Source organism: Marivirga sp. (assembly GCF_035704835.1).
Lineage (GTDB): Bacteria > Bacteroidota > Bacteroidia > Cytophagales > Cyclobacteriaceae > Marivirga.
On record NZ_DASSWQ010000064.1, the window covers coordinates 1 to 57,671 of the forward strand.

52 protein-coding genes and 1 tRNA gene (1 of these 53 running past the window's edge) are annotated in these 57,671 nt (G+C 34.7%); 29 read left to right on the top strand and 24 right to left on the bottom strand.

Annotated features, from left to right (window positions below):
• Positions 1–213: 213 nt before the first annotated feature.
• The 3 genes from VFM92_RS09770 to VFM92_RS09780 form a co-directional block, all read right to left on the bottom strand.
• Positions 214–2,376, bottom strand: coding sequence for a T9SS type A sorting domain-containing protein (locus VFM92_RS09770; protein WP_325122032.1), 2,163 nt, complete (start codon positions 2,374–2,376; stop codon positions 214–216).
• Between the two features lie 242 nt (positions 2,377–2,618).
• Complete coding sequence (locus VFM92_RS09775) at positions 2,619–3,197, bottom strand: thymidine kinase (protein WP_325122033.1); 579 nt, start codon at positions 3,195–3,197, stop codon at positions 2,619–2,621.
• Between the two features lie 216 nt (positions 3,198–3,413).
• Positions 3,414–3,737: a 2Fe-2S iron-sulfur cluster-binding protein gene (locus VFM92_RS09780; RefSeq protein ID WP_414675570.1), complete on the bottom strand. Its 324-nt coding sequence runs from the start codon at positions 3,735–3,737 to the stop codon at positions 3,414–3,416.
• Positions 3,738–3,769: 32 nt separating this feature from the next.
• Here VFM92_RS09780 and VFM92_RS09785 point away from each other — a divergent pair, with 32 nt between their 5' ends.
• Positions 3,770–4,726: a hypothetical protein gene (locus VFM92_RS09785; protein ID WP_325122035.1), complete on the top strand. Its 957-nt coding sequence runs from the start codon at positions 3,770–3,772 to the stop codon at positions 4,724–4,726.
• A 275-nt stretch (positions 4,727–5,001) separates the two neighbouring features.
• On the opposite strand, the gene rodA is transcribed toward VFM92_RS09785, so the two are convergent.
• The 6 genes from rodA to purH all read right to left on the bottom strand — a co-directional run bounded on the left by rodA (position 5,002) and on the right by purH (position 12,194).
• On the bottom strand, positions 5,002–6,270 hold the full coding sequence (rodA, locus tag VFM92_RS09790) for a rod shape-determining protein RodA (protein WP_325122036.1): 1,269 nt from the start codon (positions 6,268–6,270) through the stop codon (positions 5,002–5,004).
• Entirely contained in the window at positions 6,267–8,078 is a 1,812-nt protein-coding gene (gene mrdA, locus VFM92_RS09795; RefSeq protein WP_325122037.1) for a penicillin-binding protein 2, read from the bottom strand. Before mrdA ends, rodA begins: the two co-directional genes overlap by 4 nt.
• On the bottom strand, positions 8,075–8,428 hold the full coding sequence (locus tag VFM92_RS09800; protein ID WP_325122038.1) for a Rod shape-determining protein MreD: 354 nt from the start codon (positions 8,426–8,428) through the stop codon (positions 8,075–8,077). Before VFM92_RS09800 ends, mrdA begins: the two co-directional genes overlap by 4 nt.
• A gap of 157 nt (positions 8,429–8,585) precedes the next feature.
• Positions 8,586–9,422 carry a rod shape-determining protein MreC gene (gene mreC, locus VFM92_RS09805; RefSeq protein ID WP_325122039.1) on the bottom strand — a complete coding sequence of 279 codons (837 nt, stop codon included), beginning with the start codon at positions 9,420–9,422 and terminating at the stop codon, positions 8,586–8,588.
• 105 nt (positions 9,423–9,527) lie between these two features.
• Positions 9,528–10,556, bottom strand: a complete 1,029-nt coding sequence (locus VFM92_RS09810; protein ID WP_296621029.1) for a rod shape-determining protein — start codon at positions 10,554–10,556, stop codon at positions 9,528–9,530.
• A gap of 111 nt (positions 10,557–10,667) precedes the next feature.
• The gene (purH, locus tag VFM92_RS09815; RefSeq protein ID WP_325122040.1) at positions 10,668–12,194 is read right to left on the bottom strand and encodes a bifunctional phosphoribosylaminoimidazolecarboxamide formyltransferase/IMP cyclohydrolase; all 1,527 of its coding nucleotides are present in this window, start codon (positions 12,192–12,194) and stop codon (positions 10,668–10,670) included.
• A 188-nt stretch (positions 12,195–12,382) separates the two neighbouring features.
• Here purH and VFM92_RS09820 point away from each other — a divergent pair, with 188 nt between their 5' ends.
• Positions 12,383–12,967, top strand: a complete 585-nt coding sequence (locus VFM92_RS09820) for a hypothetical protein (RefSeq protein WP_325122041.1) — start codon at positions 12,383–12,385, stop codon at positions 12,965–12,967.
• A gap of 158 nt (positions 12,968–13,125) precedes the next feature.
• Here the strand turns inward: VFM92_RS09820 and purN are convergent, their stop codons facing one another.
• From purN to VFM92_RS09845, 5 genes are all read right to left on the bottom strand, one after another.
• Positions 13,126–13,704 (bottom strand): phosphoribosylglycinamide formyltransferase, encoded by a 579-nt coding sequence (gene purN, locus VFM92_RS09825; RefSeq protein ID WP_325122042.1) that lies wholly within the window; start codon positions 13,702–13,704, stop codon positions 13,126–13,128.
• Positions 13,701–14,177, bottom strand: a complete 477-nt coding sequence (locus VFM92_RS09830) for a YcxB family protein (protein WP_325122043.1) — start codon at positions 14,175–14,177, stop codon at positions 13,701–13,703. Before VFM92_RS09830 ends, purN begins: the two co-directional genes overlap by 4 nt.
• 76 nt (positions 14,178–14,253) lie before the next feature.
• Complete coding sequence (gene nadC / locus VFM92_RS09835) at positions 14,254–15,114, bottom strand: carboxylating nicotinate-nucleotide diphosphorylase (protein WP_325122044.1); 861 nt, start codon at positions 15,112–15,114, stop codon at positions 14,254–14,256.
• Positions 15,115–15,269: 155 nt separating this feature from the next.
• Positions 15,270–15,343 (bottom strand) — tRNA-Ala (locus tag VFM92_RS09840).
• A gap of 187 nt (positions 15,344–15,530) precedes the next feature.
• Positions 15,531–16,028, bottom strand: a complete 498-nt coding sequence (locus VFM92_RS09845) for a C40 family peptidase (RefSeq protein WP_325122045.1) — start codon at positions 16,026–16,028, stop codon at positions 15,531–15,533.
• 27 nt (positions 16,029–16,055) lie between these two features.
• Here VFM92_RS09845 and VFM92_RS09850 point away from each other — a divergent pair, with 27 nt between their 5' ends.
• The 12 genes from VFM92_RS09850 (at position 16,056) to recO (ending at position 30,767) form a co-directional block, all read left to right on the top strand.
• On the top strand, positions 16,056–17,471 hold the full coding sequence (locus VFM92_RS09850) for an FAD-binding oxidoreductase (protein ID WP_325122046.1): 1,416 nt from the start codon (positions 16,056–16,058) through the stop codon (positions 17,469–17,471).
• 76 nt (positions 17,472–17,547) lie between these two features.
• Positions 17,548–18,225, top strand: coding sequence for a TetR/AcrR family transcriptional regulator (locus VFM92_RS09855; protein WP_325122047.1), 678 nt, complete (start codon positions 17,548–17,550; stop codon positions 18,223–18,225).
• Between the two features lies 1 nt (position 18,226).
• Positions 18,227–19,960, top strand: a complete 1,734-nt coding sequence (locus VFM92_RS09860) for a peptidase domain-containing ABC transporter (RefSeq protein ID WP_325122048.1) — start codon at positions 18,227–18,229, stop codon at positions 19,958–19,960.
• The gene (locus tag VFM92_RS09865; protein ID WP_325122049.1) at positions 19,953–21,329 is read left to right on the top strand and encodes an HlyD family secretion protein; all 1,377 of its coding nucleotides are present in this window, start codon (positions 19,953–19,955) and stop codon (positions 21,327–21,329) included. Before VFM92_RS09860 ends, VFM92_RS09865 begins: the two co-directional genes overlap by 8 nt.
• A complete protein-coding gene (locus VFM92_RS09870; RefSeq protein ID WP_325122050.1) occupies positions 21,326–22,750 on the top strand; it encodes a TolC family protein in 1,425 nt (474 codons plus the stop codon). The genes VFM92_RS09865 and VFM92_RS09870 overlap by 4 nt, the downstream gene beginning before the upstream one ends.
• A 30-nt stretch (positions 22,751–22,780) precedes the next feature.
• Entirely contained in the window at positions 22,781–24,676 is a 1,896-nt protein-coding gene (gene asnB, locus VFM92_RS09875; RefSeq protein WP_325122051.1) for an asparagine synthase (glutamine-hydrolyzing), read from the top strand.
• Positions 24,677–24,883: 207 nt separating this feature from the next.
• Positions 24,884–25,909 carry a phenylalanine--tRNA ligase subunit alpha gene (gene pheS, locus VFM92_RS09880; RefSeq protein WP_325122052.1) on the top strand — a complete coding sequence of 342 codons (1,026 nt, stop codon included), beginning with the start codon at positions 24,884–24,886 and terminating at the stop codon, positions 25,907–25,909.
• 24 nt (positions 25,910–25,933) lie between these two features.
• On the top strand, positions 25,934–26,791 hold the full coding sequence (locus VFM92_RS09885) for a 3-hydroxyacyl-CoA dehydrogenase NAD-binding domain-containing protein (protein WP_325122053.1): 858 nt from the start codon (positions 25,934–25,936) through the stop codon (positions 26,789–26,791).
• Positions 26,694–27,254: a hypothetical protein gene (locus VFM92_RS09890; protein ID WP_325122054.1), complete on the top strand. Its 561-nt coding sequence runs from the start codon at positions 26,694–26,696 to the stop codon at positions 27,252–27,254. Before VFM92_RS09885 ends, VFM92_RS09890 begins: the two co-directional genes overlap by 98 nt.
• A 197-nt stretch (positions 27,255–27,451) precedes the next feature.
• A complete protein-coding gene (locus VFM92_RS09895) occupies positions 27,452–28,246 on the top strand; it encodes a type II CAAX endopeptidase family protein (protein ID WP_325122055.1) in 795 nt (264 codons plus the stop codon).
• A gap of 122 nt (positions 28,247–28,368) precedes the next feature.
• Positions 28,369–29,715, top strand: coding sequence for a deoxyguanosinetriphosphate triphosphohydrolase (locus VFM92_RS09900; RefSeq protein ID WP_325122056.1), 1,347 nt, complete (start codon positions 28,369–28,371; stop codon positions 29,713–29,715).
• Positions 29,716–30,077: 362 nt separating this feature from the next.
• Positions 30,078–30,767, top strand: a complete 690-nt coding sequence (gene recO, locus VFM92_RS09905; protein WP_325122057.1) for a DNA repair protein RecO — start codon at positions 30,078–30,080, stop codon at positions 30,765–30,767.
• A 303-nt stretch (positions 30,768–31,070) separates the two neighbouring features.
• Here the strand turns inward: recO and VFM92_RS09910 are convergent, their stop codons facing one another.
• Complete coding sequence (locus tag VFM92_RS09910) at positions 31,071–31,718, bottom strand: SDR family oxidoreductase (protein ID WP_325122058.1); 648 nt, start codon at positions 31,716–31,718, stop codon at positions 31,071–31,073.
• A 142-nt stretch (positions 31,719–31,860) separates the two neighbouring features.
• Between VFM92_RS09910 and VFM92_RS09915 the strand changes: the two genes are divergently transcribed.
• The 9 genes from VFM92_RS09915 to VFM92_RS09955 all read left to right on the top strand — a co-directional run bounded on the left by VFM92_RS09915 (position 31,861) and on the right by VFM92_RS09955 (position 41,047).
• On the top strand, positions 31,861–32,466 hold the full coding sequence (locus VFM92_RS09915; protein ID WP_325122059.1) for a hypothetical protein: 606 nt from the start codon (positions 31,861–31,863) through the stop codon (positions 32,464–32,466).
• A 152-nt stretch (positions 32,467–32,618) separates the two neighbouring features.
• A complete protein-coding gene (locus VFM92_RS09920) occupies positions 32,619–33,902 on the top strand; it encodes an acetyl-CoA hydrolase/transferase family protein (protein ID WP_325122060.1) in 1,284 nt (427 codons plus the stop codon).
• A 173-nt stretch (positions 33,903–34,075) separates the two neighbouring features.
• Positions 34,076–36,247 (top strand): bifunctional alpha,alpha-trehalose-phosphate synthase (UDP-forming)/trehalose-phosphatase, encoded by a 2,172-nt coding sequence (locus VFM92_RS09925; protein ID WP_325122061.1) that lies wholly within the window; start codon positions 34,076–34,078, stop codon positions 36,245–36,247.
• Between the two features lie 158 nt (positions 36,248–36,405).
• Positions 36,406–36,687: a DUF427 domain-containing protein gene (locus tag VFM92_RS09930; RefSeq protein ID WP_325122062.1), complete on the top strand. Its 282-nt coding sequence runs from the start codon at positions 36,406–36,408 to the stop codon at positions 36,685–36,687.
• A 29-nt stretch (positions 36,688–36,716) separates the two neighbouring features.
• Positions 36,717–37,724 carry a potassium channel protein gene (locus VFM92_RS09935; RefSeq protein ID WP_325122063.1) on the top strand — a complete coding sequence of 336 codons (1,008 nt, stop codon included), beginning with the start codon at positions 36,717–36,719 and terminating at the stop codon, positions 37,722–37,724.
• A gap of 506 nt (positions 37,725–38,230) precedes the next feature.
• Positions 38,231–38,431 carry a hypothetical protein gene (locus VFM92_RS09940; RefSeq protein WP_325122064.1) on the top strand — a complete coding sequence of 67 codons (201 nt, stop codon included), beginning with the start codon at positions 38,231–38,233 and terminating at the stop codon, positions 38,429–38,431.
• Between the two features lie 51 nt (positions 38,432–38,482).
• Positions 38,483–39,673 (top strand): DUF4221 family protein, encoded by a 1,191-nt coding sequence (locus VFM92_RS09945; protein WP_325122065.1) that lies wholly within the window; start codon positions 38,483–38,485, stop codon positions 39,671–39,673.
• On the top strand, positions 39,630–40,586 hold the full coding sequence (locus VFM92_RS09950) for a hypothetical protein (RefSeq protein WP_325122066.1): 957 nt from the start codon (positions 39,630–39,632) through the stop codon (positions 40,584–40,586). Before VFM92_RS09945 ends, VFM92_RS09950 begins: the two co-directional genes overlap by 44 nt.
• On the top strand, positions 40,583–41,047 hold the full coding sequence (locus VFM92_RS09955; RefSeq protein WP_325122067.1) for a hypothetical protein: 465 nt from the start codon (positions 40,583–40,585) through the stop codon (positions 41,045–41,047). Before VFM92_RS09950 ends, VFM92_RS09955 begins: the two co-directional genes overlap by 4 nt.
• Positions 41,048–41,126: 79 nt before the next feature.
• On the opposite strand, the gene VFM92_RS09960 is transcribed toward VFM92_RS09955, so the two are convergent.
• From VFM92_RS09960 to pdhA, 4 genes are all read right to left on the bottom strand, one after another.
• A complete protein-coding gene (locus VFM92_RS09960) occupies positions 41,127–42,446 on the bottom strand; it encodes an aspartate kinase (protein ID WP_325122068.1) in 1,320 nt (439 codons plus the stop codon).
• On the bottom strand, positions 42,443–42,931 hold the full coding sequence (gene ribH / locus VFM92_RS09965) for a 6,7-dimethyl-8-ribityllumazine synthase (protein ID WP_325122069.1): 489 nt from the start codon (positions 42,929–42,931) through the stop codon (positions 42,443–42,445). The genes VFM92_RS09960 and ribH overlap by 4 nt, the downstream gene beginning before the upstream one ends.
• Positions 42,932–43,008: 77 nt before the next feature.
• A complete protein-coding gene (locus VFM92_RS09970; protein ID WP_325122070.1) occupies positions 43,009–43,707 on the bottom strand; it encodes a tetratricopeptide repeat protein in 699 nt (232 codons plus the stop codon).
• Positions 43,708–43,863: 156 nt separating this feature from the next.
• Positions 43,864–44,883: a pyruvate dehydrogenase (acetyl-transferring) E1 component subunit alpha gene (pdhA, locus tag VFM92_RS09975; RefSeq protein WP_325122071.1), complete on the bottom strand. Its 1,020-nt coding sequence runs from the start codon at positions 44,881–44,883 to the stop codon at positions 43,864–43,866.
• A gap of 109 nt (positions 44,884–44,992) precedes the next feature.
• Between pdhA and recF the strand changes: the two genes are divergently transcribed.
• From recF to VFM92_RS09990, 3 genes are all read left to right on the top strand, one after another.
• Positions 44,993–46,093, top strand: a complete 1,101-nt coding sequence (gene recF, locus VFM92_RS09980) for a DNA replication/repair protein RecF (protein WP_325122072.1) — start codon at positions 44,993–44,995, stop codon at positions 46,091–46,093.
• Positions 46,086–46,409 carry a DUF721 domain-containing protein gene (locus VFM92_RS09985; RefSeq protein WP_325122073.1) on the top strand — a complete coding sequence of 108 codons (324 nt, stop codon included), beginning with the start codon at positions 46,086–46,088 and terminating at the stop codon, positions 46,407–46,409. The genes recF and VFM92_RS09985 overlap by 8 nt, the downstream gene beginning before the upstream one ends.
• A 64-nt stretch (positions 46,410–46,473) precedes the next feature.
• Entirely contained in the window at positions 46,474–47,208 is a 735-nt protein-coding gene (locus tag VFM92_RS09990; protein ID WP_325122074.1) for a TraB/GumN family protein, read from the top strand.
• Positions 47,209–47,217: 9 nt separating this feature from the next.
• Here the strand turns inward: VFM92_RS09990 and VFM92_RS09995 are convergent, their stop codons facing one another.
• Positions 47,218–47,688 carry a SecDF P1 head subdomain-containing protein gene (locus tag VFM92_RS09995; RefSeq protein ID WP_325122075.1) on the bottom strand — a complete coding sequence of 157 codons (471 nt, stop codon included), beginning with the start codon at positions 47,686–47,688 and terminating at the stop codon, positions 47,218–47,220.
• A 423-nt stretch (positions 47,689–48,111) separates the two neighbouring features.
• On the opposite strand from VFM92_RS09995, the gene VFM92_RS10000 reads away from it, so the two are divergent.
• Positions 48,112–48,756 carry an MCP four helix bundle domain-containing protein gene (locus tag VFM92_RS10000; RefSeq protein WP_325122076.1) on the top strand — a complete coding sequence of 215 codons (645 nt, stop codon included), beginning with the start codon at positions 48,112–48,114 and terminating at the stop codon, positions 48,754–48,756.
• A 172-nt stretch (positions 48,757–48,928) separates the two neighbouring features.
• Here VFM92_RS10000 and VFM92_RS10005 read toward each other — a convergent pair whose 3' ends face one another.
• The 4 genes from VFM92_RS10005 to VFM92_RS10020 all read right to left on the bottom strand — a co-directional run bounded on the left by VFM92_RS10005 (position 48,929) and on the right by VFM92_RS10020 (position 53,666).
• The gene (locus VFM92_RS10005; protein WP_325122077.1) at positions 48,929–51,346 is read right to left on the bottom strand and encodes a TonB-dependent receptor; all 2,418 of its coding nucleotides are present in this window, start codon (positions 51,344–51,346) and stop codon (positions 48,929–48,931) included.
• On the bottom strand, positions 51,343–52,275 hold the full coding sequence (locus tag VFM92_RS10010) for a DUF4249 family protein (RefSeq protein WP_325122078.1): 933 nt from the start codon (positions 52,273–52,275) through the stop codon (positions 51,343–51,345). The genes VFM92_RS10005 and VFM92_RS10010 overlap by 4 nt, the downstream gene beginning before the upstream one ends.
• Positions 52,275–52,829 (bottom strand): hypothetical protein, encoded by a 555-nt coding sequence (locus tag VFM92_RS10015; RefSeq protein ID WP_325122079.1) that lies wholly within the window; start codon positions 52,827–52,829, stop codon positions 52,275–52,277. Before VFM92_RS10015 ends, VFM92_RS10010 begins: the two co-directional genes overlap by 1 nt.
• A 123-nt stretch (positions 52,830–52,952) precedes the next feature.
• Positions 52,953–53,666 carry a pirin family protein gene (locus VFM92_RS10020; RefSeq protein WP_325122080.1) on the bottom strand — a complete coding sequence of 238 codons (714 nt, stop codon included), beginning with the start codon at positions 53,664–53,666 and terminating at the stop codon, positions 52,953–52,955.
• 291 nt (positions 53,667–53,957) lie between these two features.
• Here VFM92_RS10020 and VFM92_RS10025 point away from each other — a divergent pair, with 291 nt between their 5' ends.
• Both VFM92_RS10025 and VFM92_RS10030 read left to right on the top strand, forming a co-directional pair.
• A complete protein-coding gene (locus tag VFM92_RS10025; RefSeq protein ID WP_325122081.1) occupies positions 53,958–54,839 on the top strand; it encodes a hypothetical protein in 882 nt (293 codons plus the stop codon).
• A gap of 127 nt (positions 54,840–54,966) precedes the next feature.
• A protein-coding gene (locus VFM92_RS10030; RefSeq protein WP_325122082.1) for an ATP-binding cassette domain-containing protein crosses the window boundary here: on the top strand, positions 54,967–57,671 show its 5' portion. 301 nt of this gene lie beyond the right edge of the window; only the first 2,705 of its 3,006 coding nucleotides appear in the window; it begins with the start codon at positions 54,967–54,969; its stop codon lies beyond the right edge, outside the window.

Consider the following 57,671-nt stretch of genomic DNA (forward strand, 5'->3'; position numbering starts at 1 on the left):
CTTCAAAAGGATGATGAACATATGGAAATCATCTCTTTGGCTCTATTTACAAAAGATGTATCAAAGCTGTTTCATCTGTTATCAAAATTTTTTACCATTAAAAGGGATATATTATGGGGTTTTTAAGGGCTGACTAATTAAGGTAAACTAAATACTATTGGAAAATAGGGTGAAATTGTAACAAGTCAAATGATGTTACCAATTATACTTTAATCAAGGTAGGACAGCAAATTTGGTTTGATAGGTTTCGGTGCCATCAGCGTTAATAGAGAAAACCAAATAGACTCCACTTTTAGATTTGAAGCCTGAATAGTTACTTAAGTTCCAGGAAAATGTTCCGCCATTAGCTTGACCTTTATGGATGAGGTTTCCTGCTATGTCTGTAATCATCACTTCATTATTATAAGCTAAGCCTCGAATCGTAACGGTATTATCGGCAGAAAGTCGAACAGGGTTTGGAAAGACCTCCACATCTGAATGTACTGCTCCGGCTCGGGTAGCATCCGTTCGGTAGGAAAGCAACTGTTTTGAAGAGCTCAAGAAAAGTTCTCCATTTAGAGGATTGACAACCATTTGCTGAATATCGTTATTCACTATCGGACTGTTTGATCTTCTTAAATGCAAAATATTTTGTTCTATGTTTTCATCAAAAAGCCATAAACCATCTCGCGTGCTCATCCATTTTCTATTGCCGCCATCTATAGCGATATGATTAACGGGAATTCCATCAAAAAGGAAAAATCCTTCAAAAATAGGTTGAGAAGCATCTACATTTTCACCTTGCAAAACGCCTTGAAAGCGATTAAAAAAGGCAACTCCACTTTCAGTTGCAATCCACAACTGACCACTTAAATCCAATGCCAAATCCTTGATTTGATTATTGGGGAAATTACCATTTCCTAAAATCGTATTGAGCCTTCTTTCGGATCCGCTTTCCGGATTAAAAACAAATACACCTGAGTTGGTGGCTAAATAATGATCTCCATTAGGCACTATTAAATAATCAGTTATTAAATTATTGGCTGGTAGATTCATTTCTTTCACCTGCTCAGTTTCCGGATTAAAAAGAGCATATAAATTATTCTCCGTTTTCACCAAAGCCCAATAACTCGCCTGTGGACTTTCAGCTAAGCTAACCCATTCAGTTATAATGGAGTCACCCAAATTTAATGCGGAAATGCTTTCCGTATCCCAACTGAATATTCCTTCTTCTGGGCTAAGGAATATACCATTTCCTGAAGTCAGGTCTAAAGCTACATCCCTGAACAGCGGTAAATCCTGACCAAAAGCATCTTTTGCTGTATAAGTCCATTTGCCATTTTCAAAATATGAAAACCCGACAGTACTTTCAGCCAAGTGAAAAGTAAATTGCTCAATTTGATGCAGGCTTTCAGTTTTACCTTTTGGTCCTTGGGGAGCCAAGCTTTCTGTTGCACCTTGCTGATAGCGAATTAAACCTAAGGTTTCTTCGGCAAGGAAAAACTGACCTTCAAAAAAAATAAAGTCATTGATTTGCTTTGCTTCCGTCACCGTGAAAGCTGATTCAAATCTGATTTCATTAAACTGAAAAAGCTGATTAGAGGAGGATAAATACAATTCGTTATTTATCACTTTTAATTGCTGAATGCTTGCATCTGCACCAAAAATACTTTGCCAGACGTCACTTTGAAATTGATAAATGCTATCGTTTTCTGCCAAACCGTAAAGATTTCCCTTGTAAAAAACGGTTTTTAATAGCGCTGTTCCATTGTTGTTAATTGTTTCCCTCTCCCAGTTTTGAAAATCTTTGAGATTGAAATTTCCTGTTAAATTTCCTGTTAATAATCCATCAGCTGTACTAAGATAAAGATTTTCGGTATCTGTACTGATTCCATTGATGCTAATTGTTTCTCCATTCTCACCCAAATCAAGAAAAGCATCTACTAATTCGTTTTCAACTGCATTGTACAAAACCACTCCAAAATCTGTAGCTAGATAAATAATATCTGAAACCTGAACTGCTCCATTAATCTTTGTTTCTCCTCTTAAATCGGACTCAAATATTCCTTTGAAAGTGGTGATGTTTAATTCACTATCCATTACATCCATCAATCCATCTGCATAGCCAATCAGCAATAAATCATTGACTGATTCCAGCATACTGATGTTGATGCTGCTTAACCCATCAGTAGTGCTTAAAGTATTAAGACTTCCATCTTCAGTGTCAAAATAGAAAAGCCCATTATTAGTTGCACAGAAAATCTTATTATTAAAAACAGCTGTCTTCTGAGCCGTAGAATAATCTTCATGATTTCTCCAGCTGCCCAATGGAATATTTTGAGCAAGTAGGTTAAAGGAAAATATAAAGATATATAAAAATGAGACTGATTTGAGCATGGTTCTTTTAATGCATTGAATTATGTTTCAAATATAAGAAGTGATAGTTAAGATGTTGAGTCCCCTAACCCCCAAAAGCCCCCTTTTAATTCCCCCAAAGGGGGAAAAGTGCAAGGAAATACTTTCGATTTTTAATTTGATACTGTATAATGTTAATAAATTTTTGAAATAAAATCTAAATAATAGAGATGAACTTTATTGTTTACTGCTTATGAAGATCTGTGGGATTCCCCCTTTGGGGGTTAGGGGGCATTAAAACATTTCCTACATCTCGGTTCATACTTATCCTTTTCGCCCAAGATTACTTTTTGCTTGTTTTCGCTAAGTCGGTAAGAGTAGGAGGCAATTCCTCCACATTTTACGCATATAGCATGGACTTTAGTTACGTATTCAGCAGTTGCCATCAATTCGGGCATGGACCCAAATGCTTTTCCGCTAAAATCCATATCCAAGCCTGCAATGATGACTCTTTTGCCTTGGTTTGCCAGAGTATTTACAACATTCACTATCTCCGAATCAAAAAATTGGGCTTCATCTATGCCTACGACTTCAGAATTTCCTGAGAACAATAAAATATCTTCTGCGAAATCAACAGGAGTGGACCGGATTTTAGTTTTATTATGCGAAACCACTTCAGATTCATCGTAGCGGGTGTCAATTTTAGGCTTGAAAATTTCTATCTTTTGCTTGGCAATGAGTGCACGATTAAGTCTTCGGATTAGCTCCTCAGTTTTTCCGCTAAACATAGAACCACAAATCAGTTCTATCCAACCTTTTCCTTTGCCGCCTTCTTCTCTTCCTATATGTGGTTCTACAAACATATTTCTTTATATAGCTTAATTCTAACTGCTTTATACTTATTCAAATTGAAAGTTATTTAAATTATTAATGCTTCTATTACATAAATCTAGTAGACCTTCAAACTCCTTAGATTTTCCGAAAATGATTCCTTCATTCCTGAAATTTTTAAATCGTGACGAAGGAAACGAGATAAAAATTTCAGGAATCTTCTGCCAGAAATTGTTTCAAATGATAATTCAATCAGAATACTCCATATGCGGAAATTTATTCCGTTCCGCTACTTTTATTTTAATATCTCCCAAAACTACTGCCTGACAAGCTAATCTTTCATTTTCTGCCAATCGGTTCTGATTTCTAAATCTTTCTTCAGCAGACGTTAATTCTCCTAAATTCTCCATTCCATCATCCACTATCATTTTGCAAGTGGTGCATCTACCTTTTTTTCCACAGGCATGCATCCAATCGATAAAGTTTTCGTGTATAATCTCTAACGCTCTTTTTTCTGTGCTATTAGTGATTATCTTGCGTTCATAAAGGTTTGATATCTCAATTTCAGGCATAAGAATAAATGGCAAAAAAAGTAAATTAAATAATGGAGAGCAAATTAAATCATCAGGCGATTGATGCTTACAGCAAAGCATTGGCAAAACAACTGAGCCAATCTTTCTTCAGTAATTCATCTCACATCAGCGGAAAGGAAATTTTAGAGCTAAGCCCCAACAAACAAATTAATTTGATGGTGCTCAAAAACCTTTTCAAAAAATGGAAAAAAGAGAATGCAAAATTGCAAAGCCCTTATTTCGATTACCATAGTGATGAGGTGAAAAAAGCCATGAAAGATTTCATGAATACGCTCTCCCGTCATATTTATGTTAAAAAAGAACATTTTGAACCTATATTAAAGGAATCTATCAAAGATAGCGTTTTGTTGGCTTTCTCTCCCTATGATTTCTATTCTAAGGAAATTAACCAAAGAGATGACAGTCGTTTGCGCTTATCTGATTTGAAGGATTTGAAAAAATATATCAAGTTCAATGATTTTCTTTTGGATGGATTGATTGAGTATTTCGAATCTAGTAAAGAAAAAGTGGTTTTTAATGATACGGCTTTTGAGATGTTCAATGAGGTTTGCAGTAACTCGGAAGAACAACCTGCCGATATTCAGCCCCTTTTGGCTGAATTCTCCAAAACTTTGCCTCTTTCACTCGCGGATATTTATTTGGAAGAAGAAAAAGTGGAAGCAGGCATGCTTAATGATTCCTTACAAAGCAAGGAAAAACTAACTTTAGCTGATAAACTTTCGAAAAACGGTGGGAAAAGCATAATGAAAATGCTCACCCTGAATCAGCGCTTTATGTTTGTCAACGAATTATTTGAAGGCAATCAAAATCAATTCTTATCTGCTGTTGAACAAATTGATGCTATGGACAGCTATAAAGAGGCCGCCTCCCATGTCAAAAAATCATTTGTTGATAAATACAATTGGGATATGGAAACCGAGGAAGTTCAAGAGTTTATGGAGTTAGTGGAGAAAAGGTTTGGACAATAATAATTGGCATTAGTACAAACCTGTATGCTCTATATGTCTTTAAATTTAGATTTTTATTATAACTAGGGCATGTTGTTTTTTACTAATGCCTGACATAGCACTTCAGTAATTTGTTACGAAAAAATAAATAGAATCCGCCAAAGGCGGTAGTAGTTTCCTCTAGCGAGACGCTAGCGGAGGAAAATTATTTTCTATCGCCATCCCTTTCTGAATGGTAATGATTACTGTAGCCTCCGGCGCTAGATAAAAAGACTGCAAAGTTTCTTTGTCGCCAATCACCTCGTCAACACTTGCATCCTATGGGCATCCAGCTTTATTAGCACGAAAAGCAAGATGGTAAATGACCAAAGCGAAGAACCTCCATAACTAAAGAAAGGAAGCGGAATACCGGCTACTGGAAATAGACCGATGGTCATGCCAATGTTAATTCCGAAGTGGAAAAAGAAAATACCCGCCACTGCATAGCCATAAATCCTAGCAAAATTTGATTTTTGTCTTTCGGCTACAACTATAATCCTAACCATCAGCACTAGGAATAAAATTATTAATACAAAACTACCCGCCCAACCGTGTTCTTCTCCAATAGTGCAGAAAATAAAATCGGTGCTTTGCTCGGGAACGAAGTCAAATTTGGTTTGCGTTCCTTCTAAAAAACCTTTACCAAAAGTACCACCGGAGCCAATAGCAATTTTAGATTGCGTAACATTCCAGCCATAACCTAAAGGGTCAGCATCTGGATTAACCAATGCCTTCAATCGGTTTTGCTGGTGAGGCTTGAGCACATCTGAAATCACATAGTCCACACTTTGGATTACGCCTATTACTATAACAGCAGCCAAAATCGTAATCCCAATATTTTTCAAACGCTTATTGTTTATGACGATGATGATAGTAGCCAATACAATAACTCCAATACTCAAGTACATTTGATCCACCAATAAAGTCAAGATGAAAATAATGGCGGCAGAAAGACCTGTAATCACATAAAAGGAAGGGAGTCCTTCTCTATAATATACCAAAATAAAACTAATAAAAACTAAGGCAGTTCCAGCATCACCTTGCATGATGACTAATCCCATAGGCACCAATACAAAAAGAGAAGATTTGATTTGCTCCTTGAACTGATCGAGCCTGACATTATTACTACTAAAATATTTCGCTATTGCTAAGGAGGTGGCAAACTTTGCAAATTCTGAAGGTTGGAGCCGAACGGATCCAAATACAAACCAGGATTGATTCCCTGCTATTTCTGTACCAACTATTAAAACTAAAACTAATAAGACGAGAACTACTGCATAAATATAATATGCAAAGGAATCGAAGAACTTATAATCCAAAATCATGATAGCTGTTATTATGACCAAAGAACCTGCAATCCAAATTAATTGCTTGCCAGAGTTAAGGTCAAAGCTGAAAATATTTTGTTCTTGTTCCGCATCATAAACCACAGCATAGATATTGAGCCACCCTAAAATAACTAGTATAAAAAAAACTGCTATCAGCAACCAATCTACCCTATTCCAAATGCCATCCTGTCTTCTCATAAATTATTCAAATACGCTTTGGTCATCACATAATTTTCTACCCAAGCTCTGTTGGATGCCACTTCACCTTTAATGTATTTTTCTATCAATAAACCCGTGATAGCAGCGGCAACACCTCCACCCCAGCCAGCATTTTCTACATAAACTGAAATGGCAATTTGAGGATTTTTCTTTGGAGCAAAAGCCATAAATGCAGAGTGGTCGAAGCTATCTTTATTTTGCACGGTACCTGTTTTTCCTGCTATTTGGATATCTTTTACCCTAGCAACTCGGGCTGTTCCATCCACAATTTCGCCCATCGCATCCACGACTGTTGTGAAATGAACCGAATCTATTCCTGTATCTTGTCTTTCGTACTGAATTTTGTAATATGAATCAGTGGTTTCAATTCCCTTAACCATATGCGGCCGAATATAATAACCTCTATTTGCTAAAATGGAAGCTAAATTGGCTACCTGAAGAGGAGTAGTCAATAATTCTCCTTCTCCTATACTTAATGAATAGATAGTATAAAAATTCCAATGATCTTTTTGATAATAGTAATCATAATAAGTAGGTCCTGGTACCAAGCCAGGGCTTTCATTTGGAATGTCTATTCCTAATTTTCTTCCAAAACCAAAATCGTTTAGATACCTATTCCAGGTGGTTAATCCCACTCTAGCATCTTTATTAAAATCATCTAAATCGCCTTGCTGAATAATTCTTTTAAATGTTTGATAAAAATATGGATTGCAAGAATATTTAATAGCACCATGTAAATCTTCATTGCTATGCGATCCGTGGCAATTGATAATGCCTCTATTACATGCTATTCGAGTAGAAGGAGTAACCACACCTTCTTGTAAGGCTATTAAAGATTGTACTAATTTAAATACAGATCCTGGGCGGTATTGCGCCATTATAGGTCGGTTAAACAAGGGCTTTAATGTATCCTTATTGAGTTCACCAAAATTTTTACTATAATTTCTTCCTGCCAAAAGATTGGGGTCATATGAAGGACTGTTTACAAATGCCAGAATTTCACCAGTTGTGGGTTCAATGGCCACTATGCTCCCTACTTTATCTTTCATTAAATATTCAGCATATTTCTGCAACTCCAAATCTATAGTAGAAACCAAATTATTGCCTGGAACTGAAAGCGTATCAAATTTCCCATCATTAAAGGAGCCTTTTTCAATTCCTCTTACATTTACTAACTTATATTTTACACCCCTTTTTCCTCTCAATTCTTCTTCATAGGCCGCTTCAATTCCTGAAATTCCAATAAAGTCACCTTGCTTGTAGTAATTGGCGGTATCTCTTTCCAATTGTCTTTTACTTACCTCTCCTATGTAACCTAATCCATTTGCCAATACAGGCTCTGGGTATTTACGAACAGTACGAGCAACAGGATAGAACCCTTGATATTCCACCAGGCGGGTTTGAATCTTGGCGAATTCTTCATTGCTCAATTGTGGATAAAAAAGTGACTGTTTGATGTATGAATATTCTTTTGCCTTTTGCGTTTTAGCGATGAATTCCTCTTCAGTAATATTTAATAAGTTACAAAAAACAGTGGTATCTGGGACGTTTACTTCTTTAGGAACCACCATTATGTCATAAACAGGCGTATTATGAACAATGATTTTATGATTTCTATCTAAAATTAAGCCTCTATAAGGATACTGCACCACCTTATTAATCACATTGTTTTCAGCCGCTAATTTATATCGACTGTCCATTACCTGAATAGAAAATAATTTTACTAAGAAAATTATTCCAACCAAAACGATTAAAAACTGAATGATGTATTTTCTGTTTTCTATCATGAAAACCTTCCTTTAGAATAAAATAGATATTGTATAATTACCAACACCAATACGGTCAATAAAGTGCTCATGAACACCTTAGATATTACATAAAAAAACATATGAAAACCGCCTGCTTCAATAAAAAAAACTACTGCAAGATGAATAAACAATAATGGCACAGCATAAGCCAGAAACCATGATAAACTTAAATCTTTAATCGCAGGACTTTCTACGTTTTCATATCCTCCTCGTGGGGTAATCGCATTCAACCATATAGGACGAATGAATGCCATCAACGTCATAGCTGCCATATGAGTTCCTAAACTATTATAAAATATATCAATGATTAGTCCTGTGAAAAAAGCCAAGAGCAAAAGATAGTTACGGGAAATTCCCAAGGGAAGCAAAAGCAAAAAGCCTGCATATACAAAACAGAACGCTCTGTTAAACAACACAAAATTTTGTGCAAACAATATTTGGGATGCTACGAAAAGCACCCATATCAAAATTTGCTTGAAGTTATTACTACCGTTCATATTCTGATTGCAGTTCTTGTTCTAAAGAATCTTTTTCTTGCTTTAGCTTATTGCCAATTATATATACATAATCAAGGCTAAAAAAATCAGCAGAAAGCGCCACCTCTATATTATAAAAAGTAGCTTCTTCATCTATTTTCACACTTTTAACTGTGCCAAGCTTTACCCCTTGCGGGAAAATAGCGTCATATCCTGAAGTAATTACTTCCATTCCTTCTTGCACTTTAATATGTCGTGGAACATATTTCAGAGAAATCTCCGTTGGGTCTTCCCCTGACCAATTTGCAGTACATAAGGTTTCTGTTTCATCTATCAACACTGAAATCAATAAATTACTATGCAAAGCGGAATAGGCGGTAGAGAAATTAGAGGAAACGCTCTTTATTTTTCCTACCACTCCATTTGGATTGATTACCCCCATTCCTTCTTCAATTCCATCTTCACTTCCTTTATCTAATGTGAAATAGTTTCTAAAACGGTGGACAGAATTGTTCACCACTTTTCCTGTAATAAATTCATATTGCCCTGCTAATTCGAATGGAATTTCTATAGAAGTAGAATCGATTGTAATACTGTCGCCAGCCAATCGGTTTCGCAAGAGTTCATTTTCTTGAGCTAAATTTTTGTTAACCTTTGCTAATTGAAAATAATCTTTAACAGCCTGTTTGTTTTCATAAACATTGCCTGCAATTGCACTTGAACTATTAAAATAAGAGGCACTGATGTAATCATTATGATTAACTACCAGCCATCCGCTAACTACTTCCAATAACAAAAAGATAAAGAAAGCCCTATATTGATAAATTAACTGAAATAATTTACGCATTTACCTTTAGGTTTACAGGCAAAAAAATAAACTGCTTTAAAAAGGAAAAAGGAATGCCTTTTATAGGATTCCCTTTTCCAAAAATATTTTGTATTGAATAATTCATTAACTCATTAAAACAGCTTTGTAATGGTTTAAATTTTTCAACGCAATTCCTGTTCCTCTAACTACCGCTCTCAACGGATCATCCGCCACGTGAATTGGCAGCTTAGTTTTTAGCGCTAACCTTTTATCAAGACCTCTTAATAATGCACCACCACCAGTTAAATGAATTCCATTGTCATAAATATCGGCAGATAATTCGGGCGGTGAAATCTCCAATGCTTTCAACACGGCTTCCTCAATTTTGGAAACTGACTTATCAATCGCAAAAGCTATTTCAGAATAAGAAACTTTAATTACTTTCGGGATTCCCGTCATCAAATCACGACCACGGATTTCATAATCCTCAGGTCCATCATCCAATTCCGTTAAAGCGGCACCTACTTCAATTTTAATTTTTTCCGCAGAACGCTCTCCTATCAGTAGGTTATGCTGTCTACGCATATAATCTAATATGTCTTTAGTGAAAGTATCACCTGCTACTCTGATCGATTGGTCACATACAATTCCAGAAAGGGCAATTACTGCAATTTCAGTTGTACCACCTCCTATATCCACCACCATGGAGCCGATTGGTTGCTCAATGTCAACTCCAATACCGATACTCGCGGCAATTGGCTCATGAATCATGTAAACTTCTTTGGCGCCAGCGTGTTCAGCTGAATCTCGAACCGCTCTTTTCTCCACCTCAGTGATGCCTGAAGGAATACAGATCACCATTCTATGTGAAGATGGCATGAAACTTCTTTTTCCGCCATCAATCATTTTAATCATCCCACGAATCATATGCTCTGCAGCATGGAAATCCGCAATTACTCCATCCTTCAAAGGACGAATTGTTTTTATGTTTTCGTGAGTTTTTTCATGCATCTGCATGGCTTGGCGACCAATGGCCAACACTTTGTTAGTAGCTTTATCAATCGCAATGATGGAGGGTTCATCCACCACTATTTTGTCTTTATGAATAATTAAGGTATTGGCTGTACCCAAATCTATGGCTATGTCACTTGAAAAGAAATCAAATATCCCCATGGATGTTCGTATATATTATTTTAAAAATTATCACTTTGGAAATTTACAAATTACTTTGATAAATTAAGCAGTTCAACGAAAATATTTCCTGATTAATCTAAAAATTGATTTTTAATGTTTGAAATGTCTAATTCCTGTGGTCACCATTTTCATTCCATTTGCATCACAATAATCAATGCTGTCCTGGTCTTTAATAGAACCGCCAGGCTGAATCACAGCTGAAATACCTGCTTCATCAGCAATTTCCACACAATCAGGGAATGGGAAGAAAGCATCCGATGCCATTACTGCTCCTTTTAAATCAAATCCAAAAACTTTGGCTTTTTCAATCGCTTGCTTTAGAGCATCTACTCTTGACGTTTGACCGACACCACTGGCCAGCAGTTGGCCATTGTTAGCCAGAATAATTGTATTGGATTTTGTGTGTTTACATACCTTTGAAGCAAATAACAATGCTTTTTCTTCTTCAGCCGTTGGTGCTTCTTTAGTCACAACCTTCAAATCTGATTTACTATCTGTATGTAAGTCTCTATCTTGTTCGATTATCCCATTAAGCAAACTTTTAAATTGCTTCTTGGTAGAAAGATTAGTTTTCTTTTTTAGTAAGATTCTGTTTTTCTTTCCTTTCAATACTTCTAAAGCTTCCGCAGAGAAATCAGGAGCAATCAGAATTTCAAAGAATAATGAATGCATTTCTTCCGCAGCTTCTTTATCTACTTTTTCATTGGTAATCAAAACGCCACCAAACGCAGAGAGTGTATCTGCTGCAAAAGCTTTTTGATAAGCTTCTTTAACGGAATTGCCCAAAGCTATTCCGCAAGCATTGGTATGTTTCAAAATAGCAAAGGCCGTTTCGCCCTCAAATTCTTCTATTAAAGAAACTGCTGCATCAACATCCACCAAATTATTATAAGATAACTCTTTACCATTCAATTGGTCAAAAAGCTCGTCCAAATCTCCAAAGAAAACACCTTCCTGATGAGGGTTTTCACCATAACGTAATGTCTTGTTTTCAGAAATGCTATGCTTAAATCCTTTTATGGAATCCTCTTGATTGAAATAATTAAAGATGGCAGTATCATAATGAGAAGAAACATTAAAAGCATAGGCAGCAAAAGATTTTCTGTCCTTTATATCAGTACTTCCATTTTTTTCTTCTAATATTTTTTCCAAACTAGCGTATTGATTTTGTGATGCTACTATCACTACATCCTTGAAGTTCTTAGCGGCAGCTCTAATTAAGGAAATTCCTCCAATATCTATTTTCTCGATAATATCTTGCTCACTTGCTCCCGAAGCAACTGTTTGCTCGAAAGGATATAAATCAACAATCACTAAGTCAATTTCTGGAATATCATATTCTTGCAATTGTGCCTTATCAGATTCCAAATCTCTTCTGCTCAAAATTCCTCCAAATACTTTAGGGTGCAAAGTTTTTACTCTCCCGCCCAAAATAGAAGGATAGCTAGTTAAGTCTTCAACAGCGGTAACTTCTGCTCCTTGTTCTTCAATGAATTTTTGCGTACCTCCCGTGCTATATATTTTTACGCCTTTATCTTTCAATATTTGAATGATTGGCTCTAAATTATCTTTATGAAATACTGAAATGAGTGCGGACTGGATTTTTTTAACTGACATTATACTTATTGTTATTTTCTTGCAAAACTAATTGATTTATAGCTTTTTCGCCTATGCTTTAAAAACTTTATGACGATAGACATAAGATTTTTTTAAGATTATAAGCATTTTTCTAATCTTTCAATCCTTAAATCTGTTAAGCGTGTATAGCGAGTTCATTTTCAGTTTTTTATTCTAATAAAGTTTAAATGTCATTCTTTGAACAAATCATAAATAAAATATTTCCTAAGGAGAAGAAAAACCTAATTCTAACCAATGAAGTTTTGAAGAGAAGCCAGCAAGAATTTGATTCTTACGAGGAGTGGCACTCCTCTGATGTGAGCAAGGAAATTTTGGATAAGATTTTCAGGGCATATCATCTAAAGAAAACTGATATCAAAGACCCCATTCCGATTGCCCTGTTAGAAAGTGATAAAGCCAATGGATTTGCTATAGCGAATTGCAGCAGTTTGCTGGACTCAGATTACAAAATGCTTCTGGAGCATTTTAAAAAACAAATTTTATCAATTGGCTATCGACAATCTGGCTCCAATAGAAAAGTAACGGCAGAGGATGAACGAGTTACTACCAAAGAATTCTATTATTTGAAACCACCCATTCAAATGGAACCGCCTATCGACCAAAAGTATGGCAACATAAGTTTGGAGCTCATCCTTTATGATGATAAACCCCATTATTTAAAACTGATGGCAAGTGTTTATTCCGATAGATTGTATTCTGAACCGGAAAGCTTTTATGATTTGGTGGAGACACTTTTTGAGAGGGGAGAATGAGCTGAGACTGTTTTTTGAAATCTAGATTTTCAGAATATTTATTTACATTTCATCACAATTTACTTTGCTTTTTGTATGAACAAAAAGTGGCATGTTAAATGGATTATAACTTGAAATTCTAAGTTTTAGAAATGAGATAAAGAAAGCGGGAAAATCACTTAGTGATTTTCCACAAATTCCTCAATAATTTTAGGGAAGTGTTGATGCTCTAGTTGTTGAACCTTCGCAGACAATTGTTTTGCCCCCATTTGTGGTGAAATGCTACATTTAGCCTGAAAAATAATGCGACCTTCATCATAGTTATCATTTACTAAATGAATCGTGATACCACTTTCTGTCTCCTTATTCAAGATAACGGATTCATGGACATGATTTCCGTACATTCCTTTTCCACCATATTTTGGCAAAAGAGCAGGGTGAATGTTGATGATTTTCTCTGGATATTGAGCAACAATTTCAGGAGCAATTTTCAGTAAAAATCCAGCTAATACAATGAAATCAACTTCTTTTGATTTCAAATACTGAAGGATTACATGCGGTGTCTCGAAATCTTCTTTGTTAAAATATTTTGAGGGAATGTGGGCTTTTTCAGCTCTTTCTATTGCTCCTGCGTTTTCATTATTGGTAATAACAGAGGCTATATTGATAGTCTTATGATTTTTAAAATAATGAATAATTTTTTCGGCATTGCTACCAGAGCCAGAGGCTAAAATAGCGATATTTTTAGGCTCGGTCATGATTTAATCAATTCCTTCCTTTTTAATATTGTTTCCACAAATTTCTTTTCGTTTTCTGTTTTAAAGACTTTATACGGTAGATGAATAAACTGCGCTTTTGAAAGCACAAAAGTAAATGCATTTTTTCCTACTTTGGCTGATTTGATTTGATCCCACTTGACCGGCATACCTTGCTTGGCATTCAATTTTATTAAAATCTGTTGAGAACTGATCTCGTAGGAGAGTCGCTCAAACAATATTTTGTATTGGTCTAATTGTGTTACTCCCGCAAACTGAATAATCCAAAATAGAAAATACAATAATAAGGCAATAAATGAACCTATGAACCACCAAATATTGGGAATCCAAGCGTAACCAGAGCAAATTGCAAGTGCGATTAAAAACACCCACCACTGCTCCTTTACAATGTTTTTCAAACCTGTTTTGATATACGTGCCGTTATCCAGCTTATATTTTTTTGTTTTAACTAGCATTTCTGCAATTCAATTTTCTTAGTAAATTTTTATCCACCCTAATTTGGGTTTGCAAATATATCTCATTTTTATGGTTTCAAGAAACCGCTTTCAAACTGATGTCTAAACTTTTATAAGAATGGGTTAAAGCACCTACAGAAATAAAGTTAACACCTGTCTCTGCAATCTTCACAATAGTGGATTCAGTTATGCCACCCGAAGCTTCTGTCTGGCATTTATCACCAATCAAATCAACTGCTTTTTTCATATCGACTACGCTCATATTATCCAACATGATAACATCCACACCACCAACTTCCAACGCTTCTTTTACTTCTTCTAGATTTCGGGTTTCAACCTCAATTCGTAAATCAAGATTCTTTTCTTTCAAATATTTCTTGGTTGCAGTAACTGAAGCGGTGATTCCACCAGCAAAATCGTTGTGATTATCTTTCAACATCACCATATCAAATAATCCGAATCGATGATTTTTACCTCCACCAATTTCAACTGCCCATTTTTCTGCTAATCGGAAGTTTGGGGTTGTTTTTCGGGTGTCCAATAATTTTGCAGAAGTATGAGTAATCATTTTGCTCAGGTTATGCGTGTAAGTTGCAATTCCACTCATTCTTTGAAGGCAATTCAACACCAATCTTTCAGATGTTAAGATAGAGGAAGCTTCGCCATGAACTTTCAATCCAATATCATCCTTTTTTACAGATTCTCCATCCTTTTTGAGGATTTCAAGTTTTAAATCTTTATCAACCGCATTGAACACATATTCTGCCATTTTAACGCCAGCCAAAATCCCATCATCTTTAATGATCAGTTGGGCAGTATTTAGCGTTCCTTTTGGAATGGATGCTAAAGAAGAGTGGTCACCATCACGAATATCTTCTTCTAAAGCAATTTTAATAAATTGATGAATATTCTCTTCGGTTAAATATTGATAAGTCAAGATTATTACTTTTTGATATTAGCTCAAAGTTACGGTGATATCGGTATTTATAATACAATGAAGAGTTTTAATTTTAGGTAGCGATCTAAGAAGCCTTTTTTAAAAATTGCTATTGGGTCAAAAACAAAAAAGCTACCCCTTGCGAAGTAGCTTTGTGGAGCATATCGGAGTCGAACCGATGACCTCTACGCTGCCAGCGTAGCGCTCTAGCCAGCTGAGCTAATGCCCCTTTTCATTTATTTTAATGTTATTCTACTTCTTTAATCTCAAAGCAATCGAACCGATGACCTTCCCGACCTTTTCATTCGGGACACTCTATCCAGCTGAGCTAATGCCCCAAAAATAAAAATAGACTTTTTGCAATTGACAAAATGCCAATTATCAAAGGTTTGCAAAGCTATGGAAAAAATCTATTTCTAAAAATACCTTCTCGCTTTCCTGAACTTTTTTGTGTAGTAATCGGTATAAATATTCGCTTCAACAACCCCAACGCTTGATGAAGCATGAATAAAGCGCACATCGTTTTTACCTCTTACTTCGGTTACCAATCCTGCGTGGGTAATTTCTCTCCTCCTTTTTCCCATTGCAAAAAAAACTACATCACCTTTTTGAAGCTTGCCGAATCGGACTTTAGTGCCAACTTTAGCTTGGTTTTTTGAGACTCTGGGAATATTCACATCCCCTGCTTTAAAACTAACATATAATAATCCAGAGCAATCCATACCTGATCGACTAACCCCGCCCCATTTGTAAGGAGTTCCAGTGTAAGAACGAGCCGTTTGAATGATGATATCCAATCTTCTTTCCCTAAGTTTTGCCTTCTTACTTGTGGCGCATCCCCCAAGGAATACAACAATCAGTAGCAATAAAATCAGCTGGATGGAATATATTTTCCTAAATTTGTGTTGAAGCATAATTCATTATCAGAAATCACTTAATTTATGGATACTGTTACAAATCAAAGCATTTTTGAGGAATTGGTCAGCATTGTAGGCGCAAAAAATGCCCTTTTGCAAGATGAAGATAAATATAAATATTCTCACGATCATACTGAGGACTACTCCTTTATGCCAGATGTAGTACTAAAACCTTCAACTCCTGAAGAAATTAGTGCTATTATGAAGAAATGTAACGAACACCTTATTCCTGTTACGCCTAGAGGTGGTGGAACTGGCTTAAGTGGAGGTGCTTTGCCCACCAAAAAAGGGGTGGTCATTAGCATGGAGAAATTCAATAAAATTTTATACATAGATGAACTGAATTTGCAAGCAACTGTTGAGCCTGGGGTAATAACGGAAGTTTTCCAAAATGCTGTTAAAGAAAAGGGATTATTTTATCCACCAGACCCATCAAGTAAAGGAACCTGCTTTTTAGGAGGAAATTTGGCAGAAAATGCTGGTGGACCTAAAGCAGTGAAATATGGTGTTACTCGCGATTATGTTTTGAATATGCAAGTGGTGTTACCCAATGGTGAAATGATTTGGACTGCGGCAAATGTGTTGAAAAATAGTACTGGTTATAATTTGACCCAATTAATGTGCGGAAGTGAAGGCACTTTAGGCATCATCACTAAAATTGTTTTTAAATTAAGACCTTTCCCAAGAAAAGATGTGACCTTACTGGCGCCTTTTACAAGCAATGAAGAAGCTTGCCGAGCCATAGCTGCCATTTTCAAAGCGGGAGTTGCACCTTCAGGTATGGAGTTTATGGAGCGTGACGCTATCGTAAAAACGCAAGATTATATCAAGAATGAAATGGGTGAAACGGTAAGTGTTGATTTACCCGATCACGTAAAAGCTCATTTATTAATCGAGCTTGATGGAAATGATGAAGAGGTTATGATGAATGAAGCGGAAATCATATTAAATGTATTGGAAGATTTCGACACTGGTGGAGAAGTTCTTTTTGCGGATACTCAAGCTAGAAAAGATGAACTTTGGAAATTAAGAAGAAATGTGAGCCCTGCTGTTAATGCTTATTCACTTACTAAAGCAGAGGATGTAGTCGTTCCGAGAGGAAACTTACCCGCTTTAATTGTTTTCATTAAAGAAGTAGGAGAAAAGTATGGTTTTAATTCTGTTTGCTACGGTCATGCGGGTGATGGAAACCTTCACATCAACATCATGAAAGAAAACTTAAGTGATGATTACTGGAACAAGGAAGTAAATGAAGGCATAGGTGAAATTTTTGAGGAAGTCGTACGATTAGGCGGAACACTTTCAGGTGAACACGGAATTGGAATTGCTAAAAGACCTTATATGCAAATGGCCATGGGAGATGTAAAACTTGACCTGATGAGAGGCATTAAAAAAGTATTCGACCCAAATAATATATTAAATGCAGAAAAAATATTTTAAAAATTCCTAAACAAGAATAAAAGTTATCCGTTTGTCGAAAGTATTACTATCAATACTGCGTGTAAAATTTAGCAACTTGGATAATTTACTTTCTTCTATTAAAATTGAGTTAAACCCTCACCTTTTTCAGAAAGATCCTGAATCCTCTGAATTAGGCAGAAAAATCCTCTCACAATCTTTATTGATGATTGATGAAATGGGGCTAGAATGTTTTACTTTCGGTAAATTAGCGAAAGCATTAAACACTACAGAAAGCTCTATATATCGCTACTTTGAAAGTAAGCATAAGCTTCTACTTTATTTCTATAATTGGTATTGGAGTTGGGTAGATATCCAATTAGCTTTTCATACTCATAATTTATCAAGCCCCGATTCTAAATTAAAAAGAGCAATTGAAGTAATTTGCAAACCTGACGCGGAGGATAAAAGCATCAGTTCTCTAAATTTTGAACAACTCGTCAATATTGTGATTTCTGAGTCTTCCAAAGCTTATTTAACAAAAGAAGTTGACACAGAAAATAAATATGGTTTATTTTTAACTTTTAAAAAGGTATCAAGGCGGTTAGCAGATATTATGATGGAGATTAACCCTAATTTTAGTTATGCTAACACTTTGGCTTCTACAAGCATAGTAGGAATTCTGCATCAACAATATTTTGCAATGCATATGCCCTCATTATCTGACATTCAATCAGATAAAGATGAATTATCTAATGTTTTTTACCAAATTATATTAAAAAACCTAAAGAACTAAAATGGCAGAAAATTATAAAGTCCATCCTTTCAAAAGGTTTATCGACCTTCTAGAGCCTGAAAAAAGCTTTGTTTTTACCATTTATATTTATGCTATTTTTTCAGGGCTTATCAGCCTTTCTTTGCCTTTAGGTATACAGGCAATTATCAATCTTATAATGGGTGGTCAAGTAAGTACCTCCTGGGTAATCCTTGTTTTTCTCGTAATTCTTGGGATTGTAATTAATGGATTATTGCAAGTGCGGCAATTAACTATTAATGAAGTCTTACAACAAAAAATCTTTACTAGAGCGTCATTTGAGTTTGCTTACAGAATTCCACGATTCAAGATTAATCAAGTAGAAAATGCGTATTTACCAGAATTAATCAATCGTTTTTTTGATACCATGTCAGTCCAAAAAGGACTTGCAAAAATTCTGATTGATTTTTCCACTGCATTTTTCCAAATCATTTTTGCCTTAATACTTATTTCGTTTTATCATCCTTTCTTTATTCTGTTTTCATTTTTCTTAATTTTATTAATTTTCTTGATAGTAAGATTAACTGGCCCAAAGGGTCTTAAAACAAGTATTAGAGAATCAAATTACAAGTATGAAACTGCTCATTGGCTAGAAGAATTGGCTAGAAATATGGAAAGTTTCAAAATGGCCGAAGATTCAAAGCTCCCGCTGGAAAAAAATAATAAAAACACCGAAAATTATATCAAGGCAAGAAGATCTCACTTTAGTGTAATCATTAATCAATTTTCATTAATGATTGGCTTCAAAGCTGTAGTGGCGGCAGGTTTATTATTAATTGGTGGCTTTTTAGTGATTGAACAGCAAATGAATATTGGGCAGTTTGTTGCAGCGGAAATTATAGTGGTTTTAATTATAAATTCTGTAGAAAAACTAATTTTCGTTATTGAATCAATTTATGATGTGCTTACAGCTGTAGAAAAAATTGCCGTAGTTACCGATAAACCATTAGAAGACTATTCACCAGGCAGCCATCCGCTCACAAAGTCTGAAGGAATGGCCATAAAACTCCGTGATATTACCCTAAATGGAAATGAAGCAAATCACACTTTTCTAAACAATATAAATCTCGATATTAAAGGAGGAGAAAAAATAGGCATTGCAGGAAGTTCAAATGCTGGGAAATCTATCGTTTTGCAATTGATTTCTGGTTGGTTTACTAATTACAAGGGAAATATAATGTTCAATAGTGCTGCTTTAAAAGATTTAAATATTTCAGATGTAAGAAGAAATATTGGAGACTGCATGAGTTTTGGAGGCATTTTTCAAGGTACAATTGAAGAAAACATAAAAATAGGATCTCCTATGTCGGATATGGCTGAAATCCAAAAAGCTACAGAAATTACTGGGTTAAGTGAATTTATGGATCGTGAACCTGCAGGATATCAAAGAATGCTTTTTCCGGGAGATAAAACTTTTCCTAAAGAAATCAAACAACAGATTTTATGGACTAGAGGTATTTTAGGTAAAAAAACACTTATACTTTGGGAAGATATTTTCGGTATGATTTCGCAAGATAAAAAACATAAGTTTACGAAATACCTATGTAGAAAAGATAACCCCCAAACCGCAATTTTAGTAAGTAACGATCTCAGAATACTAGAAAATTGTGATAGAGTGATAGGAATGGAAAATGGTGAAATATTATATGACGTTCCAGGAAAAGAAATTAAGAATCATGATTGGTTTGAAAAAATAAGCCTAAATAAAAATGCTTAACATTAGCCCATATTCTCTAAAAGACAAAGTGGATACTAAAAAGTATTCCTCTTTTGGTATGTTCAAAGAAATTCGAGCTGATAAGATCTTAAAACGATTGCTCATCACATTTTTCTTGATCTTCTTAGGAGTTTCATTTTTGCCGTGGACCCAAAATATTAGAGGGAATGGTCAGGTGACTGCCCTTTCGCCTTCACATCGCCCTCAAGAATTAAATTCTATGATAGATGGAAGGATTGAAGAATGGTATGTTCAAGAAGGAGATTTGGTGGAAAAAGGTGATACAATCCTATTTATTCGAGAAATAAAAGACCAATATTTTGACCCTCAATTACTTGAAAGAACTCAGGCACAAATTAACGCTAAAAAACAATCACTGGGTTTTTATGAAGAAAAAATTGATGCTTTATTAAAACAAATAGGAGCAATAGAAGAAAATAGAGTGCTTAAATTACAACAAGCCAAAAACTATTTAAGACAAGCTGAATTACAAATTCAAGCTGACAGCATAGATTACGAAGCCTCACAAATAAATTTAAAAATAGCTGAAAAACAGTTTGCTAGACAAGAAGAACTTTATGAGGAAGGTTTAAAGTCGCTTACTGACTTGGAAATGAGGAACAATAAATATCAAGAAGCCTTAGCTAAAAAGATTGGCATGGAAAGTAAGTTACTAAGTAGCAAAAATCAATATCTAAACGCAAAGATTGAATTAAATTCAGTCTATAATGAATATACAAATAAATTGCAAAAAGCTCGTTCTGATTTGTTTACTACTCGCTCAATGCTGCAAGATACAGAAGTCGAGGTTGTTAAAATGGAAAATAAGCTTACCAATTACAAGGTTCGATTTGGGTTTTATTATGTGAGAGCTCCTCAAAAAGGCTACATTACTAGAGCTGTAAGTACGGGAATTGGTGAAAATATAAAAGCTGGAGAATCTTTAGTTTCCATAATGCCAGCTGATATAGAATATGCAGTAGAAATGTATATCATGCCGAGGGATTTGCCGCTCTTCAATGTTGGCAATGAAGTCCGCTTGATATTTGACGGATGGCCATCAATAGTATTTTCTGGTTGGCCCATTATAACTTATGGTACTTTTGGTGGTGAAGTAGTTGCCATTGATCGTTTTATCAGTCCTAATGGAAAATACAGGGTTTTGATAGCACAGGATCCTGAAGAACCTGAATGGCCACAAGCACTAAGAGTAGGTGGAGGAACGAGTGGGCTAGCTTTATTGGATATCGTTCCAGTATGGTATGAGATATGGAGACAAATCAATGGCTTTCCACCAAACTTTTATACTCCTGAAAATACGGGGCGAGCTAACAATGAAATTAAGGTGCAAGAAAAAGAAGAATTATGAAGCTTCAAATTCAACATATTGTTTTATTATCCTTTTGCACAACGATTCTTACTTTTTCAGCTAGGGGACAAGAACTTGCAAACTTCGAACAATTGAGTGAACAGGACTTTCTTTCACTGGTAATGGAAAATCATCCCTTAATACAACAAGCCCAAAATTTGCGAGAAATGGGTGATTTTGCTGTGATGGCAGCAAAAGGTAATTTTGATCCAGAATTATTCTCCAAAAATAAACAAAAGTACTATGACCAAACTAATTACTATCAATACAGCGAATCTGGAATAAGGCTTCCCACAAGAACTGGAATAACTTTTCAAGGTGGTTATGATTGGACAGAGGGAGAGTATCTAAGTGATGAGGCACAACTGCCTGCTGCTGGACTTGCTTATTTAGGTGTAAGCGTACCCGTTTTGCAAGGTTTATTTATTGATGATAGAAGAGCAGCGCTTCAAACTGCTTTTGTAGATAAAAGAGCTTTTGAAAATGAGGCTCAGCTTTTGCTTATTGACATTTTATTGGAAGGAAGTAGCTATTACTGGCAATTCGCAAAGTTTCAATATCAAAAAAAAGTTATTGAAGATGCAATTAAATTGGCTAAAGATAATTTTGAAAACTACAAAATTTCATATGAACAGGGCGATAAACCAGCAGTTGATACTTTAGAAGCTTCCATACAGTTGCAAAACCTATCTATTCAAAACCAACAGTTGGAGGTAGACTTAGCCAATGCAAAGCTGAATTTATTTACATTCCTTTGGGGTGAAAATCAGCCATTACAAGAGTCTGATTTGAAAGCTACAGCAATTAATAACATCTCGCAAAATAAAATAGACAGCTTGAGGGCTAGTTTACCAATTTTTATTCAAGAACACCCTGCAATCAGGGAAAGTGAATTTAAAATTCAAAAACTTCAAATTGAAAATCGCTTAAAGAGAGAAAAGCTTAAGCCAAAACTAAATCTAGAATATAATTTACTGCAAAACCCAAGCGGGAATTTAAATGAAATCAGAGGCTTAGATAATTATAAGTGGGGCTTGAGTTTTAGTATGCCATTGTTTTTAAGACAGTCAAGAGGCGAATTGAGAATGAATGACATTAAGTTAGAAAACACAAATTTAGAGTTGCAGCAGAAGCAATTAGCCATTCGAAATAAGGCAAGGCAATATGAAAACACTTTTGAAAATATTGCAAAACAGTTAGAAACATATCAGAATATCGTAGTTCAATATGAAAGCTTATTAGCCGCGGAATTAAGAAAATTTGAAATAGGGGAAAGTAGCATTTTCCTTATCAACTATCGCCAGATGAGCTTGGTGAATGCGCGCATGAAATATATAGAACTTCAAGCAAAGTATAGATTATATTATCGCCAATGGTTACACAGCCTAGGAGCCAAGCCTGAATTGTGGGTGAATCAATAAGCAATTTAAAATATTGATTATCTTCGCAGGATGTGCGGCATAACAGGAGTATTTGCATTTAATGAAATTGGTAGGTTTAACCTTCCCAATATTTCATTGGCTACGGAAACCTTAGAACACCGTGGACCTGATTTCCAAAAAGTTTTTGTGGGTGATTTTGTGGCTTTGGGTCATAGAAGATTATCCATTATTGACTTAAATCCTCAGTCAAACCAACCTATGTCTGCTGAAGATGGTCGCTATCAATTAGTATTTAATGGCGAAATTTATAATTACAAACTTCTGCGCCAAGAACTTGAAAGCAAAGGAGTTCAATTTAAAACAGAATCTGATACTGAAGTTTTATTGCAATTATTAATTCATGAGGGAAAAGATGCTCTAAATATACTTAATGGTTTTTTTGCTTTTGCTTTTTATGATCAACAAAAGGAAGAAATGCTGGTTGCTCGCGATAGATTCGGAATTAAACCGCTTTACTATTTGGAAGACGAAGACCGCTTTATTTTTGCAAGCGAACTGAAAGCCATTCTCAAATTCGGTATCGAAAAAACTATTGATACTACTTCGCTTTATACTTATCTGCAGTTAAATTATTTGCCTGCTCCCATGAGCATGGTGAAAGGCGTAAAGAAATTGATGCCAGGCAAATATGCAATTGTCAAAAAGAAATCAATTGAAATCAATTCCTACTATGAACTGAAAAACACCTTTGAAAAGCCTTTTCAAGGCAGCTATGAAGATGCTCAAGTTCAGCTGAAAGAATTAATGGAAAAAGCTGTTGAGAGAAGGTTGGTAGCGGATGTTCCTTTAGGCACTTTTTTAAGCGGTGGAGTTGATTCTTCCATCATTTCTACGATTGCTTCCAAAAAAGTGGATGGTTTACATACATTCTCTATTGGGTATAAAGGAAATTCCTTTTTTGATGAAACGGAATATGCCAATGCTGTGGCAAAACATATTGGCTCCAGGCATCAAGTATTTTCACTAAGCTTAGACGATTTATATGGCTATTTACCAAAAATGCTCAAAAGCCTTTCTGAACCTTTTGCTGATAGTTCTGCTTTGCCTGTTTTTGTCTTAAGCCAATTGACCAAAGAAAATGTAACCGTTGCTTTGTCTGGAGATGGAGCAGACGAACTCTTTGCAGGATACAACAAACATGCTGCCCTTTACAGACTTTGGCATCCTGGAACCAAAGAAAAAATGGTTAGCAGTCTAAGTCCTTTATGGAATATTTTACCCAAGTCAAGAAATAATCTTTTAGGAAATTTATCGAGACAGCTAAAGAAATTCGCTGATGCTTCCCAACTCGATATTCAATCACAGTATTGGATGTTGGCAAGTCTGCAAACTGTCAGAAAAGCAACAGATTTACTGTCAAATACAATATTAGAAGATATTGATTTTGAAGCTTTTGATTTATGGAAAGACCAATTACTTTCAACGTTAAGTTCCAAATCTATAAATCAATCTTTACAGCTTGATCAAGAATTAGTTCTGCAAGGCGATATGCTGCAAAAAGTAGATTTAATGAGCATGCAACATGCTTTAGAAGTTCGAGTTCCATTCTTAGATCATGAATTAGTAGCTTTTGCTAACTCCCTCCCCGAAGAATTCAAAGTGAATGGAAAGAGAAAAAAGATGATTTTGCAGGACGCTTTCAGAGACATTCTGCCTGTAAAAATTTACAATAGACCTAAGCATGGATTTGAAGTTCCATTGTTAGACTGGCTCCGAAAAGATTTAAAACAAGATATTGAAAATAAGTGGTTGGATAAGGAGCGAATTGAAAAGCAAGAAGTTTTTGATTGGGAAGGAATTACAGCACTAAAAAAGAAATTATTCTCCAATAATCCTGAAGATAGTCATGCTCACATCTGGGCACTGATTGTATTTCAGGAATGGTATTCAGAGTATATGAATTAATTTCTATCGCTAGCTCTTGGAATAACTTTTCGCTTTAGCGAAAAAACTTTTGTGTTCTGTGTTTCTTTTGTGGTTCAAAAAGGTTGGGATTTACAAAAGTGAAAATCCAATAGTAAACCATATACTCAACTACTCCCATCTCTTATTTAATATTCCGCCATTTTCGTTTAACTTTGTTTTTTAGGATTAAAACTGATTTGAAATTCAATGTCTGAAAAGATACAAGCATTAAAAGCTGAAATATCAGCAGCATCTGCCAAAACTCAAGAAGAGCTAGAGGCTTATAGATTAAAATTTATTAGTCGCAAAAGCGTATTAGGAGATCTTTTTGCTGACATCAAAAATATAGCTCCTGAAGACCGTAAAACTTATGGCCAAGAAGTGAATGAAGTAAAGCAATTAGCAGAAGAGAAATTTAAACAACTAATTGCTGGACTGGAAAGTGCTGATACGGTAAATAAAACTACTGCACCCGTTGATTTGACGCTTCCTCCTAATATTAATTTGGGAACAGTTCACCCACTGACTTATGTGCATAACCGCATAGTAGAGATTTTCCAAAAAATAGGCTTTAATGTAGCGGATGGTCCAGAAATTGAAGACGATTTCCACAATTTCACCGCCTTAAATTTCCCAGAAAATCACCCCGCCCGCGAAATGCAGGACACTTTCTTTATTGAAAGCAATCCGGATATTGCCTTAAGAACTCACACATCTTCTGTGCAAATAAGGGTAATGGAAAATCAGAAACCTCCATTTAGAACTCTAGCTCCTGGACGTGTTTTCAGAAATGAGGCCATTTCCGCTCGTGCACATTGCTTTTTCCATCAAGTAGAAGGTTTTTTTGTGGATAAAAATGTGGGCTTAGTCGATTTAAAACAAACTTTGTATTATTTCGCTAAAGAGCTTTTTGGACAAGATACCAAAGTTCGTTTCCGTCCTTCTTATTTTCCTTTTACTGAGCCAAGTGCAGAAATGGATATTTCTTGCAACATCTGTAAAGGGAAAGGTTGTAATATTTGCAAATATTCCGGCTGGGTAGAAATTTTAGGTTCAGGAATGATTGACCCAAATGTATTGGAAAATTGCGGAATCGATTCGGAAGAATATACAGGCTTTGCTTTCGGTATGGGAATTGAAAGAATAGCGATGTTAAAATTTCAGGTAAATGATTTAAGGTTGTATTCAGAAAATGATGTTCGTTTTTTGAATCAGTTTAAACATTTGAGTTAATCAAAATCTATTTAATAAGAGATTATGAATCTAAAAGACATTAAAAGCATCGGTATAGTAGGGGCTGGAACCATGGGTTCAGGTATTGCGCAGATAAGTGCTATGGCCGGTTATAAAACTATTCTTTTTGATATTCAAAAGGCAGCTTTGGATAAAGCCAAAAGTGCAGTTACCAAAAACTTAGATAAAGGAATTGAAAAAGATAAAGTACCTCAAGAACAAAAAGATGCTTGTCTTCAAAACATTAGTTTTTTATCTAAATTAGACGAACTTAAAGCAGATGTTATCATTGAAGCAGTAGTTGAAAAACTACAAGTTAAGATTGATATTTTCAGTCAGCTGGAAAAAATCAATTCTAAAAGTACCATTTTAGCAACAAATACTTCTTCTATTCCTATAACACAAATCGGCGCAGGGCTTCAAAATCCTGAACGATTGGTGGGCATGCATTTTTTCAATCCTGCCCACATCATGAAATTGGTAGAGGTTATTTCAGGGGCTGCGACTAATCCTGAAATTGCAGCAACCACTAAGGCATTAGCCGAAAAAATGGGCAAAAAAGCCGTGATGGCAAAAGATTCGCCTGGTTTTATCGTTAATCGAGTGGCTCGTCATTTTTATGTGGAATCTTTAAAGATAGCCGAAGAAAATGTAGCTGATTTCGAACAAATTGACAGATTAGTGGAAAGTTCGGGATTTAAAATGGGCCCTTTTCGGTTAATGGATTTGATAGGCGTGGATACTAACTTTTCCGTAACCAAATCGATGTTTGAATCATTTTATTATGACAGCAAATTCAGACCAAGCAGAATACAGCAACAAAAAGTGGATGCCGGCCATCACGGAAGAAAAAGTGGCAAAGGATTTTATGACTATAATTAAGAAAATTAGTATAATATTATTGTTTTTTTCAATTTCTATTGCTTGCAAAAATGAAATTGATCCAGAAATTTTTGTTGATGAACTCCCATTGCCAGATCCGTTTCAGATAAGTCTTAATTTATCGTTGCCTGCTTATCAGTCACTACAATTTGAAAATCATTTAATTCTTGATGATTATGGCATAAATGGAATTATCATTATAAAAAGAGGTGATAGAGATTATGCAGCATTTGAAAGAACCTGTCCTTATGAGCCTGAAAAAGAATGTTCAAGAATTGAATTTTTGAATTTAGGAGGTACAGGAGAATCTCGTCTAGCATGTGAATGTGGAAATTCATTCTATAATTTAAGTGGTTACCCTACCAATAGTCCTTCGCCCAGAAAACTAAGGGAATATTACACCAGCCTTTCTGGTAGAAATTTATATATCGATAATACTATTGTGAATAGTGAGAATAGGTAATTCAGTAGGTACGCATTAGAAAACGCACATCAGTACAGAATTGAGTGCTAGAGCTTCCCAGCACGTACCTTATACCATTCTATAGAAACGCGTTTTTCAAGTGTATCCTATTTATAAACCTAAAATTTCATAATCACAGTAATTTTTGATCATATTTATATAATATTGCTCTTTAATAAGTCACTTTAAATTAAGATATGAGCATTCTTAAAGCCCTATTATATACTGTTCTGCTTTTTGTTATAGGGGTGATTTTATCATTTGGCTTTCAGTCTGTAATCGCATTATTAGATTTAAATTTAGAATATTTAATTCATTATAATTCAGTTACCAGAATATTAACTAAAATATTACAATATTCAGTTATTCTTTTTCTAGCCTTTAAACTTTGGTTTGCACCCAGCTATCTTTTATTAAAAATAAAGAAGATTAAATGGGAAACGGTTCTCTTAATTCTAATAGTAAGTATAGGATTCGAAATTTTTGCCAAAATATTTTTAGAACTTAAAGTATTCCTTAATGACAATAAACTTGCTTTTGAAAGCATCAATCACACTGATTATAAATCTGAATATTTTTGGAGATACGACTTAATACGTGCTGTAATTTTAGCACCCATTTTAGAGGAACTGTTTTTTAGAAAAATCTTATTCACTAGAATGCTGAAAAAATATTCATTTGGAATATCTGCTATCGTTTCAAGCATATGCTTTGCCTTTATTCACATTCCCAATTGGTTGAATTTAGTGCCGACTTTCTTATTTGGAATTATTAGTTGCTGGATATATGTAAAAACCAAAAACATTCTATATCCAATACTATTACATTTTGTAGGGAATCTGATTGTTTTATTATTATCATTTCACAACCAACAAATAACTAGTTTCCTACAGGAATTAAATTATAGTTGGGTATATTGGCTAATACTTATATCCGGAGTTGGAATGACTCTATTTGGATTAAGGAAACTAAAAAAAGCTCCACTAGATTAAATGGATTGATAGGCATGTGTTTTGAAAAGCGAACCAGCTATTATTTTAGCCATTTATCTTAAATCTCTACATCTTAAATCAGTACTTTCAATTCTTTCCATTAATTTTAAGCTATGGAAAAAATGAACTGGCTAAAATTACTGAACCCAAATCGTTTAGGACAAAGCACCAAAACTAATCAATCCTCTGCACGATCATTTTTCGAGCAAGATTACGATAGAATTATTTTTTCACATCCTTTCCGCAGGTTGCAGGATAAAACCCAAGTCGTTCCTTTACCCGAGGAAGATTTTGTGCATACAAGATTGACTCACAGCTTAGAAGTAAGTGTAGTTGGTCGTTCCTTAGGCAAAAAAGTAGGAGAATCCATAGTGGATAAATATCCTGAACTAAAAGAATCAGGCTTTTCAGCTTTTGATTTTGGCGCTATAGTTGCAGCCGCTTCCTTAGCTCATGATATTGGAAATCCTCCATTTGGTCATTCAGGCGAGGATGCCATTTCAGGATTTTTCAAAACCACTTCACTAGGAAAATGGATTCAATCACAGGTTGCAGTAGAGGAATGGGAAGACTTAACACACTTTGAAGGAAATGCCCAAGGTTTTAGATTGTTCAACAGACCCGATAATCAAGGAATAAAATTAACCTATAGTACTTTAGCCGCATTTAGTAAGTATCCTCGAACGGCTCATCTTTTTGAAAAGGACAGCAGCAGAAAAAGCCAGAAAAAATATGGGTTCTTCCAAGCGGAAAAGCAATATTTTGAAGAACTGGCTAATGAATTGGGCTTAATTCGTTTGTCTAATGAAATGAGCTGGGTTCGGCATCCACTGACATTTTTGGTGGAGGCAGCCGATGATATTTGTTATCATGTAATTGATTTGGAAGATGGTTGCCGGTTGGGCTGGGTTCCATATGAGCAAGCGCGTGATTTATTGGCCAATGTTTTGGGAGATTCTTATCTGCCAGAAAAGCTAGAAAAAACAAAAGGGAAAAACGAGAAGATTGCTTATTTGCGAGCACTTTGTATCAATAAATTAATCAATGAATGTGCTGAGGTCTTCATGGAAAATGAGGATGATATTTTGAGTGGAAAGTTTGATTCCGCATTAATGAGCCAAGTTCCTTCCAAAAGAGTGTTAAGAAATATTATTGAAGTTTCTATTCAAAAAATTTATCGTTCTCATTTAGTTTTAGAAACAGAAGTGGTGGGACACAGAGTTTTGGAAGGCTTATTAGAAGAATTTTTAGGCGCATCCATAGCCCAGAAAGGAATAGAAGAATCAAGTAAGAAGGATTTAACGGTTTTTAGATTATTGCCTGAAACCTATCAGGAATTAATTACCGATACCGCAAGTCTTTACGAAATCAGTTTGTTATGTATTGATTACATCAGTGGAATGACCGACCGATATGCAATCAATCTTTATAGAAAGTTAAAAGGGATCAGCTTGCCTGGAATGAAATAGGCTTAAAAATTTACCTCAATAGTGACCAAAGAAAGCATAAGATGAATTGAATACTTAATTCATATCATGATAACTTAGTTATCTTTTTTTGAAATCTATTTTTCGTCTTTATGATACTTAATCATGTCAGAATTAAACATGAAGAAAAAGTAACAGATTTTTGCTGGTTTTATCTCAATGACCTAAGTGAATATCGTTGTGTTTGTGGTTGAAATTTATTGTCGTTAGCAGGTTTTAACATACTTAATTTTTAACCATGACTTGTCCCGTATACATCAGGAATAGATACCAAAGAAAACAAAGGGATTTTCGATTTAGCGAAATAATTCATATTAATTTGCAGGACTAATAAAAAAATTTAAATGCTGCATAAAACCAAAGGCATAGTGCTAGGGCATGTGAAATATGGAGAAAGCTCACTCATCATACAGGTGTATACTGAGAAATTTGGTATACAATCCTATATAGAAAATGGTGTACGCAAAGCAAAAGCCAAGCATAAAATGGCAATTTTTCAGCCTTTGACTTTATTGGATTTGGTGGTTTATAAAAAAACCAACAGTAGCATTAACCGCATGTCGGAAATAAAAGTAAACCCGCCTTATCGCAGTATACCGTATGAAATCATTAAGTCCTCTATAGGCATTTTCTTAGCAGAATTTCTAAACCATATTCTGCGCGGAGAGGAGGAAGATAACCTTATGATGTTTGGCTTTATTCACGATGGCCTCACTTATTTTGACCAAAAAGAAGACGATTATATAAATTTCCACTTACAATTTTTAGCTCAACTTTCTACTTATTTAGGATTCAAACCTTCTGGTGCCGCTGAAATTCTGGATGAGGTCTCACATTATCATCAGATTAAATTGCGTCCTGATGAATTAGTAAAATTGGAGGAACTTTTGGCAAATGAGATAACCTATGACTTAAAAATAAATGGAGAGCAAAGACAGCAATTGCTAAAAGTATTAATTCACTTTTACCAAATACACAGTCATTCTTTTAAAGAAATTAAATCGCTCAGGATTTTGCATGAGGTTTTGAGTTAGTGGATTAATGCATTCAGTTTAGCAAATTTGAATAAGTGAATCATCCAAACCTGCTTGATAGCAGAAAGGGAAACAGAACCTAAGTGTATGAAACTGTACTAAAATGTAAGCTATAGCAGATGTTTAACCACAAAAGAGTCAAAAGAAAACAAAAGTTTTTCAGCTTTAGCTGAAAATTAAATCAATTTGTTCAAGACATCGCACTGTACAAACGGATTATTGAAGATATTCTTTTTATATCTTAAAGGACTTAAATTGAAAAACTTTTCCAAAGCTTTGAACTTTGGAAAAGTTAGAAATACATTATTTAACCTTCTCTATAGCCTCTTCAATTCTATAAGGCCCCGAAAGGAGTTCCAGGGATTTACGGTAAGTGTTATCCGCATCCAGACTTTTCACTATCATATCGGCTACATCCCAGCGTGGAATAGAACCACTTCTTTCATCTGTTCTTTCGCCAAAATCTACTTTTCCTTTTGGCTCATCATCGGTTAAGGCTCCTGGTTTGAAAATCGTATAATTTAAGCCTGTTTGCTGCAAATAATCATCTGCGGCAGATTTAGCATTGTAATATGCTGCCATTTTTTCTGGCCATTCAGATGGATTAAAATCCGCACCAAATGCACTCACCATCATAAACCGAGTAAATTTGTGCTTTACAGCTAAATCAATTGCTTTGATAGCACCTTGCTGATCTATTGTTTTGGTTTTATCATCACCCGTACTTGCACCACTCCCTGCTGTAAAAATTACCGCATTATTTCCTTCATATGCATGACTGAAATCTTTTTCCAAATCTCCTATCACGGTTTTTATTCCTTTCTTTTTAAATTGCTCTTTTTGAGATTCTTTTCTTACCATAGCAATGGCATCATGTGGAGAATTGCTATGAATTTTATTGACGATTTTTTGACCAATTTTACCATTGGCTCCTATTACTAATATGTTCATGATTTTAAATTTACAGTTATACTATAGTATACGGAGAGTAACTTATAAGTTTAAAATTTAAAATATCTCAAAAATTAAGTTAATTTTTATCATCTTTAAATTTTAAAACGAACTTATAGTTAAGAACCATTAATCTTTTAAAATGATGAAAACTTCAGCCCTATTGTTTGTTATAGCTTGTTTTAGCGTAGTTAATTTAAAAGCCCAGGATAAACCAGTGGCTCTTATAAAAGGAGAGTCGGCTTCAGTGGAACAAAATATAGTAAAGGTGGAAGCTTTATTTCCTTCTTTGTTAGCACTGTCATATGAAAAGAAAATGGCTCAATCTATTTCGCTGTACACCACCTTGGGTGCGATGTCATACTATGGTGGAGGGACAATTGCTCGAGATATTTATGGTGCAAGTCCCTATTATATTTTCATGCCTCAAATTACAGTTCAATCCCGATTTTATCATAACCTTGGCAAAAGAGCGGCTAGTCATAAAAATACAAATAATAACGCTGCAAACTATGTAGGTCTTACTTCAAGATTTTATCATGAGGGGCTATATTTAACCAATGCAGAACGGCTTCCAAACGGTTCGGCTGTGTTGGATTTAATGATTTCTTACGGCATGCAAAGAAGTTTTTTTAAAAGAATTAATTTTGATGTGGCCTTTCAGCCAGGTCTTAGGATAACAAACAGAGGTGCGGAATTATTAGTAGGAATTAATTTACAATTAGGATTTATTGTTTTTTCAAATTGAGGTATTAAATATCCTAAATATAATATCTCAAATCCCTAGAAGAGGCTTTTAAAAATAGCTTGATATAAATCATTTTTTTGGCTGGGATTTCTCAAAACCTATTGTTTAATGGGCCCGTAACTTTATATTATTATAAGATAGAATGAAAAGACATGAACAATTCATTAAAAATAGTGACATCAGAAGAGGCGGTTTCCCATGTAAAGTCAGGCGATAGAGTTTTTATCCAAGGCGCGGCTATGACTCCAGTAAAATTAATTGACGCACTTGCCAATCGTTATGAATCTTTGGAAAATGTGGAAGTAATGCATTTGCATACAGAAGGTAGGGCAGCATATACGGAGGAGCCCTTCTTTAAATCATTTAACATTAATAGTGCTTTTGTAGGAGGTAATGTTCGAAAAGCCATTCAGGCTGGAAGAGGAGATTATATTCCGATTTTTCTCAGTGAAGTCCATTGGTTATTCAGAAGAAATATTCTGACATTGGATGTCGCTTTTATTCAAGTGTCTACTCCCGATCAACATGGTTATTGTTCTCTTGGGGTTTCTGTAGATGTTACGATTCCAGCAATCGAAACGGCCGAATTGGTAATTGCGCAAGTTAATCCGAAAGTACCAAGAACACATGGAGATGGCGTTATTCATGTCAGCCAAATAAATTATGCAATTGATGCAAATGAACCGATTCATACCCACGATATTGTAATAGCATCTGATATTGAACAAAAAATTGGTGCCCACGTGGCCGGTTTAGTGGAAGATGGAGCAACTCTTCAAATGGGAATTGGTGCGATTCCAAATGCTGCTTTACAAAATTTGGGTAACCATAAAAACCTCGGAATTCATACTGAAATGTTTTCTGATGGTATTTTACCTTTGGTAGAAAGTGGAGTTATTAATGGCAGCAATAAAAAGGTAAAAACTGGTAAGTTAGTGACTTGTTTTGCAGTGGGCTCTCAAAAACTGTATGATTTTATGGATGACAATCCATTAGTTCATATGAAAGAAGCGGCTTACACCAATGACACGGCTATCATCCGAAAAAACCCTAAAGTTACTGCTATTAATTCCGCAATAGAAATTGACTTAACAGGTCAGGTTTGTGCAGATACTATCGGGAAAATGCAATTCTCCGGGGTTGGCGGACAAATGGATTTTATCAGAGGCGCATCGCTTTCGGAAGGTGGGAAAGCAATTTTAGCAATGCCTGCTGCCACTAAAAATGGAATCAGTAAAATCGTACCTTTTTTACAAGAAGGAGCCGGAATTACCACCACTCGTGCGCACGTTCATTACGTAGTAACAGAATATGGCGTAGTTGATTTATTTGGTAAAAATTTAAAACAAAGAGCCAAAGCGATGATTTCTATAGCACATCCAGATGCGAGAGAAGAATTAGAAAAAGCGGCTTTTGAAAGATTTAAAGCGAAGTAAATGATGTTAAGATAGCTTTTCCTGAGGTCAGTTCTTTGGAAAAGTTATTTGTTTTTTTGCTACTCTTCCACTATTTTACAAAAATCCAGCATCAACATTTACTAAAAAACAATCCCTTTTCTTTTATGATATAAAAGCCATATCGAGTAAATTGAGTATAAACTATCACAGATATGGCAAAAACTATAATTGTATCGAACCGACTACCCATAAGAATAGAAAAACAAGATGGGGAAAAAGTATATAAGACAAGTGAAGGAGGATTGGCAACTGGGCTTGGCTCAATCTATAAAGAAGGTAATAATATTTGGATTGGTTGGCCAGGGATTTCTCTTGATCATGAGGAGGAGAAAGAAGTAGAAAAAGAACTGATGAACCGCAATATGCGCCCCGTTTTCTTAACGGAGCATGATGTAAAAGAATTTTATTTGGGGTTTAGTAATCAAACCTTATGGCCAGCATTCCATTATTTTATTCACCATATGCGTTTTGTGGACGAGGAATGGGAAGCCTATTACAATGCAAACAGAAAATTTGCGGATGCAATTTCGAAATGGTTAGAACCGGATGATATTATCTGGGTCCACGATTATCAGTTGATGCTGGTTCCTGAAATGCTCAGAAAGCAATTCCCCAATGTCACAATTGGTTTTTTCCAACATATCCCCTTCCCTTCCTATGAAGTTTTCAGAATGATTCCCTGGAGGAAAAAACTACTCAATGGAGTTTTAGGTGCAGATTACATTGGGTTTCACACCTATGATGATATGCGACATTTCTTGAGTAGTTGCCACCGATTAGCAAGTTATAGCTATGAAAGAAATCAAATTTTAGTTAAAAACAGATTAGTGGAAGCCGATTCACTTCCAATGGGTATAGATTTTGATAAATATTTAGAATCAGCTAAAAGTCAATTGGCTAAAGCCAAGGAGATTAGTTACCGAGATTCTTTAGGAAAACAAGAACTTATCTTATCAATGGATAGGTTAGATTATTCAAAAGGAATACCAGGAAGGCTTCAAGCATTTGATAAATTCCTAGAGAAATATCCTGAATACCAAGGTAGAGTATCGCTGTTCTTAATAGTAGTGCCATCCCGAGACCAGGTTGCAAGTTATAAAGCCTTGAAAGAGAAGGTAGAGTTTTTGGTAGGGCATGTCAATGGTAAATATGGCACTATCAATTATATACCCGTTCATTTTTATTATAGAAGTTTTCCTTTGGATGATTTATCAGCATTTTACAGAATGTGTAAAATTGCGATGATAACCCCTAAGCGTGATGGAATGAACTTGGTTTGCAAAGAATTCATAGCAAGCAGAGAGAACGAAGATGGAGTATTGATTTTAAGTGAGATGGCTGGTGCTTCAAAAGAACTTTCGGATGCTATCTTGGTGAACCCAAACGATCAAAATGAAATGGTTGATGCCATTAAGAAAGCGCTGGAAATGCCTTTAGCCGAACAAAAGCGTAGGATGAAAATCATGCAGAAAACGGTCAAAAAGTATACTATTTTCCAGTGGGTAGATTTGTTTATGAGCAATCTTAAAGATTTAAAAGAACGTCAGCGATCCATGTCCACTAAAAAGTTAGATAACAAGATCAAGAGTCGAATCACGAAAGAATTTAAGTCGGCTAAAAACCCATTAATTTTCTTGGATTATGACGGTACATTAATGCCTTTTAAAGAGAATCCGGAAGATTGTGCTCCTGATGTAGAATTATCTCAAATTTTGCATCAGTTAGCGGTAAAAGCTAAGTTAGTGGTAATTAGTGGAAGGAAAGCAGATACTTTAGAAGAGTGGTTAGATGAATTTAATATAGACCTTATTGCAGAGCATGGTATTAAAACCAAAAGAGCAGGTGCTAAATGGGAAGTCAATGGTGACTTACAGGATAATGGCTGGAAAAAAGAAGCTCGAGACATACTAGAGTTTTATATTCAAAGAACGCCAGGCTCATTTTTAGAAGAGAAAGAGCACACTTTGGTTTGGCATTACAGAAAGGTAGAAAAAGGGCTGGGAAGCTTAAGATCAAGTGAGTTGTCCAGTCATTTGAAGCATTTTATGACCAATAAAGGCTTGGATGTGATAGAAGGTGACCATGTTGTAGAAGTAAAACCATCGGTCATCAATAAAGGTAAAGCTGCTATCGAGCGATTAAAAGGTGAAAATGCAGATTTTATTATGGCATTCGGTGACGACAGAACCGATGAGGATACTTTTGAGGCTTTGCCTAAAACCGCCTTAACGGTTAAGGTGGGAAGCGGATTTTCTTTTGCAAAATATGCTGTTGAAAATAATGAGGAAGTGCGAGCGCTGCTGAAAACTTTTGTAAACGAGTAATGAGGTCTTTTTCTACAGTAGAAAGTAGAGATAAACCTATTTCTTTTTAGTAATGTAAACCTGTGGGCTCTCCTGCCATTGGACGGATCCACCAGAGGGTTTCCAGTAAATTATTGGTCTAAAAATTGAAATTGTATAGTAGTCTAAAACCAGAAATAATGAAAGCAATTTGGAATAATCAAATAGTGGCGCAGAGTGATGACACCATCGTAATTGAAGGAAATCATTATTTTCCACCAGAATCGATTAAAGAAGAGTATTTTGAAAAGACTGAATATCATACGGTTTGTCCATGGAAAGGAACCGCTTCATATTACAGCTTGAAAGTGGATGGAAAGGAAAACAAAGATGCCGCCTGGTATTATCCAGACACTAAAGAAATGGCCAAGAAATTTGAAAATTATGTGGCATTCTGGAAAGGTGTAGAGGTAACGGAATAAAAATTATTTCTTTTTAGCTAAATTTAAGCATGCAGTCAGCTCTAAAGAAACTTATTTATGCTTTCCTGATGATTATAGCCAGTATTTTGCTAGGCAGTTTGGGCTATATACTAATTGAAAGTTATAATTTTAGAGATGGAGTTTATATGTCCGTCATTACCTTCTCTACTGTTGGATTTAAAGAAGTCCAACCTTTAAGTGATGAAGGAAAGCTATTTACAGTATTATATATTATTGTAAATTTAGGTTTATTTGCTTACACAGCTTCCGTAATTTCCTCCTTTTTGTTTGAAGGAAAGTTCAAGGAAATTTATAAAACATATACAGACAAAAAAGCATTGAAAAAATTGAATGACCATATCATCATTTGTGGGTTTGGTAAAAATGGAGAAATTGCTGGATCCGGATTAGAAGTTTCTAAAAGGGAATTGGTATTCATTGAAAAAGACGCAAATGTTATCAATAGTTATAATAATGAAAAAGGGTATCAGTTATTGCATGGAGATGCAGTTTTAGAGTCAGTCTTGATAGAAGCCGGAGTTGAAAGAGCAAGTACCCTCATTACTACCCTTCCAAGTGATGCGGATAATGTTTTTATCACTTTAACAGCAAAAGAGCTCAATCCACAAATTCAAATCATAGCCAAGGCAACAGAAAGAAATACCGAAAAGAAATTAAGAAGAGCGGGGGTAGATCATGTAGTGATGCCAGATCGAGTAGGTGGTTCTTACATGGCATCTTTGGTTACAAAGCCAAGCGTAGTACAGTTTTTAGAAATACTCAATGGAGATCATGATTCAGAATATTCATTGGAAGAAATCAACCACAACCTGCTAAAGGACAAATTCAAAAATCTTTCTTTGGGTGAAATGGATGTTAAAAATAAGACAGGTGCCACAATTTTAGCCTTTAAAGACAAAGAAAAAGGTTTTGTATTTAATCCCAATTCAGATGAAGTTTGCGACAAAGGCGATGTCATCATACTGCTAGGTGATAAAAAATCAATTAAAGCATTTAAAGAAGAGTTTGTGGAATAAGGTCCTAACTTAATAAGAATTGATGAATTTCATTTAAGATATTCCACTTCCAACTCTATTTTTTCACTTAATCCTATTACCCAACTTCAATAACCCTTCCACGCTACAAAGCCCTTTCATAATCTTGACTTAAAATTTTAAGAATATTTTTTGATTTATAACTAAAAATAAATTACTTGCATCTAAGTGTGTAATATTTAACCAAAACCTAAACGAAATGTCAGCAGGCTTAAAGTATTTTGAACGGCTAAATTATTTGTCAGAGTTAATTGAAAAACAAAAAACAGGGTGTGCCGCCCAGTTAGCCAATACTTTTGATGTCTCAGAAAGAACAATTTACAGAATGATAGCTGATGTTTCTAGCTATCACAACACACCTATAAAATTCAGCAAACAAAAGAATTCTTATATTTTAGAGTACACTTGTATTTACTGACTGGATTTGGCAAACGTAAGCCTTTACTTTGCCCATGTAATAAAATTTTAACTATTTAAATTTTTAAATTATGAAAAAAGTAAAGCTTTTATTCGCAGCAAGTGCACTAGCAACAATCAGTTTTTTCGCTATTAATTCTAACGAATCCTTAGCAGGAAATGGTATTTGTGATGGGAGAACAATATGTGAACCTGGAGGAGGAGTAGATTGTAAACGTCTTGGAGAAGGATGTAATAGGGAGTGCGGCTTTTTAGAAGTAAAATTATACTAAATTTTAGAAGGGCTTATTAAAGCCCTTCTTTTGTCCAATTGATTTAAAAAAATGATTTCTAAAGTCAAAAGCAAATTAATTTATCTTGCATTCTTTCTACTTACAATGTTGTTCGGTTGTGATGATAAAAAACCATTTAAACAATGTGAAATAGATCATGAAATAATTAAGCCATCAAAAAAAAGGGATATTGTAATTGATGTAAAAGGATTACAATATAAACATGAACAGTCTCATTCAGCATATTATAATGATACGAATTGGTATATTGGGTTAGATTTAGTGCGTAATAGTTTAGACTTTTTTGATATTACAAATGAGAAGTTTGAAAAATCCATCATATTTAAAAATGATGGATCAGAAGGCTCCATTAATGTTTCTGAATTCTATTTCCATAATAAGGATAGTATTATTCTATTTTCAGAGCAAGGAAAAATTCAAGTTCGAAATATAAAAGACTCCCTAATAAACGAAATAAGCCTTAAGACCGAAAAATTAATGGGATGGTCACAAGCTGAATTAACAGCTGGATTAGGAGATAGCGAAGCAAAAATCTTTTTTGACCCCTTTAAGAAGGATCTTTATATATCTAATATCCCTCCTGTTTATTATGATAGTGATAATTATTATTCAGTACCGACAATTGTATCATTTAATCTAAAAGAGGAAGATTTTGTTGATTTCGGCACCTTGGTACCAGAAGATATAAACAATTACGAAGTGACTCCAACGACAAGAAATGATTGGCTTAACATTGTAAACTCATTCGAAGATGGTGATATCCTTGTTTCTTATTTTGACAGTCAATTTTATTCAAAAGGCAAACTAGGCAATCATGATAGTTTAAATCTGTTATGCAGAAGAAGCCATTTTTATAATCAAGAAATTCCATCTATTGATATGAATGACTTTAATAAAGAGCGCGAATACGTATTCAAAAAAGGCATTTATGCCAAAAGTTTTTTCCACTCTAAATATAATAGATATGTAAATAGCGTCAGACACAATCAAGATTATATAAATGCTGAAGGAAAGGTGAATAATCCCTATCATGCTGATTTTTCAATTCTAGTTTTAGACAATAATTTTAATGCTTTGAAAGAGTTCAAAATCCCTTCTGGAAAATATAATTTTAATAAAGTATATCCTCATTCTGAGGGTGTTTTAATTATGAAAGAAAACCCAAATGATGAAAATAATGAAGAAGATTTATTGGAGTTTAGTGTTTTTGCTATCGATTAGTTTTGGACTTGATTGTAGTAAAGTTTATGCACAGAATTTAGATCACCTATACTACTGCAATGAGAATACTGACATAGCTCAATTATTTATTATTAATCCATACTATTCTGTAGGCCATATAATTGACAATGACAATTATTTAGTTTTGTTCAATCATGAAAACCTGTCAATAGATACTCTTAATTTAGGCAACTCAAAGGACTATTTTCTGCAAAATTTAATTGTAACTGGCACCAATACGTTTTTTGTAAGTGCATTAAAATATTACAAAATTCTTGAGATCAAGGCAGGAAAATTTTCTATTATAGAGGAACAAGAATTGAAAGAAGGAAAATATAATTTACCAGATTATGCAAACCTGGAAGGAATGATATACGGACAATATATGAAAATGGAGGATATGGTTTTTTTGGAAAGACCTGAAGGAAATCGAAGAAAAGACATAGGTTATTCCTTGTACTTATTCAAGGATGGCAAGCAAATCACGTTAGTTCAAAATCAAAAAAGTGTGATAAAAGACGCTTATTCAGGAATTGGTATTCGTTCTAAAGTAATGCATTTAGATCATCATTTATTGATTCCTGTTGAAAAAGCCAATAAGATGATTGTATTTGATTTAGCTACAAATGATAAAAAGGAAATTGATTTTCCTGATGTAGAAAAAAAGAATGTAAGCTGGAATTGTTTTTATGATTTTAAAGGCAAAAAGTCTTATGCTGTCAAATTCTACAAGGATCAAAAACATGAAATTTATGCCTTAGACTTAGAAAAAGAATCCTTTATCTTATTAGAGAAAACGGAATACAAGCCCATAACTTTTGTGGATGGCAAATACCATTATACTTCGACAGAGAAGGATGAAATCACCAATAATGAAATGATTTGTCATTATTTAAAACCAATAAGTAAATGAAGAATATAATTTGTATTTTTTTTATAGTTTGTTTTTCTAGTTGTAGCAATAGTAATTCTAAATACGAATATGAAGAAGGCTTACTATTTTATTTAAAAGAAGAGACCAATATTAACCCTATTTCACTTAAAGATGATATTTTATATATAACCCCATTGGATGGATGTGAATATTGCGTTCAGCAAAATCTATATAATATTGCTAAAAACAGCAAAAGTAATTTTTCTGTTTTATTTATTGGTGAGCCTATGAACCAAGAGATTGAATCTATATACAATAATGTAATTAATGAATTTAATGGTAAAACATTTCATGATAAAAAGAACAGAATTAATTATTATGATACAGGATATGGAAAACCATTATTAGTACATTTTAAAGAAGGAGAACTAATATATGGCTTAATAATACAAGATGACTTGATACCAGAAGCTTCTAATTATATAAAGGACAATGGGTGAGACTATTAGAGGCTTAAAATAATTTTTTTCACTTTTAGTTTCAGCACTATGAATCGTCATAGTTCTGAAAAATTGATCCTCAAAAAACCCCATCATTCAATCTCTTCAAAGCTTCCGATTTGTAGCGTGTATCAACAACAATCGAGATATTGTGTCGGCTACCCCCATAAGAAATCATACGCACAGGAACGTCCTGAAGAGAGGCAAAAATTTTACTAACCAAGCCCGGTTTTTCAGCTACCATATTACCCACTAAGCAGATGATACTTTGCTCTTGGTCCACTTCTACTTCCCCGAAAGGGCGCAATTCACTTAAAATGCTATCTAGATAATAAATATTATCAATGGTAACAGAAATAGCAACCTCAGAAGTAGTAATCACATCAATTGGCGTTTTGTATTTCTCGAAAATTTCAAATACTCGTCTTAAGAAACCATAAGCCATTAACATCCGAAGTGATTTCACTTTTATAGCTGCTATACCATCTTTGGCAGCAATGGCTTTAATACCTTCTCCACTTCCCTCTTTGGTGTGAATTAAAGTTCCAGGAGCTTCTGGCTTCATGGTGTTTTTCAAACGCACGGGAATAGTTTTCTTTTGAGCGGGTCTGATACAGGAAGGATGTAGAATTTTCGCTCCGAAGTAAGCAAGCTCTGCCGCTTCCTCAAATGACAATTGCGGAATGCTAAAAGTCTTATCTACTACTCTAGGGTCATTATTATGCATCCCATCGATATCCGTCCAAATCTGGATTTCATCTGCATTTAATGCTGCTCCTACTAAAGAGGCTGTATAATCACTGCCGCCTCTTTTTAAATTGTCAATGTTGCCTTCCGCATTTCGGCAAATATAACCTTGAGTGATGATCAATTTAGTTTCAGCAGCTTGCTTTACCAATATGTCGGATAATTCTTTATTGATAAAAGCTTCATCAGGTTCAGAGAATGCATCTGTTTTGACGAAATCCAATGCGTTGATTAATGCACTGTTTAATTTATGCTCCTGCAAATGCAAATTGAAAATATTAGTGGACATCAGTTCACCTTGAGCCAGCAATTCTTTATCAATCAAATTTGTAAAAGGCTTTTTTAAACATGACTTGACAAAACTCATGCTTTCAGCAATTATAGAAGAGGCTTTATTTTTAAAAACTTCTGTTTCAAAAAGTTCTTCAATAAATTCGTCATATCGCTTTTGAAGCTTTTTAATGACTTTACCAGCTAAGTCATGCTCATTTTTGCGTAATCTTTCTCCTATTTCAACCAAAGTATTAGTCACTCCGCTCAGGGCAGAAAGAACGACTAATTTCTTATTGTTGTCTTTCGTGATGATTTCACGAATCTGATTCATGCCTTGAGGTGTGCCTACGGAAGTTCCGCCAAATTTTAATACAATCATAATCCTTTTGCTAATCCTAACATTTTTAATGCGGTAAATGCAGCTTCATCTCCTTTATTGCCATGTTTTCCTCCTGCTCTGTCCAGAGCTTGTTGCTGAGTATTGGGAGTCAGAACACCGAAAATAACGGGTTTGTTATATTTCAAGCTGACATTTGTAATGCCATTTGCCACTGCATCACAAATAAAATCGAAGTGTCTCGTTTCACCTTGGATTACGCAACCCAGGCAAATCACCGCATCTATTTCTTTTCTTTCAGCCATCCATTGCGCACCCAGACTCAATTCAAAACTTCCAGGGACATAATGTTTTTTAATATTTTCTTTAGGAATTCCGTTTTCAATCAAGGTTTCATAAGCGCCATTGTACAATGATTCGGTTACTTCTTCATTCCATTCTGAAACGATGATTGCAAACTTTTTATCCTGTAAGCCTTTCATGTTTTTACCAGAATGTTCGCTTAGGTTCTTTAGATTTGATGCCATTTTCTCGGGTTTTTTTAATAAAAAAAGGGACAGGCTTCTTTAAAACCCATCCCTTTTAGTTAATTTATTTTCTTTAATTATTGTTGAGCCTCTAATTGGAATAGGTATTTTTGCGCTTCCGTCTTTTGTTTGGAATCACTAAAATCCTCTACTATTGTTTTGTAGCTTCCGATAGCTGCTTCAATATCATTTGCTTTCTGATAAGCTAATCCTTGTTTCATTAAATAAACGGGGCTGAATTCTTCATTGCTTTTGTAATCCGCAGCTTTACCATATTGTTCTGCAGCAATAGAATAATTTCCTAATTCCATATATGCATCACCCATTAAGGCGTAAGATCTTGCTTGAACTAATAAATCATCGCTGCTGAAGCCTTCTAAATAATCAATTGCAGTTTCAAACTGACCTTGTTGAAGATACGTACTTCCCAAGTAGAAGCTTGCTAAATTTCCAGCTTTAGTGGAACCATAATCTTCTAAAATAGCCAAAAAGCCTAAATTATTTCCATCTCCATTTAAAGCAAGGTCATATTCTCCATTTTCATACCAATAAATAGCCTGAAACATTTCCTTTTGAGCTTCCTCATTCTGGTTGTTCATATAGTATCTGTAACCGAAAAAGGCTACAATTATTAAGGCAATTACTCCCCCTAATCCAAATACTATTTTTTTATTGTTTTCAATGAATTGTTCTGTTTTAGAAAGTTGCTGAGCTATTACCTCAGGGTTTTCATAAAATTCAGAACCTTGCTTCTCTTTTGATTTTGTTTTTGCCATTGCCACTATTTTAAGACCGCAAAGCTATAAAAATTTATTTATTATTACCGCATTCGTTCATTTAATAGTTTAACGCTTTGTGATTTAAACTATTAAAGCTAAAAATCGATCAGGATTATATAAATTATTTACTGCTCGGTGTGCCGCCAACCATTTTTAATCTACTATAAAAGGATAATCTTCCTGAGCATAAACGTCTTTATAGACTTCATCTATAGAAGGAAAATCAGACTCTTCAGCAAATTTCACACATTCTTTTACAAGCTCTTTTGCTTCATTATCAATTTCTTTCAACTCATCCTCTGAGGCATATTTGTTTTTCAAAATTGCCTGTCTAGCTTGTTCTATCGGGTCTTTTGCTTTATATTCCTCTAATTCTTCCTTAGTTCTATACTTAGCAGGATCCGACATAGAGTGTCCTTTATATCGATAAGTTCTGAATTCCAATAAAGTTGGGCCATCTCCTTTTCTTGCTCTTTCCGCTGCTTCTGCCACTGCATTATGAACATTCTCCACATTCATGGCATCCACGCCTTTTGAAGGCATGTCATAAGCTTCACCCAAAGTATGTAATTCGGTTACATTAGAGGTTCTTTGTACGGAAGTGCCCATGGCATAACCATTATTTTCAATGGCAAAAATCACAGGTAATTTCATGTTCATGGCCATATTTAATGCTTCATGGAAAGCACCTTGACGAACAGCACCATCTCCCATATAGGTGATGCAAATATTATCAGTTCCTTTATATTGTTCAGAAAAAGCAATACCAGCTCCCAATGGAATTTGTCCACCTACAATCCCGTGTCCACCAAAGAAATGATTTTCTTTATCGAACATGTGCATGGAACCACCTTTTCCTTTAGAAACACCAGTTTCTTTACCGTATAATTCGGCCATTACCGCTTTCGGGTCAGTTCCTAAACCAATTGGGTGCGCATGATCTCTATAAGCTGTGATATATTTATCGCCTTTTTTCAGGGCACTAACAGCACCGGCTACACAAGCCTCCTGTCCAATGTAAAGGTGGCAAAAACCACTTATTTTTTGCTGACCATATAATTGACCGGCTTTCTCCTCGAATCTTCTCATTAAGGACATGGATCTGAACCATTCCATATAGGTTTCTTTATCGAAACTCTTTTTATTGGCAGTTTTTGATTTCTTTGTAGCCATAATGCTTTTTCTTTTTTTGATGTATTTCTGTCGTCACAAAAGAATAACTTAACTTTGTTCTTCTTGTTACGGGATGCGAAAATAACGAAAAAACCCACAAGTGCGAAAAATGAAGCTCCAAAATATCCGATTAGCTCAATTCAAAAACTATACACAGGCGAATTTCGCCTTTGTGGATGGAATTAATTGCTTTTTAGGGCGAAACGGAATTGGAAAAACCAATTTGCTAGATGCGATTTATTATTTGGCATTTACGAAGAGCGCATTCAATTCGGTTGATAAAGATAATATTTTGCACGATGAAAGTTTTTTCTCCATCAAAGCCAGTTTTGAGATAGAGGAAAAAACAGCGGAAATGCTTTGTGCGGTCCGATTGGGAGAGAAAAAAATGGTGAGGTGGGATGGCAAGGAATATGAAAAGCTAAGCGAGCATATTGGAAAACTGCCTTTAGTGATGATTATTCCTCAAGATACGGATATCGTAAGAGAAGCTAGCGAAATGCGTAGAAAGTTTTTTGATAATTTACTCTGCCAGCTCGATCAGGAATATTTAAAATTATTGGTAAAATATAACCATCTCTTAAAGCAAAGAAATGCATTGCTGAAAACCTTTTTGGAGAAGAATAGATTTTCCGCTGAGCAATTAGCTCCTTATGATGAATTGATGATTCCATTGGCCATTAAAATTGCTGAAGTAAGGAATAATTTAATGGAAAATTTCTTGCCTATTTTTCAAGAGTTCTATAAAGATTTATCGGATAACCAGGAAGAAGTCGCGATTAATTATGATACCCGAGTAACAAAATCATTCGGAAATAACTTTACGTCTCAACATCAAAAAGATTTCCGACAAGGCCGGACAACCATGGGAATTCATAAAGATGATTATGTGTTTTTATCGGAAGAAAAAGCTGTTAAGAAATTCGGTTCGCAAGGACAACAGAAATCATTTGTTATTGCCCTAAAATTAGCGCAATTTGAGCTATTGAAAATATCGAAAAATCAAAAACCTCTTCTGTTGCTCGATGATATTTTTGACAAACTAGATGATAAAAGAATTGCCTATTTGTTGAAAATGATGGCAGATGGAAGGTTTGGTCAAATTTTCCTGACGGATGCCAGGCCTGAAAGAAGTAAAGAATATTTGAAAGATATTGATACAGAAAAGAAATTTTTTGAACTGGACTTAACCCCTCATGCAAATGTATAAAAAGAAAAATCCACATCCCGCCAGCGTCAGAAAATCCGAGGCCACTCCTCTGGGTCAGGTTATAAATGAAATGTTTGATGCCTATCATCTTCACAAAAAAGTGGACCAAACACAAGTTGTAAACCTTTGGCCCAAATTAATGGGAAAGGCAATTGCCAGTAGAACCAAAGGCGTTTTTATGAAAGGCGATAAGCTTTTTATTACCGTTGAATCCAGCGCATTAAAGCAGGAACTTTTAATGAGTAAGGAAAGGATTATTCATTTATTCAGACAAGAACTGGGTAAGGAGGTCGTGAAGGAAATAGTGTTGCTATAAGTTTGGGGGTTTAGCTCCTTAATCTCCAAAGGGGAGATGATGAAATGTTGCAAACAATATTTAAATGAAGAGAATTAGTATTTATTTACTATTGTTAATCGGACTGACCTTCTCATGCACAGGTAATCGAGAAGAACAATCAGGACTACTTTGGAAAATTATTTCTAAGGAGGGAAAAGTTGGTTATATTTTTGGAACAATTCATTTATACCCTAAAGATAGACTTAAAATAAGTAAGGAAGTGTTTTCGAAACTTAAGCAATGCAAAACTTTAGCACTTGAACGAAATATTAAGGATTCAATTGATCAAAAATTGTTTACAGAAAGCCTAAAAAGAGCTCAAAAATTTTTAAGAACCTATCAAGTAATTTCAGACCAATATGGAGCCGATTTAAAAAGCATGGAGGCTGAATTAATAGCTTTTGCTGATTCTTATGATATCAAGTTAACAGGTCTTGAGACTTCTACGGAATTATTATGCTTAATGGATAAGGCTCCAAATATTGCTAAAGATGAGACTGACGAATATATTTTAGAAGACTATGAAAAATCCATTAACCTATACAAAGATGAGCGGATTGACCATTTTGCCAACGCAATTTTAAATAAAGAATTGGGACTCGAAACAAGAAAGTTGTTAGTGGACCAAAGAAACAAAAATTGGATTGACAATATTGAACGTTTAATTAATCAAGACAATGTATTCATTGCTGTAGGTATGGGACATTTGGGCGGAGAAGAGGGGCTCCTAAATTTGTTAAAGGAAAAAGGATTCCAATTGGAGAGGATTAAGATTTAAATTATGGTTCTATTTAACTTTATCTTTTAGCTCTATACGTGACTTAACGCTTCGGTAAGTCTGTTGAAGGGACGAATACCCTGGATCTTCAGTTACAATGATTTTTCCATTTGAAATCACTCCAGGGACTTTCATTAAGCATATGACTTCATCATCAACCACAAAAGCTAAGTTTTTTCCTACATAAATTTTACTAATCTCTAGTAATTTTTCGCTCCCTTCTTCTGATAGGGTGATTTCGAATTTCCGCATATTGCTTACACTATCAATTTCTATTTTGCTAATCTTATCGTAATCTCCAGTGTTAACAACTGGTTTATCTGATATGCAAACATATCTTTCCGAATTAAGCAGTTTTACTTTTTTATACGAACACCCTTTCCCTTCAAATTCAAGGTAGACGCCATCATTGTCGCTCTGGGAAAAAGAAAAAAATGTAAAAAATGACAACAGAAAAATATTTAAAAGTATTGATTTCATATTAATCTTAGTTAAGAAAATTTTAGCTTTTAAAAACTTACTTTAACAAACTAAATTACTAAAATAAATGTAAGTTACAACTTTTGATATACACTAATTATTATCCTTTACCTAAATTAGAAATGTATAAATTGTGCTATTGTAAAATACAACAGGTCTTTAATTATAAAGAGCATCTGAATGAAGATTGGATCATCTATTTTTACTGAGAAGTATTAGTCAATGATAAAATATTGAATTTGATTTAGAGATCTAAATCTCTTGAAGATAAAAAGTTATAATCAACAAATAGAAATAAAAGCATTTTATAGGTTTACATTATCCTTAATTCAATTGTTCTCTAACAGACGTAAGTATTTATACTTTATCGTTTTTAAGTGTCTGAAAGATTAGCTATCTTATTTTAATTAAAGCAAATACCCTATGCACTTTTCATATTTCGTTCAACAAAAACTAAAATTGGCTTCCGCTATTGCAATCATATTGGTCATTGTATTAATCAATAATCGCTGGGAGAACAACAATATAAATGAACTAGGGGAAACTTTTGGTTCAGTTTATAAAGATAGGCTTGTGGTAGAAAATTATATTTTCAAATTAGCTTCTGCCACACATGAAAAAAAATATTTACTAACCCAATACAAAGTCAAACAAAGCTCTGAAATCAAAAGTGAAATTGCATCCATTAATACTGAAATTGATTTTTTGCTAAAAGATTACCAAACTACTTTTCTAACAGTCGGGGAACAGGAAGTTTTTAAAAATTTACTTCGAAATAACGATCAACTTAGAGCTATAGAAGAAAATCCAGAATTCGAAATTGCTCATTTAAACACTTTATATGATAAAAATATAATTATGTTGAATAAGCTTTCTAAAATTCAAATGAAGGAGGGGGAAGCACTATACAAAAACTCAAGATCCATTGTGACAAGCAATGCAAGTTTATCCTATTTAGAATTAGGCCTTTTGATAATTTTGGGGCTTATCACTCAGGCATTAATTTTTAATTCCAAATCAATTCGCGGTAGTCTTAGAAAGGACAATAATAATCTGCCATTAAACTAGATTATCAATAAAACTTTAATGCTTTTCCAACCCTTTTGAACAATTGGTTGTCTTTGATATAGAAGGTTTTGGTTGAAATCTTTCTGTGGATGGCTGGTTACCGTTCATAGTTTTATGGTTGTAGGCGAAAAGGGTGGTAGCAATATCACCCTTTTCTATTTTACGACCAATTCTATTCTTTATGATACCAAAAATTGCTTCTAGGCTTATTTGCTCTTTCTTCTTTACTTCTTCTTTTAAAAACGTCCTTACCAAAGTAAACTTTATAAGAGAATGCAGGCATGAACGGAAAGAAACTTCTTTGGTATAATTTCATAGTTTCATCTGATTCGGCTAATTGTCCAAGTGAAAAATCCGAATTATCATTTACATGATAATAATTAAAATAAGGGTTTTGGCGGCTATAAGCATTATAAATGGAGAATGACCAAACCGCTTTATTTCCTCTTTTTGTAATTTTATGGTAGTTAAATCCTAAGTCTAATCTGTGATAATCTCGCATTCTTTCCGAATTTCTTTCACCATATATTAAGGTTTCTCTTTCTATTTCAGGATTAAAAGGGTCAGGAGTATTGCGAAGCCCAATAGCAGGAGTAAAAGGAAGCCCAGTTTGATAAGTCCAATTCGCGGAGAGATCCCATTTTTCGTTGATTTTTGTGCTCAGATTGATATTAAAAATATGGGGTCTGTCATATTCATAAACATAAGGCATTCCATTGTTAATTTCAGGAAACTGGTATTCCGTTTTGGATAAAGTATAGGAGGCAAATCCCGTCCACTTGCCTTTAGATTTTTTCAGCATCGTTTCCCAGCCCATACTTTCACCTGTTCCGCCACTAGTGATTTTGTTCTTCCAGTTGGAATCTCCCAGTACAGCTGTTATTCCTTCTTTATAAGTCGTTAAATTATTTAGCTCTTTGTAATAAAGGTTGCTTTCCAATTGCCACATATTTTGCTGAAAATTTGCTTTGTAGCCTAAAGAAAGCTGATTTGAACCTGAAGTAGGTGCATCTTCATCAGCAGGAATCCAAATTTCATTGGCACCAATATCCCCTGTGGTATATAATAAATGTGCGTATTGTTTGGCTCCAGTGAACCGAGCTAACAACCATTGGTTTGAGGCTATCCCGATAGCTAATTGACCTCTTTGAACAAAATCGAAGCGTGAATAATCATCATTTTGATAATAATTTAATCTACCACCAATTTTTAAAGAACTGTTTTCCCAGAAATCTAAGTATTCATCAAAATATAGCGCTCCTTCCAAAACAGGAATAATTTCATTTTCTGCGACTATGTTTTCTGCATTAGTGTTGTTTGGTTGATGAATTTTATAGGATAATTGGGCACCAAAATGTGTAGTTAGGGAATTACTGTTAAAATATTTCCAATCCGACTGCAAGCGGTTATCCATAAGGGAAGATTGAAAACGCTTATCAAATGTTGCTTCCTTATTATCTTTATCTTCAAAATAAAACCTGTTGTTTTTTAGGCGATAACGAACTACTGATAAACTGTTTTCTCCTACTAGATTTGAATTAGGTTTATACTTCCATTGCAAAGCTCCCAGCCAATTACCCCAAACTGTCTGATTTCGAGTTTTACCTACAGTATTCGGAATCGTTGAGGCAGATTCTGCCCACAAATTTAGGTAATCATCTCCTTGATAAAAATTGGCTGATAAAGTATGCTTATCATTTAAATTATAAGTGAATTTTCCATTAAGGTCATGAAAGCCATAAGCAAAAGTAAAATCATTGCCAGCAGAAAGTGTGGTGCCTAAAGCGTATAGTCCATCTATTAAAGTTTTTCTTGCACTTAGCATATAAGTTGCTTTCTTACTGAGTGCTGGCCCTTCCACCATTAGGCTGGTGGCCATAGGGCCAATACTGAAATTCCCTTTAAATTCTTCAGCATTTCCCTCATATTGAGAAAGACTGATTATGGATGATAATTTACCGCCATATCGAGCTGGAAAACCATCTTTATAAATTTCCATGGAATTAATCATATCAGGATTGAAAACAGAATAAAACCCTCCTAAATGATTGACATAAATCAGTGGGATATTATCAATCATATATAAGTTCTCTCCTGGACTACCTCCTCTAACAATCAGTTGACTGCTTCCTTCATTTTGGGCAGTGATTCCGGGAAATAACTGAACCGCTTTTAAAACATCTGGAGCCGCACCTATTGTTGGAATATTATCAAAATCTTTTGTTTTAAGCTGCGTCATCGGCTGAAAAACATCTCTGACACCAGTTACTCTGACTTCTTTTAAATCAGTATTCATTTTAAGATCAATGAATATATTTTGACTGTCTTTATTTACTTCAATCACTTGATTTTTGTAGCCAGCATAAGAAATTCTCAGAGAGTCATTATGGTTTGCGTTTAAGCTAAAATAGCCGTTATTGTCACTTATTGCTCCTTCTTTAGTTTCAAGATTGATAATATGAGCCCCAATTAATTTCTCTTTTCCCGAGGCATCTCTAACATATCCCGAAACATTAACTTCCTGAGAGAAAGCCTGCTCGATGCTGATTAATATAATTAAACTTAAGCAAAGGGTTTTAATCCAGTTCATTGGTCAAAATAATTTTCAGTTCCGGAAGGATAAATGGTGTCTGTTTTTACCAAAGAATAGCCAGCATTAATGCCGTAAGCTCCTTCTATATTGTTAAAATTGGAAATAGCTGCTTGATTACCTGAACCTATAATTGGGTAGCGACTATTTTCATATTGATAATTTTGCTTTAGGAACTCATAGTAGGCCTCATTAAGTGTCCATAGTTCAACCACTAGGGGGAAAGTGTCTGCAATCTGAGGACCGCCATTACTGCTCATAGTTCCACTAGTGATATAATTAATCAAAACTTCCTGACTGTTACCAGTCATTAATTCATTAGTGAATAAAGGAAAAGGCACACCTTCATTTAATATAACAGGGTCATCAATATTAATGATCTGAATCCTGTTATCATTATCATCATCTTCATTTTCACCTCCTCGTAGAAGACGAATATTCACATAAAAATATTCGTTAGATGAATTATTAGGGACTTCAATTTTAATGGCAGGATGACTGATTCCTTCTTGATTAGTTCCTGCCACATCAATATGTTCAATATTCAGAATGGGTTGTGGGGGTGGTATGGTTTGATTAAAACTGCTTATAAGTTTTCCCGAAGCATCAGAAACATCAAAGTGATAATCTTTATTGGTTTCGATCTGCTGATTTAATTTATAGGAGTCTGAATTTTCATCATAACTCAAATCAAAAGTTTGATTTTCAACCATTAGCTGAACTAGCGCATCTTCAATTGGCGGATTTCCCTCCCCATTTACTGAAGTTGTTTTGGTTATTTTTACTTCAATACTGTCATCTGCGATCATAATATTATTGATGACCCAGTCATTATTGAAATCAGGGAAATCTTCTTGTAATAGTTTTATACATGAGGATAAGCAAAGAAAACTTATTATTAGGCAGCTAGAAATTAATTTATTCATCATCAAAATTTTATACTTAAGCCATATCTGAATTTAGCAGGCGATCTGTAATTATATTCCATAAAAATACCCCAGTGTTTGTAAAGATGATACGCCAAGCCTCCACCTATATCATAAAAGAAATAGTGTTCTTTTTGTCGAAGGGCATAAGCTGGAATGGGAGAATATCTACCACCTATTTTCGCGTTCAAATATAAATCTAATCTAAAGCGGTGGCCTTCTTTTATCAGGAGCTGTAATGGATGAATGTTAGTTTGAATCCCGTAATTATACGCTCTAGAATTCCGCCCAATAATGAAAGGCTCGTTAGTAGTTGGATTTATTACTTGCACTAGATATAAATCTAGATTAGTTGCAAGATAAGCGCCCGCTTCAATGAACTTAGTGAATCCTCTGTTATATTCTAGCTGAAAAAAATGGGAATCACGAAAATCATAATAACTATGAGAAGCTTTGATATTATTTCGTCCTTTCAAGCCATTTTGGGCATAAGAACTCTCTAAGCAAATGAGGAGAAAAGCGACTATTAATAGGGTTGAATACAGCTTTTGGTTCATGATGTTTAATAAACCGCAAAGCTAAACGATTTATTGCGAGACTTAGGTAATTAGTTGTTAGAAATTTTAAAATATTAAAAATCATACAGGCATTTAATTACCTGTATGATTCAAAAATAGTGATTACCATTCTAATGGAACCTCCATCAATAACATTTCCGAATCTGCTTTTGCTTTGATATTTACCGATGCCAAATTGAGCAATCCAATTCCATCTCTCTTTTCTAATTTTTCTCCACCAATTTCAATTTCTCCTTCAAGTAAGAATATGAAAAGGCCATTATCTTTTTTCTTCAATTCATACCTTTTCTCAAATCCCTTTTCAAAATCTGCTAAGTGAAACCAAGCGTCTTGTTGAATCCAAGTATCTAATCCACTATCTTTCGGTGAAACCACCATTTGAAAGCTATTTTTTCTTTCTGTCATAGGATAATGCACCTGACCATATCGAGGCTCTATATTTTCCTTATTAGGAAATACCCAAATTTGGAGAAATTCCGTTCCAATATCTTTGTTCGGATTAAATTCCGAATGCATAATTCCTGTCCCGGCCGACATCACCTGCACATCACCTTGCTTGATAGTGGCGTCATTTCCCATGCTGTCTTCATGCGCCAAATCTCCTTTGAGAGGTATCGAAATGATTTCCATATTTTCATGTGGGTGTTTAGGAAATCCGGTTCCGCCCGTAATTTTATCATCATTTAAAACTCTTAATGCCCCAAAATGAATTCTATTCGGGTCATAATAAGAAGCAAAACTAAAGGTGTGATGTGTATTTAACCAACCATGGTCGGCATGACCTCTTGAATTGGCTTTGTAAATTATTTTCTCCATTTTCATAATTTTGTATGTAGCTACATATAATTACGGCTAAATTAAAAAGTTGTGTCGTTTTTTCAGAAATAAAATTACTTGAGTCTAAAGAAACTGGATGAAACACATTTTTTACAGTTGATCAAATAGCTAAAAAATCGCATTTAAAAAGTGTTTTACTAAGAAAAAAAGAAATTAAGACTCCAATAACTTTTATCCCTCGAATAATTTTTACAAATACGCTTGGCAAAACTATATTATTTATAAATATTATTTTATAATTTTAGTGAATCAGAAATAAAACCATAAAAAATGAATATGTATTTTAGAACATTAACATTAGTAGCCTTTTTGGCAGTTGTTGCTTGTAGTCCAGAAAAGAAAGAAGATGAGAATAAAAACTCTGAAGCTTTTGATAAAGCACAGCAAGAAGTGAAAGAGCAAATTTCAAACGTAGTAAAAGAAATGCCTTCCCCATCAGAGATTCCATTTCTGTTGATGGAAACAGGAGCAGATTTTGACGGAAGTCTCATGCACGATTTGAGTAGTGTAAGTAACTACAGCAGCAATAATAATGAAGCTGCAGTCAATTTAGGAATTTATGCAACAGATGTAGCCTATTTAAGTGCTTACGAAAAATCGCAGGAAGCTTTAAAATATTTAACAGAAGTACGTCCCCTAGCGGACCAATTGGCACTTTCTGGTTCTTTTGATCCCCAAACAGTAGAAAGGTTCGAAAGAAATTTATCTAACACAGATTCTTTGGCTCAAATTGTAAATGAAGCCATTAACAATGCTGATGACCATTTGAGAAAAACAGATAGGCCAAAAGTAGCGGCTTTATTATTGGCAGGTTCTTTTATTGAAGGGCTTTACATTGCAACTGCATTAGTAGAGAATTACCCAAATGATTTGCCAGCAGAGACCAAAAAATTGATTTTAATTCCTATGGTAAATGTTATCATCAAGCAAGAGGAACCGCTTATTGATTTAATAGAATTATTAGAAAGCATTGAGCAGGATGACTATATCAAAACGATGGTTGCAGATTTGAAAGAATTGAAAGAGGAGTATAAAAACCTCAACGTTCAAAAATTATTGGATGAGGGAAGAGGAGATGAATTATTAAATGATAAAACATTAGATAAAGTGACTAATCAAATGGGTAAAATCAGAGATGGTATTACCGGATGATCATCCATAAAATAAAGTTTTAAAGGGTATGAGAGCATGTAGGAATGCATTCTCTACCCTTTTTTTATTTGATTTTACGAATTTCCTGTCATTATTACTTGAATTAAATCCATTTCAACCCCAAGTTATGAGCGAAAATTTACTAAAAGCCCTACTGGAATTATTTGCAATTATTGCCAAAAAAGGAACCGTTACAGAAGATGAGCGGATTAATATCAAAAAGTTTTTAACCGATAATCTTTCTGAAGAGTCAGCCGAACGACATCTCCAATTATTTGATGAATTTGCAGCAGCGGCTGGTGCTAAAGGCAATGAAAGTATTGACAGGATATGCAAGAAAATAAATGAAGAATTTACGTATCCTCAAAAGATTATTTTAGCTCTTCAGTTGATTGAGTTAATCCTTGCTGATGGTGAAATTGCACAAGAGGAAATTGAAATTTTGGATTACGTGGCAGATAAGATTCGCTTACCAGCAGAAATCATATCTTATATTCAATCTTTCGCCCTGGCTCGAAGAATAGAAGATTTTAAATCAGACACCTTTTTAATCGTTGCTGAAAATAACGATAGTGTTCAAGATCCTACCTATTTCATTCAGGAGGATCATTTAAATGGATTTTTATCTATTTTAAAATTGCCGGGTACCGAAATGTATTTTGTAAAATACATTGGTACAGCTCAATTAAATATGAATGGTATCCCGCTCCGGAAAAATAATATTACCTTATTTCCAGCGGGAAGCACCATAAAAGGGGATAAATCTCAAACGGTTTTTTACAGCGATGTAGCAAGTCATTTCAAAACCGATGATACAACCGCCAACATCTCTTTTTTGGCTGAAAATATAAGTTTTACGTTTCCAAATGGACACAAAGGTTTACATCATGTAAATATTGCCGAAGACAAAGGAAGATTAGTTGGCCTAATGGGTGCCTCAGGATCTGGAAAGTCGACTTTACTGAATGTACTGAATGGAAATGAGAAGCCATCAGAAGGGAAAGTTGAAATCAATGGAATCAATATACATGAAAATCCGGATGCAATAAAGGGTACCATTGGGTATGTACCACAGGATGATTTATTGATTGAGGAACTGACCGTTTATGAAAATTTATATTATGCCTCCAAATTATGCTTTGACGATAAGTCAGAGGCAGAAATAGAAGAGCTAGTGGCTAATACGCTATCTTCTTTGGGACTTTCTGAGACTAAGCACTTGAAAGTGGGCTCACCTTTGGATAAAACCATTAGCGGAGGGCAACGAAAAAGATTAAATATTGGCTTAGAATTGCTCAGAGAACCATCCGTGCTTTTTGTGGATGAGCCTACGTCTGGCTTATCTTCTCGCGATTCTGAAAACATCATGGATTTGTTGAAGGAATTAAGTTTGAAGGGCAAAATGGTTTTTGTCGTGATTCATCAGCCGTCTTCCGATATCTTTCGAATGTTCGATAAATTGGTGATTTTAGATGTTGGCGGTTTCCAGATTTATTACGGCAATCCTGTGGAGGCGGTGCTTTATTTTAAAAATCAAATCAATACTATCGATAAAGACCAGGCGGCTTGTATTGAATGTGGAAATGTAAATCCGGAGCAAATCTTTAATATCATTGAGACCAAAGTAGTTAATGAGTACGGAAAGGCAACGGATGAACGAAAAATCACTCCGAAGAAATGGTTTTCACTATTTGAAAGTCAGTTGAATATTCCAAAAATCACAAATCCAGATCCATTACCCGAGCCAGAATTAAGAATTCCGAGTTGGGTGAAGCAGATAGGATTATTTTTCAGAAGAGATTTTAAATCTAAACTGGCGAATAGGCAATATTTACTAATCAATCTTTTGGAGGCTCCGATTTTAGCACTTTTACTGGCCTATATCATCCGATATTATCCTGAAAGTGAAGCAGGGAGCTATCTTTTTATTGAAAATTCAAATATTCCTGCTTTTTTCTTTATGAGTATAATTGTGGCCCTTTTTATGGGATTAACTGTAAGTGCAGAGGAAATTATAAAAGACAGAAAGATTTTAAAAAGAGAGTCTTTTCTGCACCTAAGCAGAAGCAGTTACCTTTTTTCCAAAATTGGTATTTTGTTTCTGTTCTCTGCTGTGCAGACTTTCACTTATGTGATTATAGGAGATTTAATTTTGGAAATAGATGGGCTCAGCTTAACGTATTGGGCAATTCTTTTCACAGTAGCCTGTTTTGCGAATATGCTCGGTTTGAATATTTCATCTGCCTTTAATTCTGCGATTACGATTTATATTTTAATCCCCATTTTGTTAATTCCGCAATTAATTTTGAGCGGGGTGGTGGTGAAATTTGATAATCTTAACCCGCAAATTACCACTCCCGACAAGGTGCCTTTAGTGGGGGAATTAATGGCTTCCCGATGGGCTTTTGAAGCTTCAATGGTAGCGCAATTTAAATCCAACGAATATGCTGCTCCTTTCTTTGACTTAGATCAGCAAATGGCGCAAGCAGAATATAAAACGGTTTATTATATTCCGATGCTTAAATCTTATGTAGATTATTTAAATAAAAATTTAGATAAGCGAGATTCTGAAGAATTTAAAGAAACTATTAATATTTTAAGAAGAGAAATTGGAGTCGAACTTGAAGTGGTGGGAGAGGATAAATTCGATGTTTATCATAAATTGACTCAAGAAAATGTTGATAAATGGACACTTAACAAAACAGAACAATTTTTAAATACTTTAGGAAGGTTGTACAATAACTTTTTCAATGAAGCAAATACGAAAAAAGAAAAGGCCATTTATATGCTAACAGCTACTCCTGAGAAAAAGGAGCGTTTTGAATATTTAAG

Coding starts and splice junctions, on each gene's coding strand:
- VFM92_RS09770 (WP_325122032.1), bottom strand. CDS start 2,376: ATGCTCAAATCAGTCTCATTTTTATATATCTTTATATTTTCCTTTAAC.
- VFM92_RS09775 (WP_325122033.1), bottom strand. CDS start 3,197: ATGTTTGTAGAACCACATATAGGAAGAGAAGAAGGCGGCAAAGGAAAA.
- VFM92_RS09780 (WP_414675570.1), bottom strand. CDS start 3,737: ATGCCTGAAATTGAGATATCAAACCTTTATGAACGCAAGATAATCACT.
- VFM92_RS09785 (WP_325122035.1), top strand. CDS start 3,770: ATGGAGAGCAAATTAAATCATCAGGCGATTGATGCTTACAGCAAAGCA.
- rodA (WP_325122036.1), bottom strand. CDS start 6,270: ATGAGAAGACAGGATGGCATTTGGAATAGGGTAGATTGGTTGCTGATA.
- mrdA (WP_325122037.1), bottom strand. CDS start 8,078: ATGATAGAAAACAGAAAATACATCATTCAGTTTTTAATCGTTTTGGTT.
- mreC (WP_325122039.1), bottom strand. CDS start 9,422: ATGCGTAAATTATTTCAGTTAATTTATCAATATAGGGCTTTCTTTATC.
- VFM92_RS09810 (WP_296621029.1), bottom strand. CDS start 10,556: ATGGGGATATTTGATTTCTTTTCAAGTGACATAGCCATAGATTTGGGT.
- purH (WP_325122040.1), bottom strand. CDS start 12,194: ATGTCAGTTAAAAAAATCCAGTCCGCACTCATTTCAGTATTTCATAAA.
- VFM92_RS09820 (WP_325122041.1), top strand. CDS start 12,383: ATGTCATTCTTTGAACAAATCATAAATAAAATATTTCCTAAGGAGAAG.
- purN (WP_325122042.1), bottom strand. CDS start 13,704: ATGACCGAGCCTAAAAATATCGCTATTTTAGCCTCTGGCTCTGGTAGC.
- VFM92_RS09830 (WP_325122043.1), bottom strand. CDS start 14,177: ATGCTAGTTAAAACAAAAAAATATAAGCTGGATAACGGCACGTATATC.
- VFM92_RS09845 (WP_325122045.1), bottom strand. CDS start 16,028: ATGCTTCAACACAAATTTAGGAAAATATATTCCATCCAGCTGATTTTA.
- VFM92_RS09850 (WP_325122046.1), top strand. CDS start 16,056: ATGGATACTGTTACAAATCAAAGCATTTTTGAGGAATTGGTCAGCATT.
- VFM92_RS09860 (WP_325122048.1), top strand. CDS start 18,227: ATGGCAGAAAATTATAAAGTCCATCCTTTCAAAAGGTTTATCGACCTT.
- VFM92_RS09865 (WP_325122049.1), top strand. CDS start 19,953: ATGCTTAACATTAGCCCATATTCTCTAAAAGACAAAGTGGATACTAAA.
- VFM92_RS09870 (WP_325122050.1), top strand. CDS start 21,326: ATGAAGCTTCAAATTCAACATATTGTTTTATTATCCTTTTGCACAACG.
- asnB (WP_325122051.1), top strand. CDS start 22,781: ATGTGCGGCATAACAGGAGTATTTGCATTTAATGAAATTGGTAGGTTT.
- pheS (WP_325122052.1), top strand. CDS start 24,884: ATGTCTGAAAAGATACAAGCATTAAAAGCTGAAATATCAGCAGCATCT.
- VFM92_RS09885 (WP_325122053.1), top strand. CDS start 25,934: ATGAATCTAAAAGACATTAAAAGCATCGGTATAGTAGGGGCTGGAACC.
- VFM92_RS09890 (WP_325122054.1), top strand. CDS start 26,694: ATGACAGCAAATTCAGACCAAGCAGAATACAGCAACAAAAAGTGGATG.
- VFM92_RS09895 (WP_325122055.1), top strand. CDS start 27,452: ATGAGCATTCTTAAAGCCCTATTATATACTGTTCTGCTTTTTGTTATA.
- VFM92_RS09900 (WP_325122056.1), top strand. CDS start 28,369: ATGAACTGGCTAAAATTACTGAACCCAAATCGTTTAGGACAAAGCACC.
- recO (WP_325122057.1), top strand. CDS start 30,078: ATGCTGCATAAAACCAAAGGCATAGTGCTAGGGCATGTGAAATATGGA.
- VFM92_RS09910 (WP_325122058.1), bottom strand. CDS start 31,718: ATGAACATATTAGTAATAGGAGCCAATGGTAAAATTGGTCAAAAAATC.
- VFM92_RS09915 (WP_325122059.1), top strand. CDS start 31,861: ATGATGAAAACTTCAGCCCTATTGTTTGTTATAGCTTGTTTTAGCGTA.
- VFM92_RS09920 (WP_325122060.1), top strand. CDS start 32,619: ATGAACAATTCATTAAAAATAGTGACATCAGAAGAGGCGGTTTCCCAT.
- VFM92_RS09925 (WP_325122061.1), top strand. CDS start 34,076: ATGGCAAAAACTATAATTGTATCGAACCGACTACCCATAAGAATAGAA.
- VFM92_RS09930 (WP_325122062.1), top strand. CDS start 36,406: ATGAAAGCAATTTGGAATAATCAAATAGTGGCGCAGAGTGATGACACC.
- VFM92_RS09935 (WP_325122063.1), top strand. CDS start 36,717: ATGCAGTCAGCTCTAAAGAAACTTATTTATGCTTTCCTGATGATTATA.
- VFM92_RS09940 (WP_325122064.1), top strand. CDS start 38,231: ATGAAAAAAGTAAAGCTTTTATTCGCAGCAAGTGCACTAGCAACAATC.
- VFM92_RS09945 (WP_325122065.1), top strand. CDS start 38,483: ATGATTTCTAAAGTCAAAAGCAAATTAATTTATCTTGCATTCTTTCTA.
- VFM92_RS09950 (WP_325122066.1), top strand. CDS start 39,630: ATGAAGAAGATTTATTGGAGTTTAGTGTTTTTGCTATCGATTAGTTTT.
- VFM92_RS09955 (WP_325122067.1), top strand. CDS start 40,583: ATGAAGAATATAATTTGTATTTTTTTTATAGTTTGTTTTTCTAGTTGT.
- VFM92_RS09960 (WP_325122068.1), bottom strand. CDS start 42,446: ATGATTGTATTAAAATTTGGCGGAACTTCCGTAGGCACACCTCAAGGC.
- ribH (WP_325122069.1), bottom strand. CDS start 42,931: ATGGCATCAAATCTAAAGAACCTAAGCGAACATTCTGGTAAAAACATG.
- VFM92_RS09970 (WP_325122070.1), bottom strand. CDS start 43,707: ATGGCAAAAACAAAATCAAAAGAGAAGCAAGGTTCTGAATTTTATGAA.
- pdhA (WP_325122071.1), bottom strand. CDS start 44,883: ATGGCTACAAAGAAATCAAAAACTGCCAATAAAAAGAGTTTCGATAAA.
- recF (WP_325122072.1), top strand. CDS start 44,993: ATGAAGCTCCAAAATATCCGATTAGCTCAATTCAAAAACTATACACAG.
- VFM92_RS09985 (WP_325122073.1), top strand. CDS start 46,086: ATGTATAAAAAGAAAAATCCACATCCCGCCAGCGTCAGAAAATCCGAG.
- VFM92_RS09990 (WP_325122074.1), top strand. CDS start 46,474: ATGAAGAGAATTAGTATTTATTTACTATTGTTAATCGGACTGACCTTC.
- VFM92_RS09995 (WP_325122075.1), bottom strand. CDS start 47,688: ATGAAATCAATACTTTTAAATATTTTTCTGTTGTCATTTTTTACATTT.
- VFM92_RS10000 (WP_325122076.1), top strand. CDS start 48,112: ATGCACTTTTCATATTTCGTTCAACAAAAACTAAAATTGGCTTCCGCT.
- VFM92_RS10005 (WP_325122077.1), bottom strand. CDS start 51,346: ATGAACTGGATTAAAACCCTTTGCTTAAGTTTAATTATATTAATCAGC.
- VFM92_RS10010 (WP_325122078.1), bottom strand. CDS start 52,275: ATGATGAATAAATTAATTTCTAGCTGCCTAATAATAAGTTTTCTTTGC.
- VFM92_RS10015 (WP_325122079.1), bottom strand. CDS start 52,829: ATGAACCAAAAGCTGTATTCAACCCTATTAATAGTCGCTTTTCTCCTC.
- VFM92_RS10020 (WP_325122080.1), bottom strand. CDS start 53,666: ATGGAGAAAATAATTTACAAAGCCAATTCAAGAGGTCATGCCGACCAT.
- VFM92_RS10025 (WP_325122081.1), top strand. CDS start 53,958: ATGAATATGTATTTTAGAACATTAACATTAGTAGCCTTTTTGGCAGTT.